The organism is Kitasatospora sp. NPDC097605, from assembly GCF_040302725.1.
GTDB lineage: Bacteria > Actinomycetota > Actinomycetes > Streptomycetales > Streptomycetaceae > Kitasatospora.
Genome location: NZ_JBEOSF010000001.1, coordinates 414,942 through 458,139, shown reverse-complemented (window position 1 = coordinate 458,139; position 43,198 = coordinate 414,942). Strand labels below are relative to the sequence as shown.

The 43,198-nt window shown below is 71.8% G+C and carries 37 protein-coding genes, 3 pseudogenes and 2 CRISPR repeat arrays (1 of these 42 running past the window's edge); of the genes and pseudogenes, 13 read left to right on the top strand and 27 right to left on the bottom strand.

Annotated features, from left to right (window positions below):
* Window positions 1-78 precede the first annotated feature (78 nt).
* Window positions 79-1,767: a serine hydrolase gene (locus ABTX81_RS02085; protein WP_350540975.1), complete on the bottom strand. Its 1,689-nt coding sequence runs from the start codon at window positions 1,765-1,767 to the stop codon at window positions 79-81.
* 210 nt (window positions 1,768-1,977) lie between these two features.
* Between ABTX81_RS02085 and ABTX81_RS02080 the strand changes: the two genes are divergently transcribed.
* The gene (locus ABTX81_RS02080) at window positions 1,978-2,286 is read left to right on the top strand and encodes a hypothetical protein (protein ID WP_350540974.1); all 309 of its coding nucleotides are present in this window, start codon (window positions 1,978-1,980) and stop codon (window positions 2,284-2,286) included.
* Window positions 2,287-2,392: 106 nt separating this feature from the next.
* Window positions 2,393-3,097, top strand: coding sequence for a hypothetical protein (locus ABTX81_RS02075; protein WP_350540973.1), 705 nt, complete (start codon window positions 2,393-2,395; stop codon window positions 3,095-3,097).
* A gap of 36 nt (window positions 3,098-3,133) precedes the next feature.
* On the opposite strand, the gene ABTX81_RS02070 is transcribed toward ABTX81_RS02075, so the two are convergent.
* The 12 genes and pseudogenes from ABTX81_RS02070 to ABTX81_RS02015 form a co-directional block, all read right to left on the bottom strand.
* The gene (locus tag ABTX81_RS02070) at window positions 3,134-4,708 is read right to left on the bottom strand and encodes a phytoene desaturase family protein (RefSeq protein WP_350540972.1); all 1,575 of its coding nucleotides are present in this window, start codon (window positions 4,706-4,708) and stop codon (window positions 3,134-3,136) included.
* A gap of 55 nt (window positions 4,709-4,763) precedes the next feature.
* On the bottom strand, window positions 4,764-5,495 hold the full coding sequence (locus tag ABTX81_RS02065) for a polysaccharide lyase family protein (protein ID WP_350540971.1): 732 nt from the start codon (window positions 5,493-5,495) through the stop codon (window positions 4,764-4,766).
* A 126-nt stretch (window positions 5,496-5,621) separates the two neighbouring features.
* A pseudogene (locus ABTX81_RS02060) lies at window positions 5,622-6,917 on the bottom strand (uracil-xanthine permease family protein); the annotation flags it as partial.
* A 72-nt stretch (window positions 6,918-6,989) separates the two neighbouring features.
* Window positions 6,990-7,689: a CRISPR direct-repeat array (repeat unit 29 nt; unit sequence GGAGCAACCCCCGCGAGCGCGGGGCCGAC).
* Window positions 7,690-7,707: 18 nt separating this feature from the next.
* Complete coding sequence (cas2e, locus tag ABTX81_RS02055; RefSeq protein ID WP_331744407.1) at window positions 7,708-7,986, bottom strand: type I-E CRISPR-associated endoribonuclease Cas2e; 279 nt, start codon at window positions 7,984-7,986, stop codon at window positions 7,708-7,710.
* Entirely contained in the window at window positions 7,983-9,008 is a 1,026-nt protein-coding gene (gene cas1e, locus ABTX81_RS02050; RefSeq protein ID WP_350540969.1) for a type I-E CRISPR-associated endonuclease Cas1e, read from the bottom strand. The genes cas2e and cas1e overlap by 4 nt, the downstream gene beginning before the upstream one ends.
* A gap of 3 nt (window positions 9,009-9,011) precedes the next feature.
* Window positions 9,012-9,785 (bottom strand): type I-E CRISPR-associated protein Cas6/Cse3/CasE, encoded by a 774-nt coding sequence (cas6e, locus tag ABTX81_RS02045; protein ID WP_350540968.1) that lies wholly within the window; start codon window positions 9,783-9,785, stop codon window positions 9,012-9,014.
* Between the two features lie 5 nt (window positions 9,786-9,790).
* Window positions 9,791-10,657 (bottom strand): type I-E CRISPR-associated protein Cas5/CasD, encoded by an 867-nt coding sequence (gene cas5e, locus ABTX81_RS02040; RefSeq protein ID WP_350540967.1) that lies wholly within the window; start codon window positions 10,655-10,657, stop codon window positions 9,791-9,793.
* Window positions 10,657-11,802: a type I-E CRISPR-associated protein Cas7/Cse4/CasC gene (cas7e, locus tag ABTX81_RS02035; protein WP_350540966.1), complete on the bottom strand. Its 1,146-nt coding sequence runs from the start codon at window positions 11,800-11,802 to the stop codon at window positions 10,657-10,659. The genes cas5e and cas7e overlap by 1 nt, the downstream gene beginning before the upstream one ends.
* A gap of 53 nt (window positions 11,803-11,855) precedes the next feature.
* Complete coding sequence (gene casB / locus ABTX81_RS02030; protein WP_350540965.1) at window positions 11,856-12,458, bottom strand: type I-E CRISPR-associated protein Cse2/CasB; 603 nt, start codon at window positions 12,456-12,458, stop codon at window positions 11,856-11,858.
* Window positions 12,448-14,172 (bottom strand): type I-E CRISPR-associated protein Cse1/CasA, encoded by a 1,725-nt coding sequence (casA, locus tag ABTX81_RS02025; RefSeq protein WP_350540964.1) that lies wholly within the window; start codon window positions 14,170-14,172, stop codon window positions 12,448-12,450. The genes casB and casA overlap by 11 nt, the downstream gene beginning before the upstream one ends.
* A gap of 226 nt (window positions 14,173-14,398) precedes the next feature.
* Window positions 14,399-17,203, bottom strand: coding sequence for a CRISPR-associated helicase Cas3' (gene cas3 / locus ABTX81_RS02020; protein ID WP_502892683.1), 2,805 nt, complete (start codon window positions 17,201-17,203; stop codon window positions 14,399-14,401).
* A gap of 264 nt (window positions 17,204-17,467) precedes the next feature.
* A CRISPR array of direct repeats spans window positions 17,468-18,410; the repeat unit is 28 nt; unit sequence ATCGGCCCCGCGCTCGCGGGGGTTGCCC.
* 836 nt (window positions 18,411-19,246) lie between these two features.
* Complete coding sequence (locus ABTX81_RS02015; RefSeq protein ID WP_350540962.1) at window positions 19,247-20,644, bottom strand: uracil-xanthine permease family protein; 1,398 nt, start codon at window positions 20,642-20,644, stop codon at window positions 19,247-19,249.
* A 281-nt stretch (window positions 20,645-20,925) separates the two neighbouring features.
* Between ABTX81_RS02015 and ABTX81_RS02010 the strand changes: the two genes are divergently transcribed.
* The gene (locus ABTX81_RS02010; RefSeq protein ID WP_350540961.1) at window positions 20,926-21,618 is read left to right on the top strand and encodes a hypothetical protein; all 693 of its coding nucleotides are present in this window, start codon (window positions 20,926-20,928) and stop codon (window positions 21,616-21,618) included.
* Window positions 21,619-21,965: 347 nt separating this feature from the next.
* Here the strand turns inward: ABTX81_RS02010 and ABTX81_RS02005 are convergent, their stop codons facing one another.
* The 14 genes and pseudogenes from ABTX81_RS02005 to ABTX81_RS01940 all read right to left on the bottom strand — a co-directional run bounded on the left by ABTX81_RS02005 (window position 21,966) and on the right by ABTX81_RS01940 (window position 33,156).
* On the bottom strand, window positions 21,966-22,502 hold the full coding sequence (locus tag ABTX81_RS02005; RefSeq protein ID WP_350540960.1) for a hypothetical protein: 537 nt from the start codon (window positions 22,500-22,502) through the stop codon (window positions 21,966-21,968).
* A 102-nt stretch (window positions 22,503-22,604) separates the two neighbouring features.
* A complete protein-coding gene (locus ABTX81_RS02000; protein WP_350540959.1) occupies window positions 22,605-24,059 on the bottom strand; it encodes a restriction endonuclease in 1,455 nt (484 codons plus the stop codon).
* 401 nt (window positions 24,060-24,460) lie between these two features.
* The gene (locus ABTX81_RS01995) at window positions 24,461-26,077 is read right to left on the bottom strand and encodes a recombinase family protein (protein ID WP_350540958.1); all 1,617 of its coding nucleotides are present in this window, start codon (window positions 26,075-26,077) and stop codon (window positions 24,461-24,463) included.
* 275 nt (window positions 26,078-26,352) lie between these two features.
* Window positions 26,353-26,637 carry a DUF317 domain-containing protein gene (locus ABTX81_RS01990; protein ID WP_350540957.1) on the bottom strand — a complete coding sequence of 95 codons (285 nt, stop codon included), beginning with the start codon at window positions 26,635-26,637 and terminating at the stop codon, window positions 26,353-26,355.
* Between the two features lie 793 nt (window positions 26,638-27,430).
* Window positions 27,431-28,129: pseudogene (locus ABTX81_RS01985) on the bottom strand (SPDY domain-containing protein); the annotation flags it as partial.
* Entirely contained in the window at window positions 28,048-28,425 is a 378-nt protein-coding gene (locus tag ABTX81_RS01980; RefSeq protein WP_350540956.1) for a hypothetical protein, read from the bottom strand. The gene ABTX81_RS01980 and the pseudogene ABTX81_RS01985, both read right to left, overlap by 82 nt.
* Window positions 28,425-29,267, bottom strand: coding sequence for a hypothetical protein (locus ABTX81_RS01975; protein ID WP_350541000.1), 843 nt, complete (start codon window positions 29,265-29,267; stop codon window positions 28,425-28,427). The genes ABTX81_RS01980 and ABTX81_RS01975 overlap by 1 nt, the downstream gene beginning before the upstream one ends.
* On the bottom strand, window positions 29,231-29,755 hold the full coding sequence (locus ABTX81_RS01970) for an SPDY domain-containing protein (protein ID WP_350540997.1): 525 nt from the start codon (window positions 29,753-29,755) through the stop codon (window positions 29,231-29,233). The genes ABTX81_RS01975 and ABTX81_RS01970 overlap by 37 nt, the downstream gene beginning before the upstream one ends.
* Window positions 29,756-29,764: 9 nt before the next feature.
* Window positions 29,765-29,908: pseudogene (locus ABTX81_RS01965) on the bottom strand (DUF317 domain-containing protein); the annotation flags it as partial.
* A 182-nt stretch (window positions 29,909-30,090) separates the two neighbouring features.
* Entirely contained in the window at window positions 30,091-30,477 is a 387-nt protein-coding gene (locus tag ABTX81_RS01960; protein ID WP_350540955.1) for an SPDY domain-containing protein, read from the bottom strand.
* 47 nt (window positions 30,478-30,524) lie between these two features.
* Entirely contained in the window at window positions 30,525-30,953 is a 429-nt protein-coding gene (locus ABTX81_RS01955; protein ID WP_350540954.1) for a DUF317 domain-containing protein, read from the bottom strand.
* Window positions 30,943-31,704 carry a DUF317 domain-containing protein gene (locus ABTX81_RS01950; RefSeq protein ID WP_350540953.1) on the bottom strand — a complete coding sequence of 254 codons (762 nt, stop codon included), beginning with the start codon at window positions 31,702-31,704 and terminating at the stop codon, window positions 30,943-30,945. Before ABTX81_RS01950 ends, ABTX81_RS01955 begins: the two co-directional genes overlap by 11 nt.
* Window positions 31,705-31,867: 163 nt before the next feature.
* Window positions 31,868-32,203 carry a hypothetical protein gene (locus ABTX81_RS01945; protein ID WP_350540952.1) on the bottom strand — a complete coding sequence of 112 codons (336 nt, stop codon included), beginning with the start codon at window positions 32,201-32,203 and terminating at the stop codon, window positions 31,868-31,870.
* Between the two features lie 200 nt (window positions 32,204-32,403).
* Window positions 32,404-33,156 (bottom strand): DNA-methyltransferase, encoded by a 753-nt coding sequence (locus ABTX81_RS01940; RefSeq protein WP_350540951.1) that lies wholly within the window; start codon window positions 33,154-33,156, stop codon window positions 32,404-32,406.
* 437 nt (window positions 33,157-33,593) lie between these two features.
* Here ABTX81_RS01940 and ABTX81_RS01935 point away from each other — a divergent pair, with 437 nt between their 5' ends.
* The 10 genes from ABTX81_RS01935 to ABTX81_RS01890 all read left to right on the top strand — a co-directional run.
* Window positions 33,594-34,730: a C40 family peptidase gene (locus tag ABTX81_RS01935; RefSeq protein ID WP_502892682.1), complete on the top strand. Its 1,137-nt coding sequence runs from the start codon at window positions 33,594-33,596 to the stop codon at window positions 34,728-34,730.
* 93 nt (window positions 34,731-34,823) lie between these two features.
* Window positions 34,824-35,132 (top strand): DUF6112 family protein, encoded by a 309-nt coding sequence (locus ABTX81_RS01930; RefSeq protein ID WP_350540995.1) that lies wholly within the window; start codon window positions 34,824-34,826, stop codon window positions 35,130-35,132.
* On the top strand, window positions 35,133-35,825 hold the full coding sequence (locus tag ABTX81_RS01925) for a hypothetical protein (protein WP_350540950.1): 693 nt from the start codon (window positions 35,133-35,135) through the stop codon (window positions 35,823-35,825).
* A 35-nt stretch (window positions 35,826-35,860) separates the two neighbouring features.
* Window positions 35,861-37,453 (top strand): SCO6881 family protein, encoded by a 1,593-nt coding sequence (locus ABTX81_RS01920; protein ID WP_502892690.1) that lies wholly within the window; start codon window positions 35,861-35,863, stop codon window positions 37,451-37,453.
* A gap of 162 nt (window positions 37,454-37,615) precedes the next feature.
* Window positions 37,616-39,076, top strand: a complete 1,461-nt coding sequence (locus ABTX81_RS01915; RefSeq protein ID WP_350540994.1) for an SCO6880 family protein — start codon at window positions 37,616-37,618, stop codon at window positions 39,074-39,076.
* A gap of 17 nt (window positions 39,077-39,093) precedes the next feature.
* Window positions 39,094-39,528 (top strand): DUF6238 family protein, encoded by a 435-nt coding sequence (locus tag ABTX81_RS01910; protein ID WP_350540948.1) that lies wholly within the window; start codon window positions 39,094-39,096, stop codon window positions 39,526-39,528.
* A gap of 29 nt (window positions 39,529-39,557) precedes the next feature.
* Complete coding sequence (locus ABTX81_RS01905; RefSeq protein WP_350540947.1) at window positions 39,558-41,087, top strand: putative type IV secretion/conjugal transfer ATPase; 1,530 nt, start codon at window positions 39,558-39,560, stop codon at window positions 41,085-41,087.
* Window positions 41,088-41,159: 72 nt separating this feature from the next.
* A complete protein-coding gene (locus ABTX81_RS01900; protein WP_350540945.1) occupies window positions 41,160-41,594 on the top strand; it encodes a hypothetical protein in 435 nt (144 codons plus the stop codon).
* Window positions 41,595-41,850: 256 nt separating this feature from the next.
* Window positions 41,851-42,327, top strand: coding sequence for a hypothetical protein (locus ABTX81_RS01895; RefSeq protein WP_350540944.1), 477 nt, complete (start codon window positions 41,851-41,853; stop codon window positions 42,325-42,327).
* A 474-nt stretch (window positions 42,328-42,801) separates the two neighbouring features.
* On the top strand, window positions 42,802-43,198 hold the beginning of the coding sequence (locus ABTX81_RS01890) for a hypothetical protein (protein WP_350540943.1). 524 nt of this gene lie beyond the right edge of the window; the window shows 397 of its 921 coding nt (coding positions 1-397); it begins with the start codon at window positions 42,802-42,804; its stop codon lies beyond the right edge, outside the window.

Sequence of the window (43,198 nt, the reverse complement as noted above, 5' to 3'; positions counted from 1 at the left end):
CGCCGGCCTCCTCGTACACCACGGGCGCGTTCCTGGACGTCTCCGGCGGCCGGTGAGCACCGGGGCCGGAAGCCGACTTCAGGTCAAGATCGGAATGAACGTCCCGAGGCCCTCGTGGTCGAACTGCTCGACGACGAGGGTGGAGGCCCGGCCATCGGCGCCCACCGAGAACGTCACACCGGAGAGGCCGACCGCGTTCTCGCCCCGGGTCCGGAAGCTGAAGACGTCGCCGTCGTAGTGCTGGAGCGGGAACTCCAGGTCGTCCGGCCCCAGGCTCATCACCAGTCCGCCCTCCCGGGCGTTGACGGTCAGCGGGCCGTAGTAGCCGTTGCCGTAGGTGCCGATGTACGCCGCGTCCGGCTGGGCCGGAGCCGCGTCGACCGGCGGACGGCCGTAATCGGTCGGCGAGACGCCGGCCTGCGCGGCGGCGGGCACGACCTTGCCCATGAAACCCAGCCAGTCGACGGTCTCCCGGCCCTCCTGGGCGAGGTCGAAGAACTCCTCCGCCACCGCCTCCGGGACGCCGATCGGCTGACCGTTGGTCAGCACCACGATCCCGAGCTGCTCGGACGGCAGCAGGGTCACCACGGTCGCCGCGCCCAGGTCGAAGGCGCCGGAGTGGTTGAGCCGCAGCCGGCCCCGGGCGTCCTGGTTGACGTTCCAGCCGAGGCCGTAGAAGGTCGCGCTGCCCGCGGGCGCCTTCGGCAGCCCGGCGACGATCCGCGGCACCCGGGTGTCGTTCAGGGCGGCCGCGTCGACGACCTGCCGCCCCTCGAAGACCCCGTCGGCGAGCTGCAGCCGCATCCACCGGGCGAGGTCCTGCACGGAGGAGCTCACCCCGCCGGCCGGCGACTGCGGGTCGGGGTTCTCGGTGGCGCTGACCTGCCAGCCGGCGTCGGTCCGCACGTGCGGCACCGCCTTGTTCGCCGCGCCGTCGTAGGCGGCGCGCAGCGAGCTCGTGGCGGCCATCCCCAGCGGCTTGTAGAGGACGTCCGCCGCGAGGTCCTCCCAGGCCGTCCCCGTGGCGGCCGCCACGGCCACCGCCGCCTCGGTGAGGCCGTAGTTGGTATAGGCGTAGCTCGCCCGGAAGGGGGCGAGCGGCTGGTCGCGCAGGTGCTGGAGGATGTAGTCGCGCTGGTAGCCGAGGTCCCCCAGCAGGTCGCCGGCGTGGTCCGGCAGGCCGCTGCGGTGGGAGAAGAGGTCCGCGATCGTCAGATGGCCGCTCACCCAGGGGTCGGCCAGCGCGAAGCCCGGGTCGTGGGCGGAGACCGGGTCGTCCCACTTCACCGCCTTCCGGCCGACCGCGCCGGCGACCACGGTGGAGGCGATCGGCTTGGAGAGCGAGGCGAGCTGGAAGACCGTGTCCGGGTCCACCGGGTCGGGCAGGCCGAGCTGCCGGACGCCGAAGCCCTTCGCGTGGACGACCCGGTCCCGGTACACCACGGCCAGGGCCACGCCCGGGACGCCCGTGGTGGCCATGGCGGTCTGCACGTAGTCGTCGATCCGGGCCACGGCGGAGTTCACCTGTTGCTCGGTCAGCTGGGGCGCCGGCTGCGCCGGTGGCTCGGCGGCCGGGACGGACGGGGCGCTCGGGCTCCCGGAGGGGCTGGGGGCGGCGACGGGGGCGGTGCCCGCGGCGGTGGTGCACCCGGCCAGCGGGAGGCCGGTCAGCAGCAGACCGGCCAGCAGGGGACCGGCCAGCAGGGGCGCGGTACCGCGCGGCGCCGTCCGATGACCGGGCCGCCGGGCCGCGCCGTGACGGTGCATCAAGGTCTCTCCCCTCGTCCGGGCGGCCCCCGGGCGGCCGCCACACGGCGGGAGTATTCGGCTCCTCCGGGCGGGCCGGGCGCCGCCGCGCGTCGCCGCCCGCGCAATCCACCCGTCCGGCGGCACCGGCGGCACCGGAGCCGGCACCGGGTTGGTCCGGATGCCGTCGTGCGGGTGGCGGCGGGCCGGTCCTGCGCCCACGTTGAGGAGATGGACATCGTCGTCGTACTGGAACCTGACACTCCGACCAACATCCGGCTCCTCGGCCCCGGCCACGCCCCCGCCGAGCCCTCGATCCCGGTGCGCCGTGCGCACAGCGCCCGCACGGAGGCCTCGGGCGCCTGCGGCCCCCGGACCCTGTGCGGCATGGACACCTCCGACATGACGCTCGCTCCGCAGCGGACCGACCACCCCGACCGGCCGGGGCTGCGGCCGCACTGGCACACCTGCAGTACCTGCCGCAGCGCCGGGGAGGACATCACCCACGACACCCGCCCGGGGGAAGGACCGGGCTGCTGAACCGCCGCGGGCGGCACCACGGCGGCCGCGGCCGGCGTGGTGCCGCGGCCGTCACCGAACACCCGGGCGAAGGTGGGGGCGTGCCGGGGGACCGTAGGCTGATCGGATGACAACTGACCGCAAGTCCGCGCTCGCCCCGGTGCTCCTGGCCGGGCTCCTGCTCGGGACGGCCGCCTGCTCGTCGTCGGACGGCGCGACCGCCGCGGCCGACGGCGGGAAGCCCTCCTTCGCCAGGCTGAAGTCGACGGTGCAGGGGCTCGGTCCGGATCCCTCCTGCCCGTTCGGCCTGGACCTGGCCGGCGCGCTGAAGGCCGCCGGGATGGAGCGCCCGGTCACCCCGGGCACCGGTACGGGACGGCCGGTGCGGGCCGAGGTCGTCCCGCCCGGGAAGGCCCTGCCGGGTCCGACCGGCAGCACGCCCGGCCCGGCCCGGGCGACGCTGCCCGCGCGTCCCGAGAGCGTCCAGGTGTGGTGCTCCTACAACGCCGGTGGGACCCCGGTGGAGATCGGCGTGGTCGCCGCCCCCGCCGAGGGGATCGCGGTCAACCTGGCCCTGCCCTACATCCAGCAGGCCGGCGACCTGACGACCGAACAGGTGGTCACCGTCTCCGCCGAGCAGCCCGCCCCCGGCCTGGCGAAGACGGCGCCCGGCCGCGGGTCGGTCGCCATCGCCCGGCTCGCGGTCGCGGGCACGGGCGACCTCGCGCTGCTGGTCAGCCAGGGCACCGAGGCGCCCTCCCCCGACGCGGCGCTCACCGGGGAGCCCCTGCGCACGCTGGCCGAGAAGCTCGCCGCCCAGCTGCACGTCTGACCGGGCCTGCGGGCCCCCGGTCAGTTCGGCCGGCGGCTAGCCGGCGAAGTCCTCCAGGACGGCGCGCGCCGCGTTGTGGCCGGGGATTCCGCTGACGCCGCCGCCGCGGATCGCTCCCGCGCCGCAGAGCAGGACGTTCGGGTGCGCCGTCGCCACGCCCCAGCGGGCGGCGGCGCCGTGCGGCTCCGCCGTGGCGTACGGGAACGCGAGGTCGCGGTGGAAGATGTGACCGCCCGGCAGGCCGATCTCCCGTTCCAGGTCGAGCGGGGTCTTCGCCTCCAGGCAGGGCCGACCGTCGGCGTCCACGGCCAGGCAGTCGGCGATCGGCTCGGCCAGCACGGCGTCGAGCTGGGCCAGGCTCGCCGCCAGGGCGCGCTCCTTGGCGGCCGGGTCGGCGAAGAGCCGGGCGGGCAGGTGCAGGCCGAACAGGGTGAGGGTCTGCCGGCCCTGCCGGACGGCCTCCGGTCCCAGGACCGACGGGTCGGTCAGCGAGTGGCAGTAGATCTCCGAGGGCGGCGCGGCGGGGATCCGCCCGGCCGCCGCCTCGGTGTACGCGGTCTCCAGCTGCCGGTAGCCCTCGGCGATGTGGAAGGTGCCGGCGAAGGCCTCGCGCGGGTCGACGGCGGGGTCCCGCAGCCGCGGCAGCCGGCGCAGCACCATGTTGACCTTCAGCTGGGCGCCCTCCGGCGCGGGCCCGGGCTCCTCCCCCAGCAGCCGGGCCAGGACCGCCGGGGCGGCGTTGACCAGGACCCGGTGGGCCGCCGCCGTGGTCTCGCCGTCCCGGTGGCGGTAGGTCACCTCGGCGTCCCCGGTGCCGTCGGTGGCGACGGCGGTGACCTCGCAGCCGGTGCGCAGCTCGGCGCCGGCCGCCCGGGCCGCCCGGGCGAGGGCGTCGGTCACCGCGCCCATGCCGCCGACCGGGACGTCCCAGTCGCCGGTGCCGTTGCCGATCACGTGGTAGAGGAAGCAGCGGTTCTGCCGCAGCGACGGGTCGTGGGCGTGGGTGAAGGTGCCGATCAGCGCGTCCGTCAGCACCACGCCGCGCACCAGGTCGTCGGCGAAGGTCCGCTCGACGGTCTCGCCCAGCGGCCGTTCGAACAGGGCCGACCAGGCCGCGTCGTCGCCGACCCGCCGGCGCAGCTCCGCCCGGGCGGGCAACGGTTCGGTGAGGGTCGGGAAGACCCGCTCGGCGACGTTCCCGGTCATCGCGTAGAAGCGCCGCCAGGCCTCCCATTCGTGGTCCGCGCCGGTCAGCGCCCGGAACGAGGCCCGGGTGCGGCCGGCGTCGGCCGCGTCCACCAGCAGCCCGGTGGGCCTGCCGTCCCGGACGGCGGGGGTGTAGGAGGCGATCCGGCGCCGCCGCAGCTCCAGGCGCAGCCCGAGCTCGCGCACCACCTTCCGCGGCAGCAGGCTCACCAGGTAGGAGTAGCGCGACAGCCGGGCGTCCACGCCGGCGAACGCCGGGGCCGACACCGCGGCGCCGCCGAGCCGGGTGAGCCGTTCGAGCAGCAGCACCCGGTACCCGGCGCGGGCCAGGTACGCCGCCGCCACCAGGCCGTTGTGGCCGCCGCCGACGATCACGACGTCGTGCCGGGAGGAGGGGTTCGCCATGTCCGGCACGGTACGGCACCCGGGCGGTTCGGGGAACGGCGCCGGCGCCGGGCACTCACGAGCCGGCGGTGGCCGTCTCCAGGGTGGTCGCCATCACCGGGCTGGTGAAGGTGTTCGAGGCGTCGCCGGTGGAGAGGTGGTAGGAGCCCCACTTGAGGTAGTTGCGGGTTCCGTCCCAGGTGGTGCCCGTGAAGGTGCCCGAGCCGGTGGTGAAGGTCTGCTTCACGCCGTCGAACCAGAAGTCGATGGTGCCGTCGGTGCGGCCCAGGCGGATCTTCAGCGCGTAGGAGTGCCACTGGTTGTTGGCGGTCGGCGCGGTCCAGAGCGTGTGCGCGACGTGGGCGGTGTCCCACTCCTGGAGGCGGATGCGCCCGGTGGTCGCGTCGATCTCGATCGGGTGGTTGGCCGTGCCGGTGCTCGGCGAACACTTCAGCTGGAAGACGTAGCGGCTGTTGGTGTCCTTGATGTCGACCTTGGACGACCAGCCGAGGTAGAAGGTGTCGCCCTCCTTGAGGTCGGGGCCGAGCGTCTCGCAGCGCTCCTCCCCGGCGGCCTGGAACGCCCGCCAGACGCTGCCCTTGACGGGGTCGTTGACGACACCGAAGTTCCCCGTGGCGCACTGGACCGCGGTGAAGGAGGACGGGCCCGTGCTGGTGCTCGGGGTCCACAGGACCTGGCCGGCCTCGGCGGCGGAGCTGCCGGCGGTGGCCCAGCCGCAGGAGAGCGCGAGCGCGGTGGCGGCGACGGCGCCGACGGCGCTCCTGCGGTGGCGGGACGGAAGGGACATGCTTCTCCCCGTGGGTGAGTGGCCTCGTGGGACGTAGGACGCGATTCGACCACCTGACGTCCGGTCAGGCCAAGCGAACCGGCCGGAGAGAGCCCTTTCGGGCACCTCTCCGGCCGGCGCTCTCCGCTAGCGGGCGGGCCGCTCGCCCGGCTCCCCCGGGCCCTCGGCGCCCATGTCGTAGGAGGAGGTGCCCTCGTCCAGCAGCGGCTCCTGGGCCTTCAGGTGCGCGGGGGCGAGCGCCCGCAGTACGTGGTAGCCGGTGATGACGACCAGGGTGCCCAGCGCGATGCCGCTGAGGCTGAAGGTGTCGGTGAACTTCAGGGTGACGTTGCCGATGCCGATGATGATGCCCGCGGCGGCCGGCACCAGGTTCAGCGGGTTGCGCAGGTCCACCCCGGACCTGGTCCAGATCTGCGCGCCGAGCAGGCCGATCATGCCGTACAGGATGACGGTGATGCCGCCGAGCACCCCGCCGGGGATCGCGGCGACGACGGCGCCGAACTTCGGGCAGATGCCGAACAGCAGCGCGAAGCCGGCCGCGGCCCAGTAGGCGGCGGTGGAGTAGACCCGGGTGGCGGCCATGACGCCGATGTTCTCGGAGTAGGTGGTGTTCGGCGGGCCGCCGAGCGCGGTGGAGAGCATCGAGCCGACGCCGTCCGCCGAGATCGCGGTGCCGAGCTTGTCGTCCAGGTTGTCACCGGTCATCTCGCCCACGGCCTTGACGTGCCCGGCGTTCTCCGCGACCAGCGCGATCACCACGGGCAGCGCGACCAGGATCGCGGACCACTGGAAGGAAGGGCCGTGGAAGTCGGGCAGGCCGACCCAGTCCGCCTGGCCGACGCCCGACAGGTCCAGGCGCCAGTGGTCGGTGAGCTGTCCGCTGCCGTCCACCGAGTGGATCCTGCCGAAGACCCGGTCGAACAGCCAGGAGATGCCGTAGCCGAAGAGCAGGCCGAGGAAGATCGCCACCCGCGACCAGAAGCCGCGCAGGCACACCACGGCCAGGCCGGTGAAGAGCATCACCAGCAGCGCCGTCCACTGGTCCTGCGGCCAGTAGGTGGAGGCGGTGACCGGCGCCAGGTTGAAGCCGATCAGCATGACGACGGCGCCGGTGACGATCGGCGGCATGGCGGCGTGGATGATCCTCGCCCCGAACCGCTGGACCGCCACGCCCACCAGGAACAGCGCCACGCCGACCACGAACACCGCGCCGGTGACCGTCGCGCTGGTGCCGCCCTGGGCCCGGATCACCGCGGCCACGCCGACGAAGGAGAGCGAGCAGCCGAGGTAGCTGGGCACCCGGCCGCGGGTGGCCAGCAGGAAGATGACGGTCGCGACGCCGGACATCATGATCGCCAGGTTGGGGTCGAGCCCCATCAGCACCGGCGCCACGAACGTAGCGCCAGCGCATGCATGACGAGCCTGAGCAGATGCTACGCCGCCGGTGACCGGCGTCAAGCCCGGTCGGCCAGGGCAGTCAGACGAGATCGAGGAGAAGCCATCCCCGCGAGGGCGGGGCCGGCCTCGCCACCGCGCTGGGGACCACCCCAGAGGAGGAGCAACCCCCGCAAGCGCGGGGCCGACACAGTCACCATCCGCACACCCCGGGAGGTCGAGGAGCAACCCCCGCGAGCGCGGGGCCGACTACAGGATGGTCCGCGACGTCATGGTCCCGTGGGAGCAACCCCCGCGAGCGCGGGGCCGACGCCGGCGCGAGGCTCGGCGCCGGGTCGACGTGGGAGCAACCCCCGCGAGCGCGGGGCCGACGGCGGGCGCCGGTGCCGGCGCGTACGGGGGCAGGAGCAACCCCCGCGAGCGCGGGGCCGACTGGAGGAGATGCGCGAGCGGAGCGGTTCGAGTTGAGCAACCCCCGCGAGCGCGGGGCCGACAGGTTGATCTTCTCGATCAGCACCTCGAAGGGCGAGCAACCCCCGCGAGCGCGGGGCCGACAAGCTCGCCGTGGTCACCTGCTTCGCCATCGCGGAGCAACCCCCGCGAGCGCGGGGCCGACGGCGCCAGGCCGCCTTCTCGGAGCGACGGCGGGGAGCAACCCCCGCGAGCGCGGGGCCGACCCGTCGAGTGCGGTGATCGTCGGGCACGGCCAGGAGCAACCCCCGCGAGCGCGGGGCCGACCAGCACGTCGCTCTCGTGGCGGGTGGTGTCCCGGAGCAACCCCCGCGAGCGCGGGGCCGACACTTCGTGACCTGCGGGTCTATCGGCGGGATCGGGCTGAGAGAATCAGTCCGTCGAAGTCGACGGGCTTCCAGCGGTCCTTGCCGGCGGTGCGGACGGTCCAGCCTTGTTCGTTGGTGGCGGGTTCGACGAGGACGGCCTGGCCGTCACCGATACGGGTGGCGAGGAGGTCCCAGAGGCGGTCGCGGATGCGACGGCTGGGGGTACCGACGAAGACGCCGGCGTTGACCTCGACCATCCAGCGGGTGAGGTGTCCGCGTAGGCCTTCGGGGGCAGCGATGAGGATGATGACGGTCATGGGCTGCTCGTGTCCTCGGTGAACTCCGGGCCGATGATGGCGAGGTGTTCGTCACCCATGCCCGGGTCGGAGACACCGGGCACCACCGGCACTCCCTCGCTGCCCGCCCAGTTCACGCCGCCCTGGACGGTTCCGACGCGTTCGTCCCAGAGTTCGTTGGCCTCGACGTCGGGCATGTCGGTGCCCTCCGGGCTGAGGAGGGTCTTGACGTCCTGGACGATGCGGCCGAGCAGCTTGTCCTGGGCGATGCGGTCGCGCAGGCCCAAGCGGGCATCGCGTTCCTCGGTGTGGCCCTGCTTGGCGAGGTCGAAGGCGAGGGGGATGGTGTACTCGGCCTTGTAGAGATCGGCGATGTCGAGGACGAACGAGGTGGCCAGCCCGGTGTGGACGAAGCCGAGGCCGGGACTGGCTCCCAGGCCGGTGATGACGGCGTGGCAGATGCCGTAGAGCGCGGCATTGGCCGCCGACAGGAGGCGGTTCAGGTCGTCGCCCGCGGCGTGGGCATCGCCGGCCTTGTAGACGCGGCCGTTCCAGGGGACGCCGGTGCGGCGCGCCTCGGCCTGGTAGAGCTTGCGGATGCGGGCTCCCTCGCGGCCGCGCAGCTGCTGCATGGTGGCCGCGCTCACGTCCTCGCCCGGGAACCGCATGCGGTACATGGTCCGGGCGACGGCGAGGCGTTCCTTGGTGCGGCTGACCAGCCACGCCTGCCGGTTGAGGAGCGCGGCTCCGCGGCTGGGGCCGAGCCCTGCCGCGTACATGCGTACGCCCTGTTCGCCGACCCAGCACACCGTGGTGCCGGAGTCGGCGAGGAGGTTGACGGCGCCGTGGGTGATTCGGGTGCCGGGGCCGAGAAGCATGACGGCGACCATGGCGGCGGGGACGCGCACGGTCTCGCGTTTGTTGATGACGACGACGGCGTTCTCGTCGCGGTCGATGTGGCTGCGCTCGACGTAGACGCTGGAGACGCGGTCAGCGAGGCGGTGCAGGTCGTGGGGGTGGGCTTTCCACCAGATGTCGGCCACCGGTCAGCGTGCCCCTGCCTGGAGCGGGGCGAGGGTGAGCAGGCCGCACCCGTAGGCCTTGGACGGGCCGATGCCGCCGAGGAGGGCGGCCTGCAGCAGGTCGGGGTCGGCGATCCGCAGGTGGCCCTCGAAGGTGGCGGTGGTGAGGGTGACGGGGGTGCGGGTGCCCGGCTTGGTGAAGCTGCTGCGGCTGCGGTCGGTGATCCTCACCTCCCGGGCGGGCCGCACGTCCGCCGGGGTGTCCGCGGCCGGCGGTTCGAGGCCCGGTGCCGGCCGATCGCTGCGCGCCTCGGGAACCGTGAAGCCCCAGCGGGTGGTGCGGTCGAGGAACCAGGTGAGCTGCTGGGCGGCCGTGCGGTGGGCCATGCGGTAGGAGCGGTGGCGCAGTTCGGCTTCGGTCTTGGTGCGGTGCGGGCTCGCCTTGTCCGGCTTGGCGGTGTTCTGGATGGGGCTGGCCTTGAGGCGGAAGGCGAACTCCCGGCCGACGGCGAGCTGGGCGAGCAGTGGGCTGTAGTCGCGGACGGCGTAGTGCTCGCCTTCGGCGTCGGGCCATCCGGCCTGTTCGACGAGGTGGGTCCAGTCCGGTTTGGAGGGGGTGAGGACGAGCAGCATGGGGCGACGCGGGTGGTCGGCGTCCAGGCGCCACAGGGTCCGGTCGCCGGGGGCGGTGTCGGGGATGCCGGCCAGGACGGCGCCGTGCAGGGCTCGGGGGTTGGCGAGCAGGTTGCGGCTGGCGGCGCGCAGGGGGTTGATGCGGACGCGGGAGAGGTAGGTCATGAAGGTCACCAGCCCAGCAGGGCGAACGGGTCGTGGCCGCCGGCGTCGGTGGCCGGGTGCGTGGTCGTGGTGGACGGGGCGAAGCCGGTGGGGACGCTGAGCCATTCGTGGCGGATCCGCCGGGTGGAGAAGCCGCGTTCGCGGGGTGCGAAGGTGCGCGGGACGTCTTGGAGGGTGTCCTCGCCCGCTGGGTCGTCGAAGGTCGCCGCCAGGTCGATCCGGTGCGGCGAGAACGGCTCCGGACCCCGTTCGGCCCGCCGCCGGTAGGCGTCCCTGGCAGGCGCGCCCGCCTGCCAGGGCTCCGCGGCCAGGACGTCCTCCAGGGCGGCGTCGCGCATCTCGCCGAGGACGATCGGCTGGGTCGGGACGCACGAGCGCCGGCCGAGCGCGAGCGGGAAGGCGGGGCGGCGGATCGCCTCGGCGAGCGCCGTGACAAGCGCCGCAGGGCCCTGGACGGCGGCGACGAACATCGCGTCCTGGAGGTAGTAGCGGTGGGTGACGTGGGTTTCCTTGGCCGGGGAGGTCGGCTTCTGCAGGCCTTTGGCGTTGACGCCGGCCTGCGGCAGCGGACGGCCGCGGTAGTCGCTGACGGTGTGGTAGTCGCGAAGCAGGGTGCCGGGCTGGTCGATGCGCACACCCAGGCGAAGGCCGACGAGGTCGGTGATGTCCGCTTCGCGCGGTCGGCCCGCGGCGGCGGCGAGCAGGCCGACGACGCCGGACTTGGTCGGCTGGGGCCGGCTGTCGCGGCGGTTGAAGGCGCTGCGGTCGCCCCAGGACTGGAGCGGGCCGGCCAGGCGCAGGACGAGGACCGCCTGCGCCTCGTCCTGCCGGTCCGCGGCGGGGGCGGGACCGGGTGTGGGGTCGGTGGGCATCAGTTGCCGTTCACCCGTTCGGTGAGGGCGGCGCGCAGGCCGTCACGCAGTTCGGTGAAGGTACGGTTCGCCCCGAACGCGTCCGCCAACTCCCGCCCCGTCCCGTCACTGTCGGTGCCGGGGCCGAGGGTGTGACAGATGCCGACGTACAGCGGCTCGTCGCCCCACTGATCGGTGGCGGTGGCGAACTCCCCTGCGAGGCGGCGCGCGGACTCGGCGACGATGCCCTGGCTCGCCGGGACGGGGTTCTCATAGGCGGAGACGAGGTTCACGGGCTGGTCGGCGCGGACGACGACGGCTACCAGGCTGGGGCGGGTGCGGTGGGCGAAGGAGTTGCCGTAGCCGGTGGGCATGGAGCGGGCGAAGGAGTCGACGAAGAGGTCGACAGCGTCGATGGCCGCCTTGTCGTCGCCGAGGTTGTCGCGCAGCTGGTGCAGGCCGATGGTGGCGTAGCGGTAGAGGGTGGCGGAGTTGAAGCCGATGGTGCCGATCATTCCGGCGCCGGTCTCGTCGGCGGTGTTCTCGTCGTCGACGGCCGTGTAGTAGTCAAATTCGAGTTCGGCCGCGTGGGTGGAGAGGGCGTGGGCGACCTGGGTGGCGGCGTCGACGTTCAGGCTGGGGATGTCGGCGACCATGCGGCCGAAGAGGGCGACGTCGGCGGGGTGGCCGCTCTGCAGCTGTTCCTTGACCGGCAGGGCCTTGACGGCCTCCTCCAGGGCTTTGGCGTCGAGGGCGGCGAGGTCGGTGGCGGTGTCGGCGACCAGGTCGACGATTCCGTCCAGCTGGCGGCGCCCGTAGAAGAGGAGGTAGGCGGTGTCGCCTTCCTTCTTGCCCGCGGAGATCCCGGTGGCCTTGATCAGGGCGTCGGCGATCCGCTGGGCGTCCTCCGCCGAGACGGGGGTGCGTTCGGCAATGCCTTTGGCGAGCTGGGAGGCGATCCGCTTGGTTCGGGTGGCGAGGTCCTGCCGGTCGCGGCTCTCGGCGAAGTGCAGGCGTGTGGCGCGCTTCCAGGCCTGGGAGGAGACGCGGGAGCGGCGCTTGCCGCCGAAGTAGGCCTCCTTGGGGTTGCCGTTGTCGTCCCGGTTGAGGTTGGCCGGGGGGACGGTCTGCAGGATGTGCACGTCGATGTAGAGGCGGTCGGTCATGCGCTTCTCCTCGGGGATGGCGGTACGGGCAGCTGGGAGGCGGGCGGGCGGGGTCAGTCGGTGGGTGCCTTGTCCTTCCACGCCTGGTAGCCGACGGCCCACTTGAGGCGGACCTGCGGGCGCCGGTCGGTGTGGTGCCAGGCCTGGATGTCGGCCATCAGGTGGTTGTAGTCCAGGGGCTGCCCGACGGTGCGCAGTTGGGTGATCAGGCCGCGCAGGTGGACCAGCAGTGCGGACACGCTGGTGGCGCCCGCGAGTTGGGCGACCCGGGTGTCGAGGGCTTCTTCGCTGAACTTGCCGCTGCGGCGCAGGGCCCGCAGGGCCTCGCCGAGTTTGACGCCGCTTCGGTGCATCGGTGTGGCCTGGCTCTGCTGGTGCAGGCCGTAGAGGGCCAGGGCTGCGTGTTCGGCCTTCTGTTCGTCGGAGACCTCGTCGCGCAGTGCGAGACGGTCGTCGACGTCACAGCTGTAGAGCGGCCACATCCTGGGGCTGTCCATGGCGGGCCGTCCGAGGCCGGATCGCATGGCGGCGAGGTCCTCGCCGGGGGGTCGGCGTGGCTGCTTGGTGCGGGGATCGGTGCGCCAGGTGTGGTCCGGGGCGGTGAAGTCGTCCCAGTACCGGCGCCTCTTGCGGGCGGTGGTGTGCTCAGTAGTCAAAGTCCGCTCCAGGGGCGGGTTCGGGGTTGAGGTCGGGTCCGGTCTCGGCTTCCCGGGCGGCAGCGGCCTGCCGGACGGCATCGGCGTGGCGGGGGAGGATCTCGTCGACCTGGCGCCGGAAGTTGGCGCCGGCCGTGCCGAGCCGGTAGGTCTGTGCCTTACCCGATTTACCGGGCGGGTCGAGCGTCCGGCCGCCGAACGTGGTGGCGGGTGCGGCCAGCAGGAGCGTGTTCGCCGCCTCCCACACATGACGGTGGGCGACTTGCTCCCAGGCGAGCCGGCCCCGCTCCAGAATCTCCTCGTCGTCGCCGGCGTCGCGCACGCCGGCGAGCAGGCGGCGCACCAGGGGATCGAGGGTGTGCAGGAGGAGGTCGCCGGGGCGCTGACCCTTGTCCCAGGGGATGGGGTCGGTGCCGGCGGCTCGGCGCAGGTCCGCGGAAAGGTTGTTGACGGCCCTCGCAAGGAGTTCCGCCTGCTCGGCCGCGTCCAGGAGGAGGAGGTGGGCTTCGCTGTCCTGGTGGAGGGCCAGCAGCGGCAGGGGGATCGCGTCGTGGATGACGTCCTCGACGACGGCGGACTGGGTGCCGTAGACCATGCCGAAGGTCTCGACCTGCAGCGGGTAGTCGACGCCGAGCTTGCCGCTCTCCTGCAGTCCACTGACCTCATCGAGCAGGACACTGGTCTCGAAGGCCCCGTCGGCACTCTGACGGGTGGGGGCGAGGAGGGCGTCCAGGCCACGCCAGGCGGCCTTGCCCTGGGTGTGGCGGCGCGGCCGACGCTCGGGCAGGGCCGAGGCGGACTTCTTGACGGGGGCGGTGAACGTCCAAGCGGTGTGCGGCTCCTGCTCGGGCAGCCGCGTGAGGCGGTCGCCGGCGCTGATGACCACCCGTGCGACTCTCGGCTGCCCGGCGTCGTTCTGGTGCGGGATGAGACGGATCCGCCGGGCCTGCCACGTCCACAGGTCGAGCAGGCCCTCGGCTGCGCGCGCCGTCCAGGACGGGCCGTGTGGGCCTCGCGTCCACTGTGGGGTGCCGAGGACGCTGGGCGGGGTGACCGGGAGGTTGAGCAGGAGGGTCTCGTACAGGGTGCGCCCGGTGGGGACGATCACGCCGAGCTGGCCGAGCGGGCCGGTGGGGTTCCCGGTGGTCTTGCCCGCCTTGACGTGCTCCTCGTCGCCGACGACTCCGGTCTTGATCGCCGCAGTGTCCCAGCAGTGGGCGTGCACGAGCCAGTGGGCGGCCTGGGCCGGTGTCAGGTCGAGCGGGTCCGCGTCCGTGCGGCTGGCGAACAGCGGGACGTTGTTGCCGCTCGCGGCCGTCGCCACGAGGGCGGCGGAACCCTTCGTCTCATCCTTCGCGGTACGCAGCCCCGCGACCTGGGCGAACGGGGCGGCCGGGTCGAAGAGGTCGAACTTCGCCCGGTGCTCGTCGAGATAGACCTGGAGGCGTTTGCGCTCGTCCTCGGCGAACCCGCCGTTCTGCGTGAGGCGCTCGCCCTTCTCGCGAAGGGTCTCGGGCGCTCCGGTGGCGTGGGCGACGACCGGCAGCAGGACCTGTCGCAGGAGAGCCGGGAGCTGGGTGGAGAACTCAACGACGATCCCCTCGAACTCGTGGGCCCGCGCCAGGGCCTCGGCGATTCCCAGCTCAACGGGAGGGCCTCCGCCGACAGGCCGCACCGTCAGCCACGGTTCGTCGACAAGGTTGTAGCCAGACACGCACTGTTCTCCCAACTGGCTATGTTTAGCCCGTTGTTGAATCATCGTGGCATCATCGGCGGCCGACCGTGGGGCGAATGCTTGAATTGCCCCCTCAGCCCCGTAGGTTCGCTCGCGCGGGGATGGCCCCTGGCCGTGTTTGGCCGCCCGTGACGGGCACAAGTCGGCCCCGCACTCGCGGGGTTGGGTGGTGGGCCCGGCAATCGCCCGGCCCACCACCTCGCCGTCATCCGTACCGGCGCCCCCCGCTCACCGCGAGGCCGAGGTCGTCGTCGTAGCGCAGCCGGAAGTCTCCGAGGGTCGCTTCGCCGTCCTCGTTGAGTTCGAGGGCCAGGCTATAGCGCAGCCAGGGGTGGTCGCGCCAGCCCGCCAGTGGGCCGAGCGCCTGCTCGGCCGCCGCTGTCAGTTTGGCGGGGAGGCGCACCGTTCCCGCGAGGACGTCGTCCAGCAGTTCGGCGGCGACCTCGCCGTTCGGGCCGAGCCTGCGGCCGGTCATCGCGTGAAAGCCGCTCTCGGTGCGGCGTACCAGGACGACTTCCGCGCTCCGTTCGCCGTCGCGGACGAGTGCCTCGAACTGTCCCTCGGTCAGCTTGCCGTGGGCGCCGCGGTGCAGTCCGGCCAGGGTCGGTTCGCCGTGTTCGCCGGCACGGGTGAGCAGGTACTGGGAGGCGTTCTCTCGGCGATCGGCCTGCCGTTTCTCCCAGTCCTGCCGGGCCTTCGTCTCGGCCTCGGCCCATGTGTCCGGGACGACGGGGCCGGTTCCGTACACGCGGGCCACCAGGTCCGGCACCTGACAGGGGATGCTCCACGTGTCCCCGCTGTCCTTGGTCACTCGCTTGATCTCGGCGGCCGTGCGCAGCAGGAGGTAGCGGCCGTAGATCTTCTCGGAGGCGCCCAGGATGTGCGGTGCCTGGTCGTCGTGGAGGTGGAGGCCGGTGACGACCACGGTGGGCTGGGACAGCCGGTGCGAGCGTTTCACGCCGTCGTGGCGGTGGAGGCGGCCGATGCGCTGGAGGAGCAGGTCGACCGGGGCAAGGTCGGTGATCAGCAGGTCTGCGTCGACGTCGAAGGACTGCTCAGCGAGTTGGGTAGCGACGACGATCAGCCTGCCAGGGCGCTCGTGTCCCCGGCTGGGTGGTCCGAGGAGGTCCAACACCTGCTGCGTACGGTCCGCCCGGTGGCCGGCGTGCAGGCGGCCGTGCAGAAGGCGGACGTCGGAGCCGAACTCCTGCCGGAGGGCTTCGAAGGTGGACTGGGCGCGGGCGACGGTGTTGCGGATGACCAGGGCACATCCGCCGTCGGCCAGGCGATCCTTGAGGCAGTCCACCAAGGCTGTATCAGCCGTGGCCGCGTCGTCCTGCCGCCCTTCCGGGCCGGTCGGCGCCGGCGGCTCGTCGAGCGCCTCGACCCGGACCTCGAGGTCGTCGCGCCACGACTCGGTGCTCTCGACCAGCAGCTCCGGCCGCCCGTCCCGGCCCGGCCAGACGGCCGTCACGCTCGGATAGCCCTGCGGCTCGGGAAGCTCCAGCGCCACCGGGCCCTGCGCCGACTGCGTACCGGCCACGTAAGCGGCGACCAGATGCCGCCGCTGCTCGGGCGGCAGGGTCGCCGACAGCAGCACCACCGGCACTCCGGCCTGCCCGAGCCACCACAGTCCCTCCAGCAGGAACTGCGACATGTAGACATCGGCGGCGTGGACCTCGTCCAGGATCACGACCTTGCCGGCCAGGCCGGCCGCCCGCAGCATCACGTGCTTGGTGCGGGTCGCGGCATACAGGAGCTGGTCGATCGTGCCGACCGCGAACGGGCTGAGCAGACCACGGCGGCGCCCGAGGAACCACTCCGCGGGCGCTCTGCGTGCGGCGCCCTCGCATCCGTCGAAGGAGTCGGCCGCCATGCCGTACTCGTCCTCCCCCACCGAGGTGAACGGGTCGTCCGCGCCCTGGCCCCACTCCCCCGCGCCCTCCAGCAGCGCGCGCCACTGCTTGTTGAACATCCGCTTGCCGTGCAGCAGTGCGACCTGGTCCTCCAGCCCGTCCCCGACCTCGCGCAGCCACGAGCGCACCTGGGTGAACATCGGGTCCGCGGTCGCCTGGGTCGGCATGCCCAGGAACACTCCATCCGCGCCGTGACGGGCCGCCATCAGCTCCGCCGCCGCGAGCGCTGCCTTCGTCTTCCCCTCCCCCATCGGCGCCTCGACGATCACCAGCCCCGGCCCGCCCATCCGGCGCACCACGTCGAGGACCATCTCCTGTGAAGGCCTTGTTCCGTGCCCGAAACGGTCCTGGAAGGTCTCCGGCCCGGGCGCCGCCAACGCCCCCCAGCCACCGCGCAGTTCGAGCCTCGACCACGCCGCCGAAGCCCGCCGGCGCGCCTGAGGCATCGCCACCTTCGACAGATCCGACACGCCGGTGAAGTGCCGCTCGTCGCTGGCGATCCAGTCCGCCATCACCACGAAGCCGGACAACTGAAGCTGCATCGCGCGACTCGGCACCAGAGCGGGCTCAACCGCGGCCAGCGGCGACCAACCTTCGTAGCCGACCTCCCGTGAGAACACCTCCGCCAGGGCCAGCTGCGCGAGCTTCCACGACCGATCGTGGCCCTGCAGTTTCTCGTTCTTCCTCGGCGGTTTCAGATCCCCTACCGTCGGGATCAGACCGTGGTGGCCGGCGACCAGCGGCCAGACCCAACCGACCTGCTCCTCAGACCACTTCGCCTCGGCGAGCAGCGCCATCAGCACCCGGGCACCGGCCTTGTCGTGCCGCCAGGACGCCCCCTTCACCGCGTACTTGTCCCAGGCGAGCCCCGCCTGCCGGACCGCGGCCTCCCCGGCAGCGTCCAGATGCTGGAACACCGGCGTGGCCTTGCCCAGGTCATGAATCCCGCACAACCACGCGAACAGACGCCGCCCCTTCCCCGCACCCCCTGCCAGAGCGTCCAGACGCCACCTCGTCGCCTGCGGCAGGTACCGGTCCCAGACCAGCTCGGCAACCGCGGCGGTGTCCAGCATGTGCGACAGCAGGAGATTCACCGTCCCCCCAGCCCGCCCCGCCGACTTTCCCCACAACGCACCCAGCCAGCCCCTGACCTCCGGTGGATACCACCGCCAGCGATCCTCGACCATCGTCCCGACCTCCACGTACGAGTACGCTGCGGAGCGTAGAGCCCAACACTGACAATCCACCGGGACAGAACAAGAGACGGCGGTGACGCATGAGCTCCTCAACGGCCCGTCCACCGAATCGAACTGAATCAATCGGAGCCCACTGAGGGGAATCGCCGCAGGTCAGCAAGTATCGGCCCCGCGCTCGCGGGGGTTGCCCGCGGTCACACCTCATGCATTACGCGGGGCCCAGATCGGCCCCGCGCTCGCGGGGGTTGCCCGGGTGGCGAGGCGCCGCCGGATCGGCCCGGAGTATCGGCCCCGCGCTCGCGGGGGTTGCCCTGCGCACACCCGTGCCACAGTCTTGGTGTGCACATCGGCCCCGCGCTCGCGGGGGTTGCCCCGAAATCAAGCGGGCCCTCAAGGAGAAAGGCCGGATCGGCCCCGCGCTCGCGGGGGTTGCCCCGACACCTCGGAGGCGTCGATCGCGGGGCCCAGATCGGCCCCGCGCTCGCGGGGGTTGCCCCTGACCGACGAGAAGGCCATCGCCAAGGCGAAGATCGGCCCCGCGCTCGCGGGGGTTGCCCCGGCAAGAGGCCCGGGCGCCTAGACAACTCCCGATCGGCCCCGCGCTCGCGGGGGTTGCCCTCAAGGTGGCCGCCCTATTCGTCTGGGACTACGATCGGCCCCGCGCTCGCGGGGGTTGCCCCGAGCACACCTCATGCATTACGCGGGGCCCAGGATCGGCCCCGCGCTCGCGGGGGTTGCCCCGACCAGCACACCGACCCGTGGACGCCGCAGCAATCGGCCCCGCGCTCGCGGGGGTTGCCCCCACCATGGCTGCCAAGATCGAGGAGCTCACCAATCGGCCCCGCGCTCGCGGGGGTTGCCCCGTCTTGGACAGCGCCAGGGCCTGTTTGGTGACATCGGCCCCGCGCTCGCGGGGGTTGCCCCCAGCAGCGGGGCCAGTGCAGGCAGGTCGAGCAATCAGCCCCGCGCTCGCGGGGGTTGCCCCCGCACCCGCAGCTCGTTCTGGCGCCGCTGACCATCGGCCCCGCGCTCGCGGGGGTTGCCCCGTGGGCTGGGAGACCGCAAGGAGATTGGCGAATCGGCCCCGCGCTCGCGGGGGTTGCCCCGACCTCCTCGCCAAGCTGCGGGCCGCCGGCCTATCGGCCCCGCGCTCGCGGGGGTTGCCCGGCGGCTGTCGAGCAGTGCGCCGCGCTCGCGGGGGTTGCCCCTCCGTGCGGACCTGAAGAAGTGGTCCCGCCTCATCGGCCCCGCGCTCGCGGGGGTTGCCCGGGGCACCCGTCGATCAAGGGTGTCCGCCAGGCATCGGCCCCGCGCTCGCGGGGGTTGCCCTCTTCGACTCTCACCGAAAGGTGAACCTCTGGCATCGGCCCCGCGCTCGCGGGGGTTGCCCGACATGCGCACCCATCTGCTCCAGCAGACCAGCATCGACCCCGCGCGCGCGGGGGTTGCCCGCTGCCCTCGGCGAGGCGCGTGGTCGCCTCCTGACCGGCCCCGCGCTCGCGGGGGTTGCCCCAGTGCGTGGAGCACGGACGCGGCCACGTCGAAATCGGCCCCGCGCTCGCGGGGGTTGCCCCTACTACCGCGGCAAGCACCCGTTGCGGTTCGCATCGGCCCCGCGCTCGCGGGGGTTGCCCTCGCGCCCTGGTCGTTGACCCGCCGGGCGAGCGATCGGCCCCGCGCTCGCGGGGGTTGCTCCCTGGGTGCCGCACAAGAGCTCGCTGGTGTACTGGCCGCCTCGTCGTACGCCTCACCGCCCACCGGGAGCAGCCCACGACCGCACCCAGGAGAGGCGGCGGCCGCGCCGGGTCAAGATCGACGCCCTGGCCACATCGAAGCCGTCAGGCCCGGCCCGCAGCCGGGCTGCGGGCCGGGAAGTCCGCCACGGGCCGGTGCTCCGGCACCACCCGCTCGGCGGCGTTCAGCGGGTGCGGCCGAGGTCCGTCACCCCTTCCCCCGGTGGTCGTCGTAGGCGCTGGTGCCTTCGTCCAGCAGTGGGCCGCTCCCGGACTGGGGGTGCTTCAGGTGGACGGGGGCCAGGGCCCGCAGGCCGTGATAGCCGAGCAGCACGATCAGGGTGCCCAGGGCGATGCCGCCGAGCTCGAAGTCGTCGCTGAACTTCAGCGTCACGTTGCCGATGCCGACAATCACACCCGCCGCGACCGGCACCAGGTTCAGCGGATTGGTCAGGTCCACCTTGTTGTGGATCCAGATCTGCGCGCCCAGCAGACCGATCATGCCGTACAGCACCACCGTGATCCCGCCCAGCACCCCGCCCGGGATCGCCGCGACCACCGCGCCGAACTTCGGGCACAAACCGAACAGGATCGCGAAGCCGGCCGCGCACCAGTACGCCGCCGTCGAGTACACCCGGGTCGCCGCCATCACACCGATGTTCTCCGCGTACGTCGTCGTCGCCGGACCACCCACCGCCGTCGACAGCACCGTCGCCGTGCCGTCCGCCATGATCGCGGCACCCATCCGGTCGTCCAGCGGATCACCCGTCATCTCCGAAACCGCCTTCACGTGCCCCGCGTTCTCCGCGATCAGCGCCACCACCACGGGCAGCGCCACCAGCACCGCGGACGCCTGGAAGCTCGGCGCGTGCAGCGACGGCAGACCGATCCAGTCCGCCTTCCCCACGCCCGACAGGTCCAGACGCCAGTGCTCCGTCACGGCCCCGCCGCCGACCGGAGAGTGGATCTTCCCGAAGACCCGGTCGAACAGCCACGACACCGCGTACCCGAACACCAGCCCCAGGAAGATCGCGATCCGCGACCAGAACCCCCGCAACACCACCAGCGCCAACCCCGTGAACGCCATCACCAGCAGCGCCGTCCACTGGTCCTGCGGCCAGTACGTCCCCGCCGCCACCGGTGCCAGATTGAACCCGATCAGCATCACCACCGCACCGGTCACCACCGGCGGCAGCACCGCGTGCACCACCTTCGCCCCGAGCCCCTGCACCACCGCACCGCACGCCGCGAGCACCGCACCCGCCACCAGCAGCGCACCCGTCACCGTCGCCGTGTCCCCGCCCTGCGACTTGATCACCGCGGCCACGCCCACGAACGACAGACTGGAGCCCAGGTACGACGGGATCCGGCCCTGCGTCACCAGCAGGAAGAACACCGTCGCCACACCCGACAGCATCACCGCGAGGTTCGGATCCAGCCCCATGAGAATGGGTGCCACAAAAGTGGCCCCAAACATAGCCACCACGTGCTGCGCCCCGAGCCCGACCGTCCGCCCCCAAGACAACCGCTCGTCCGGCCGCACCACAGCCCCGGGCCGCGGCGCACGCCCGTCCCCATGCAGCTTCCACCCGAACCCGACCTTCATCCCTTTTACCTGTTCCACTCGACCGTGTCCCGAAATGCACCCCGGGACCGCACGCTGAAACCAACATGATCTCCCGGCCGCAGCGTGGGTTGTTCGAGGAGGGCTCTGGTGTCGGTCTCGGCGACGACGGCGGCCGTGCCCGGCAAAGGACGCGAAGCTCGTCGCCGGCACAGCAAGGCGAACAATCATGGCCATGCGTGTGGTCATGCTGCACCAGCCGTGTCAAGGCCCTCGGTGATCGGTGAGAGACTCAACGCGACACAGTCACCGAGGAGTTACACATGTCAGCGCGCAGCCACATCGGGCCGGCCTCAGATAGGTCCAGCTTCGGCGCACTGGCTCTGGGCCTGCTGGACAGGGCGGTAGAGACCCAGGGCCAGCTGGTGCAGAGGAACATCACCCGGGCCCGACGCCGACGGCACGAGGCAACACCGGGGCAGGTGATCCGGACACTGGAGCGCTTGTACGTCACCGGCCAGGCCGCAGCAGGCGCCGCGACCGGAGGCCTCGCCGCCGCCCCGGGGGTCGGAACGGCACTGGCCGCGGCGATGTCCGGGGGCGAAGTCCTGACCGCCATGGAGCTCACCACTCTCTTCGCGCTCTCGGTCGCAGACGTCCACGGGGTCCCCCTCGACGAGGTCGAGCGCCGCCGGACACTTGTACTCGGGCTCATGCTCGGCGGGAGCGGCCGCCAGGTCATCGCGAAGGGCACCGATCGCACGGCCCGGCACTGGGCCCGCCGGATCGTCGCCGACGTACCCATGCAGAAGCTGCATCGGATCAACCGCGTTCTCGGGAAGCACTGGGTGACGAAGTACGGGACGAAGCAGGGGGTCCTCGTCCTCGGCAAGCTCGTGCCGTTCGGCATCGGCTTCGCCATCGGCGGCGGGGCCAACGCCCTCCTCGCCAGCGGGTGCGTAAGAGCTACCAGGCTCGCGTTCGGCCCAGCCCCGAAATCGTGGCCCGCCGGCTGACCCGCAGCAACGCAGCTGCCGGCGAGCCCCCGCCGGGCGGCGAGGCATCGCTCGTTCTCCCATTCGTTCCCGCTGCCGATCAGCGCGGGGCCAGGCGCATACTTGACCGTCGGCGTGAAAGGATCAACGCCTGCGGCGCGCGTGATTTTGGCCAGTCCGTCCGGGGTCACGGCGACCTCGTCAGGGTCTGGCACTATTGGCCGGTCTTGGGAGTCGAGAACCTGCGGGTCGGGCCCGCTTATCCTGTTCGCCCCGGCAGGAGGACCCGTTCGACGGTTGCGGTGATGCTCCCGCCTTCGGACATGGCAGCGCTGGGCTCAGAGGGTTGGGATGGCCACGATCCGAGCCTAGAAAGCGCGGCGGACACTCCTCCCTCGCCCGCCAGCTGCGGCGCTGCCAGCCGGCGCTTCAAGCCGCAGGCCGTCGCGTAGCACCGGGAAGAGCGTCGATGGGTGGGCCGGCACCCCGTCGCCGTCAGCACCTGGCCGCAGCAAGGGGTCAGCCAGCACGATGCCGAAGTAGACACGCCGTCCGCCGAACCTGACCCAGGTCGGATCGACGACGACACCTTCGTCAGTGACACACCATGCGTGCTGCGCAGGCACGGTCTCGGCGCCCGCGATCGCCCAGCCTTCCGCGTATGTCAGGCTCGGGCAGACGAGTTCGGTTCGCTGAGCGTTGACGAAGCACGCGCGTTCCGGCAACGGGTCGACATGGCCCGGTAGCGGAGCGGGCACATGCCACTGCCCGTGCCCGAGGAGCAAGGAGTACACGGTCCGATGGACCCACGAGCCGGTTCCCGCACGGTCGTAGGACAGTTCCAACTCGGCATGCTGCTGGAGATAGCCGAGCAGCACCTGCTCGGGCGACGTGACCATGTTCACGGCCCTAGCCTCGTCGGCGCGATCGTGCTGCCGCAACGCACCTGGTCAGCTTGGGCGCGTCCTGGGGCACCGCTAGCGTCAGCCCGTATGAGCGGGGGCTGACTACCACTCTGCGGTGATCTTGATAGCGGTCGAGTCTGCTGCAGCTGTGTACTCCCAAGACCACAGCTCGTACTCCTTCGGCTCGTCCACGCGGTGCTGCGAGCGCAACGCGCACACCAGGATCCCGGAGCTGGCGAGTTCCCACGGCCAGCCGTCGGGGGCCTGTTCCGATAGGGCCTCGAAGAACGGGTTCTTCGCGATCACTCCGGCTACCCAAGTCCCGTCGCCTCCTTCTTCGGTGATGAGACCGACGACCTGCAGCACCGGGCGCGGCAGGTCGAACGACCCTCGGACCACCGACTTGCGGGACAGCGGACGGTAGAACCCTCGAAGCGGCACACCGAACTGCTGGACGAGTTGATGCAGCGGCCCTTGGTCGACCGGCACCCCGGGCAACAGGAACTCCAGGTGAGCCCGCAAGATCCACCGGGACTCGTCACACGCCAGTCTCGCGGTGACGCAGAAACAACCATCCTCGATTTGGTCGAACAGGATGACGCTCTCGCCGTGCCCGTCCCTGGAGTCGTCTACGAGCCGGTCCCTCCACTCCCGGAGCGTGACTGCGAGACTCCTGGCACCGATACCGTGCCAGACCCGGTCGTCCTTCTGGATTGTCCAGTGAGCGTGTCGACTGAGCCAGCCCAGATCGTTTAGACGATGGAGAGCTCCCAGCAGCTCGTTCTCGGACCGCGAGCCGAGCGGGACATCGAGCGAGACCCCGAAACCAGAGGGGTAGAGCCAGTCCAGATCTGGCAGGTCCAGTGTGAACACTGCCGGTGTAACGCTGCCTGGCGCGTCGATGACAGGCAGCGGCTTGCCGTCCGCACTGACAATCTGCCGTGTCGAATCCGGCAGGACCTGGCCCTGCGACCGCTCGCCGCGTGACCGATGCGTGCCGCCTATGCCGAGGTGAACGTGCCCGAACATCTCCAGTTGCATACGCTTGTATGCGAGCATGCCCGCCAGCTCGTGCGGGTCTTCGAGCAGAACGCGGATGTCCGCCTCGTCGAGGACGAGAATCAAGGCCTCCTCGCGATACCGGACGATACGTTCGGCACACGGTCCGGTGATCCCGCCGACGGTTACCAGCACGCCGACCGCCTGCCGGCCGACTTCCTTGACGCGGACGCGCAGGTTGTCCGCCACCCCGATGTCCGCTGGTGTGGCTTCCCATTTCGCCTCGATGAGAAAGGTGCCGTCCCGTGAGGAGATCATCAGGTCGATCTGCCGGTCAGCGGTGGGCGGGTTGTGTTTCACGGTGAAGTGTGCGCGACGGAAGAGCTGATCGAGCAGCCGTTCCAAGTCGGTGCCACGGCCGTGGGTGTTGGTGGCGCTGTGCAGGCGTGTGAACTGGGCGCTCAGGTCGTCCCACGGTCCTGGCACCAGCAGCGAGTCGAGGTCATTGTCCGGGTCGTACTCGGCTGACTCGCTGTCCTGACCGGGTGCCGGTGCCATGCGCCGTTTCCCTCCCGCGGTGAGCTCTTGTCGGCAGGGTAGCGATCGTAGCCCTGCCCACCGACATGTTCCCGCACATGCCGTCTGAGGACGGGGCGGCCACCGGCATGCTTCGCACCAGGCCTTTCCCGGGGGCCTGCCCTCACCTCGGGAGGAGGTGGGGCCGAGCTTCTCCAGCCGGACGAGTTCACGCGCTGGTTCTGCCGGGCGAGTTCGCTGTCACCACCTGACCGTCACGGCCCGGGGTTGACCACGTACCTCCCCCCGGCGTGGTGGCAACCCCGAAGCCAAGCCGCCTCTGGCGACCGCCATCCACTGTTCTCCGGCCCCCGCCCGTCAAGCTGCTACCCGGACGGTCAAGCGTCCTTCGCCTGATCCTGAACCTCGGGTCGCTCGATCCCCTATGCCACCCACGCGGGAGCGATCTCGTACTTCTCCGACAACGGGGTTCCGCGTCCCCGCCGGACCAGCACCTGCTTCACTACCGTCCGCAGCAGTCGGTTCCGCTGACTGGGACTGGCAAGCTCCCATTCGGCGCGGACCCCGAGAAAGCTCGCCGCGGACATCTTCTGCCCCGCCTTGTGAACCGCGGCGGTCCTGTGCTCCTCCGCCAGCTTCTCCTGAGCCTCCAGGCGCCCAGCAGTTATCTTCTCCTGTTTACGCCGGGCCGCCTCGATGCTGATCGCACCAACCGACACGGCGTTCGCAAGGTTGTCCTCCTGGCGATCGAGTTCGGCGAGCACGCTCGCAGGGCTGGCTCGTACCGGCACCGCAACCGGGACCGACTGACGGGCTCGAGTGATGCGTTGCTCCAGGTCCGCCGGCGGAGTGGCCCGCTGTTCCAGCCAGCTCACGATGCGCTCCTCGACGTGCTCGAGGTTGCCGTAACCCGACTCCGGGCAGGTCCCGAACTCCGCGTGGGTGCGGCAGCGCCAGGTCACGTCACCTGGATGCGGCCGGCCGCCGACCGGAGGCCGGCGATTCTTCTTCGCCCGGAGCAACGGCTGCATCGACACCCCGCAGTGCGGACAGCCCATCAGCCCGCTCACCGAGTACCGCGCCTCGTGCCGGTCCTCGATCGCCGCCCGCTTAGGCGCCTTCCCCCGCCGGGCCGTGTACCGATCCCACACGTCCTCGCAGCGCGCCCGGTCCCCGATCACCGGCTCATGCTGCCCTGGAAGATACAGCCCGAATTCCTCCGGCCTCCGTGACCGGTTCCGCTTCTTCCGCGGCACCCCGGCACGGTCCGGCACCAACTTGTGCAACTGCTCGGGCAGCCGGTACCGCACGAACCCCAGCCCAAACCCCGAGTCCAGCACGTCGTACAACCGCCCCGCCGACACCGGCAGACCTGTCACCGGATCCACCACCCCCGCCGCATGCCACTCCCGAACCAGGTACCCCAGATTGCCCCCATTGGCTGCCCGTTCGTACGCATCTGCCAGCAGCGGACCGAACACCGGATCGACCTTCAGCACGCCCACCCGACAGTCCCGGCACGTTTCCAACGCCACCCCGCGCCTCTTCGGCGGACACGTGTCACACCGGTAGTACCCGAAACGCCCCTGGTTGGCGTGCGGCAATCCCCGCCGACGCCGGCTGGCGATCGTCTCCTTCCACGTCTCCGACAACTGGTCCGAGAACAGCTCCGCGATGTTCAGCATCTGGCGGATCGCGAACCGCCCGATCACCGTCCGCCCATCGAAGTCCTCCTTCGCCGCACGCACCTCGATGCCCAGCTCCGTCAACCGGTCCAGGTTCTTCAACGACTCCAGCGTGTTACGCCCGAACCTCGACCACACCCACAGCACCAGCACCTCGAACTCACCACGCTCCGCCATGGCGATGATCTCCGCGATCTGCCGGTCACTGAACCCCCGCCCCGACTTCCCCAGATCCATCAACGGAGCCCGCACCAGCATCAGCCCCTCCCGATCCACCAACCCCCGACACTGATGCTCCTGCAACTCCGGACTGATCATCTCCTCCCGAGCCACACTCACCCGGATGTAGATCACCGCACGACGACGCGCCCCGGAGGTCATGATGAACCCCCGGCTTCCGTAACTCCGACCGCCGCATTACTCCGGGCAGCGATGAGGGAAGCGACCATATCCCAGAAATCGCTCCAAAATTCCTCCATGTCGCTTTCCACAGCAGGCCCATTTCCCAATCAATATCACCCCTGCAAATTATCCACTGGCTAAACAGAAAAAGAGGACAGGCATCCGATCGCACGTTCACCACAATCGCCACCCATATGTACCTCGAGTGCGCGGTCCCCATTGTTGTCTCACGACCACCGCCACCCGCAGCAACCACACCTCGGCATCCCAATTCGCACCCCTTCGAAAGCAACGCCCTCACGACTTCTGCCACTCCCCTGCGGACGCCTCCACCCGAGGTCGTGCGGGCTAGCCAGAAGGGTTGTGGCGAGTGCCTCGTGGAGTGCGGCAATGATCTCCGGCGGAGTGCGGCCGTCTGCGGAGGACCACCGTTGCTCGCCGCCGGACAGGGGACGGCGGTGAATGGTTGTCCAGGCCGTGCCGGTGCTGTCGTTCCGGGCCCGGGAGATCACGCGGGCACACGGGCTGGTGTACACCGTTGCGCCGTCGGGTTTCTGGGCCGTGGTGGCCGGGTCCTGCGAGGTAGAGCGGGCTGACGAGGGTCAGGGGCTCGGGACTGCTCGGCCGGTCGAAGAGCAGCGTGGCGGCGCGTTCCGCAGCGTCGTTGATCAGCTTCTCGGTGCGGCGGATCGCCTCCTCCCGGTGCTCGTCGGGCAGCGTTCTCCCGGTCCGGGGTTCGGCGTGACCGGCAGTGCTGTGGATGGTCTCGTCCCGCATGGCGTCGCTGAGCGCCGACGGGCCCCAGTACATCCGGCGGTCGCTCACCCACGCTGCGGCTGCGTGGAGGTCTGCGTTGGTGAACCACAGGTCCTGGAGCGGGGTTTCGATCGGCGGCGTCGGGAGCCTGCTTACCCGACGAGGGGGCGGGCCGGTGTCGGGCTCGCGGCCGAACAGGACGGGTGCGCGGCGGGCGGCATCGACGACCAGGTCGGTGACCAGGGTGTGAGCGAGGTGCTTCTGCTCCTTGGGCAGGTCGTTCCATATCCGGCCGGCGGTTGTGCGGGTGCTGGGGATGACCTGGTCGTCGATCATGTCGGCGTAATGGAAGTCCACGATGGACTCCAGCGCCTCCGTTGCCAGGCTGATGGCGATGGTGAGCAGGTCCTCGTCGGTGTACGGGGGGCTCTGGCCTGCGGCGGGCTGGTCGGTCGCCTTGTGCTCGCGCTTGTCGTTCGCGGCCGTCTCGCCGAGGTGCTCCAGCAGTTCCTCGTCCATCCAGTCGCGGTCGCGTGCCAGCGGCGTGGGGTCGGTGAGCGCGCGGGCGAGCGCGTCGACGACGACGGTGGGGGTGCCGGTCGTCGCCATGGCCTGCCAGTAGGGCGGGTATCCGCCGTTGTCGCGGGGCCCGATCTCGACGTACAGGTGTGGCCGGGACATGAGGTCGAGCGCGTCGCCGGGCGGGTCGATGCGGATCTGGACGCGGGCGAGCCGGTCGGGAGCCTCCAGGTCCAGTTCGCCGTTGCGGTAGGTGCTACGCCAGCCGGCGTCCTGGAGGGTGTGGATCAGGGTCCGGCGGTCCGTGGGGGCCTGGAGCGCGGGGGCGGTTTCGCCGGTCCAGTCGATGCCGGAGCCGGTGCGGGCGAGTTCCTCGGCTACGGCAGCGACGAACTCGGGCGGGGTCTCCTTGGAGAAGCCGGCCTGCCACTGGGGTGGGCCGAGAGGGTCGCGGGCAGCGGCGATGTGCCACCAGGCGCCCGGGTCGAGCTGCCCGTCAGCGAGTCGGAAGCGGTGGTCCGGGCTCCAGGCGAAGCTCTGGCTCAGCTCCGTCGCGGTGCTGTGTCCCCATGCCCACTCACCGGTCAGCCGCTCGAAGACCTGGTTGGCGTAGGAGCGGCCGGCCAGGTAGGCGGGGGCGACGTCGATCAGCGTGTCCGGGTCTGCGGGGATGTCGGTTCTCCTGGGCTTCTGGGGGTGTCGGTCATGGGGCTGGTCGGTGGTGTGCACCGTGTGGTTTGGGCGCGTGCGGCGCTCTGCCTCGCCTGGCGTTCGAGCCACCAGGTCAGGTCGGGGTCGATGCCGAGGTTGGTGTGGCCTGCCGCTGCCAGGAGGTCCGCGGCGTATTCGATCCGCAGGAGGGCGTCCTCGGGGTGGGTGTCGGTGGGGAGTTCGTGCATGCCGAGGTCGGGGAGGTAGGTGAAGCCGGCTTGCTCCAGTCGGCGGGCTGCGTCGGGGCGCCGGTTCGGGCTTCCGCCGATGGCGACGACGGTGGTACCGAAGGTGCCGAAGGTGATGTCGGCCATCAGCGTGCCCGGCGCGGGCCCGGCTGCCCAGATTCGAGCGGCGCGGGTGGCTCCGCCGGGGTCGGCACGGCGGAGCGCGTTTGGGTGGTGGCGGTTGCCGCGTGGCGCCTCAGGTTCGGGGCACGGTCGTCCTCGTAAAGGGATCCGAGGGCCTTGATACGCACTTCGGTGTCGGCCAGCGCTCGGTGCATGTCGTCGAGGGCACGGGCGTGTTCGGCGAGGATGTCGGACAGGTCGTCGCCGGGTACGTGACCGAGCCTGGCGGCCCAGCCGCTGAGGACCTCGGTGAACGCGGCGAGGCGGGCCAGGGCGCCGTCACTGCCGAAGACGGCGCCGGTGTGCCGGGCCACGGCCTCATGGTCCCGGTCTGCTACGGCGAGGCGGTGGGTCAGCAGGGCGAGGTCGTGGCCAGGGTCGGGCGATCGGGTCTCGACGAAGGTGCGTGCCAGTGTGCCGAGCCTGGGGTCGAGTTCGACACCGAACCCGAACGTGCGAAGGTCGTTCGCCGCGTCGACTGCGGCGACGATCTGTCGCGCCTCATCGAAGTGAGCGGGCAGCCGCATTTCCATGCCCAGCCCGTTGCTTTCCAGCTCGGTGAACTCGCGGCCCCTCAGCAATGACGTCGCCAGTTCGTTGAGGCGCCCGTTCACGGCGGTACGCCCGTCCGGCAAACGCTTGATCGTGTAGGTAAGGGTCGTGTTGGTGATGGTGGTGTCCTTGCGAGCGCAGACGGCAGTCGGTGGATGCCTCCCTCGTGCGGCGAGCGGGTGCTGGCGGCCCGGGCGGAGTCCCCGTGCGTGGTGGTTCAGCGGCGCCGGGCAGCGGGCGTGGCGGAAGTCCACACGACGCTCGACGGCGGGGCCGACACTGCGCTCGGGGGCGTGGCGGTGACCGAGCGCAGCCGTGCGGCCCTGCGTTGGACATCCAGGGGGCTCGGTGCGGGCTGGGTGACCAGTGTGATCGTCGCCGTCTGCTTGGCGTAGTAGGCGAGTGCGTCCCAGTAGCGCGGGACGGGATTGGAGTCGAGCATCGCCGTGGATACGGCGTGGAGGATGCGGGCGGGTGTGCCGCCGCTGAACCGTCCGTACCAGCCGGTCGGCTCGGCCGTGCCGATGGTGAACCGGCCGTCCTGGCCGGCCTGCTCGCGGTCGTCTACGGGGAGAGCGCCGGCCCGGTAGGTGATGCGCGCGAGGGTGTCCGGCGAACGCAGTGTGAGCGTGCCTCGGTCGACGCCGGCCTCGGCCCACCCGGCGTCGGCGTAGGGGGCGATCCATTCCAGGGGGCCCAGCGTGGGCTCGTCGAGCCACGCGTTGTCGTCCGTGCGGTACATGCGGGCGAGTTCGGCGGTGACGGCGGTGACGATCTCCTCCGGGGTGTTGTCGGAGAAGCTGGTGACCCAGCGCGGCGGTGCGAAGGCGGCTGGTGCTGCGGCGATCTGCCAGAGGGTGTTCCACTCCTGCTCTGGGATGAACCCGATGCGGATCTTGCCGTCCGCGGTCGCGAGGTAGAAGTTGCCGAGCTCGTCGTGGTGGCGGACTGTGCCCGGCAGGTCGCCGATGGGTTGCAGCGCTGGGTCGCCGGTGTAGCCGCTGCCGGCAAGGTAGACCGGGTGGACGAGGATGTCGCCTTCGGGGTCGAGGCTCCGGGGAGCGAAGGCCGGGCTGGTCAGGTCTTCCTCCCCGCGGATCGACGTGCGGCGATCCCCTGGACCAGCGGGAGCCCGGCCAGGGTGGTGCGCCTGGTCGCGGCCAGGGGCCGCACCGGCCCCGTGTAGGGGCGGACCTTGGCCGTGCCCAGGTGGGCGGTGGGGACTTCCGCGAGCCGCCGGGCCTGCGGCTGCGGGTCGGTGAGGTGGTCCAGGGCCGCGGTGATCAGGCGGGTGGGGGTGTTCTTGGAGAAGTGGGCCTGCCACGCCGTTCCCTGCTGGTCGGCGGTACTGCGTGCCCAGAGGGTGACTGCGGCCGGGTGGTCCGCGCCCCAGGGCTCGTCATGGAAGCCTCCTCCGTCCCATCGCACCAGCCCCGCAGTGGCATCGGGCGACCGGAAGGCCATTTCCGAGGTGGTGCTGACGTCCGCCCATCCGGCTTCGCGCAACTGGGTCACCAAAGTCGCGCACGTGTTCTGCCTGCCCAGAGCGCTTCGTCCTTCGCGGCGAAGCTGCCAGAGGAAAGGGCGCTGGAGAGTGCGGCGGCGACGGCGAGGGCGATCTCGTGCGGGGTCTCCAAATCGAAGGCGGCGTGCCAGGCGCGCTCGCCCACGGCGGATTCGTACCCGGCGACCGTCCATCGGGATTTGCGGTCGCCGGGCTCGTGGTCGAGCCGGACCCGGCCGGTGAGGCAGTCGCTGACGGCCACGCTGGTGTCCCCACCATCGCAGGAGTACCGGGACCAGCCCCGGTGCTCGGCGAGGAAGGCCTCGAACGCCGCGCCGGCGGTATCCAGGTCGCCGGGCCCGGCGAGGTAGCCGGGGCTCACCACGACACGCTGCTCGCCCTCGGTCGCACTGCGGCCGGAGTGGTCAGCGGCCACGGGCGAAGTCCTGGCCGCGTCGTGCCACCGGGTGGGTGCGCAGGAAGGCGCGGTGGCGCATCGGGATCCGGGCGGCCCGGCGGGTGTAGCGACCGGGGTTGGTGACGGTGCGCAGGGCGGCCAGGACGATGCCGGTCGGCGTGTCTCGGCTGAACTCAGCGGTCCACCAGGTTCCTTCGTGCCCTCGGGCGCCGGCGGTGAGGGTGTAGGCGACGTCGGTGGCGTCGCCGTGGCCGTCGGCGGAGTGATGGATCCGGAGGGTGGCGGTGCCGTCGGGCGCGTCGAAGGTAAGGGCGCGGCAGTGGGGGCGGGTGGTCCAGCCGGCGTGGGCTGCCTCGGCCCGCAGGACGTTGTGGGTGCCGGTGTAGCAGCCGCGGCTCCATAGGTGCTGCTCACGTTCGGAGCGGGTGGGCAGGGCCATGCTGTGGGCGAGGCGGCGGGCTACGGACAGGACGACTTCGGCCGGTGTGGGGGCGTCGAAGGTGGCGCGCCAGGCGAACTCGGCCGTCGGGCTGGAGCGGGCACCGATGTTCCACTGAGGGTAGGGGCTGTCGGTGTCCTGGTTGAGCATGACGAGTCCGTTGGTGCTCTCATGACCGGCGACGAGGTGGTCGTCGACCACGGTGAGCAGCCAGTCGTCGCGCCCCCGGCCGAACTCGAAGATTGCGTCGAGGCCTTCGCCGGGGCCGGCGAGGTAGCCCGGGAAGACCACCATCGGCATGTTGTGGGCGAGCGGGTCGGGGTGCGTCATCGGCGGTGGCTCCGTTGAGTGGTGGGGCGGCCCCGGGGTCTTCCGGGGCCGCTGGGGGTGGGGCGGTGTCAGAGGAGACCGGCTTCTCGCTCGGCGCGGAGGATCGCGGCGATCTTCTGCGCGCGCGTGGTACGTACGCCCGCCGCGAGGGAACGGGACCCGATCAGGCCGCTCTGCTGGACGAAGTCGCGAGCGACGGCCAGGACGGTGTCGAGCGGGCTCCGGCCATGCTCGTGCTGTAGCGGGCCGCGGGCTGGAACGCGTCCGTCGGCGCGGCGCGGACGGCACACCCCTTGGTGCCGGGGGTAGCGGCGAGGGTGCTGGTGGCGGCCGGGGCCGGGTTTCCCGGTGCGGGCTGCTGGTCGTGGCGGTCGGTGTGGGCGAGCATCTGGGCGACACCGCACAGGAGCGCGCCGATGGCCTCCTCCGGCATGGAGGAATCGAACCGGTGCCGCCAGCGGAGCGCACCGGTCGGGGAGTCGTAGACGGCCATGGTCACCGGGGAGCTTTTCGACGCGGCGGGCGGGAAGTGAAGCCGCACGCGCTGGCAGGGGGAGACGAGCACCTCGCTCTCGTCGGCGAGACGGTGCAGGCTCCAGCCGTCGAAGTCGTCCTCGCGGTCGCACTCGGAGCCGAACAGGGTGGGGCAGATGCTGAGAAGCAGGGAGGTTTCCTGTGATCGTCGGAAGGGGGCTTCGGCTAGGCCGGATCCTGGGTGGCGACATCGGCGGTGCGCTTGGCCTCGGCGAGGCGTTCCTCGGCGATGTCGGCGTAGTGGCTGGTCAGCTCGATGCCGAGGAAGGAGCGGCCTTCGAGGAGCGCGGCGACGCCGGTCGAGCCGGAGCCTGCGGTGAAGTCCAGGACGGTGCCGCCGGGCGGGCAGATCTGCACCAGGTGGCGCATCATGCCGACGGGCTTCTGCGTGATGTGCTGGCGCTTGCTGCCCGAGGGCTGGCTGCCTTCCAGCAGGCCCTTGAGGTAGACGGGGTTGCGGTCGCCGTCCATCGCGCCCTTGGAACCCCAGACCACGAACTCCGTGTTCTGCGTGAAGCGGCCCTTCTGCGGGCGGGCGGCCGACTTGTACCAGGGCACGATGCCGCGCCAGGTCCAGCCACCGGCCTGCAGCGCGTCCGTGGTGGTCGGCAGCTGCCTCCAGTCGGTGAACACCGCCGCGGTGCCGCCGTCGACCGTCAGCCGGAAGGACTCGGCGAGCAGCTGCGAGAGCCAGAAGCCGTACGACCTCTGGTCTTTGTTCTCGCCGGGGAAGTCGGGGAGCTGGTTCTTCGAGCCGGCGGTGGTGTACTTCGCCTTCGCGCTTCGCCCGACGCGCTCCTGGGTCGTGCGCCCGCCGCTGTTGTACGGCGGATCACAAATGACGCAGTCGGCCGCTCCGGCCGGCAGGCCGCTCAGGAGGGTCAGGGCATCGCCCCGGAGAAGGGTGTAGTCGGTCAAATGTCCTCTTGGGTGTCAGGGGTGTGCGCGGATCTGCCGCTGGGGCGATTCCGGCTGCGGCTGGCGCATAGAAAGAGCCCGAAGCGCGGGTGGCTGCCGGGTCTTCATCGAAGGTAGAAGCCGGAATGGCTTTTTTGCAAGGAGTTCGGAAATTTCCACGAACTTTTCCGATCTCCTTGCACGATAGATATTCCGACTTCTACCTTCGAAGACGTCGCCATGCACCGCGACCAGGTCGGATTGGTACACGAACCCCTCTCCGGACTCCTCGGGCGAGCCGCGACTCCCTTCTTTCACCAGCGCACCGGAACGCCTTTCCGCACCCCGGTTGCGCACCCCCACGATCGGAGATTCCCCTTGCCGGGACTTCACCTCTTCATGTCTTCCGACGGCCCGCCGGGCCTGATCCGGAAGGGCTCGCCGCAGCGGCAGGCGATGTGAAGAAGGCCGTCGCCGGGCTCGGCGCCGCCGTTCTCCTGACGCCTTTCGCCTTGATCCTGCCGGTCGCCATGGCCTCCCAGAACGACGGCGCGTGGGACGGCGGCGGCCCCGGGGCGTGCACCGGCCCCGGTGGCCCACAGCCTGTGGACTCCACCGCGATCCAGGCCGCGGTCAATCTGATCCTGTCCGGCGCCGCCGGGCCGACGGCCCCTGTCGCCGGGCTGGAGCTGCCGACCGTGCAGATCCCGATGGCCCAGACAATCGTCGCCACCGGCATCGCCCTTCAGGTGCCGCCGCGCGGCCAAGTGGTCGCGCTCGCCACCGCGATGCAGGAGTCGCGGCTGCGGAACCTGTCCAGCGGCGACCGGGACTCGCTGGGCCTGTTCCAGCAGCGTCCGTCGATGGGCTGGGGCACCCCGGCCCAGCTGCACGATCCGGTCTACGCGTCCACCGCGTTCTACAAGGAGCTGCTCAAGGTCCCCGGGTGGCAGGACCTTCCGGTCACCGTCGCCGCGCAGAAAGTGCAGAAGAGCGGCTACCCCGACGCGTACGCGCAGTGGGAGCCGCTGGCGACCGCCCTGCAGCAGGCGATCGGCGCGGCCCTCAAGGCCCCGACGGTCGGAACGCCCCCAGCGCCCGGCGCCTCGCCGGATTCGTGCACGCCCCCGGGCGCCAACACCGACTGGGGCATCATCCCGCCGGGCGTGCTGCCCGAGGGCTACACCATCCCCAACGACGCCTCGCCGGCCGTACAGGCGGCGATCCGCTGGGCCCTCGGCCAGCTCAACACCCCCTACCAGTGGGGCGGCTCCTGCACGAACTCGCACGGACCCGACCCGATGGGCCGCTGCGACTGCAGCTCCCTGATGCAGCAGGCCTACAAGGCCGCCGGGATCACGCTGGACCGCACCACCTACGACCAGGTGAACCAGGGCAGCACCGTACCGGTCGACCAAGTGCGCGCCGGCGACCTGCTGTTCACCCAGCGGGGCTCCCAGGGGCCCGAGCACGTGGGCATGTACATCGGCAACGGCCTCGTCGTGCACGCCCCGCACACCGGGGACGTGGTCCGCGTCGCGAGCTTCAGCTCCTGGAAATCCGGCGTGATCGCGGTCCGCCGAGTCGCTCCCTGAGCACTTCCTCCCCTCTCTTCTCCGTGCCGGTGCGGCGCCGCCGCGCGCGCCCCGGCACCTCTCCCCCCTCTTCTGGAGAAACGTTTGTCCTTGATCCTCGCCGCCCAGGCGGTCACCGACCTCGCCTTCGATCCCGGCGTCACCCCCGCCGAGGGCGGCCTTCCCGGCCTGACCGTCCTCAAGCAGGTCGTGAGCAGCATCAACCTTTTCGCGGTCGTCGCGACCGTGGGCGCGCTCTGCGTCGCCGGCATGGTCTGGGCATGGGGCCATCACTCGGGCTCTCACGGTGCCGAGCAGAAGGGGAAGCAGGGCGCGCTGGTCGCCGCCGGCGTGGCCCTTCTCCTGGGCGCCGCCAACGGCCTGGTCGCGTTCTTCAGCGCGCTGGGGACGCAGGTCAAGTAAGTGCCCAAGCCCAAGTTCCCCTTCTACGAAGGTGATTCGGTCCTGCGTCGCAGGCTGCTGATCGGGCTGGGCGTGCTGCTGGTCGTCGGTCTGCTGGCCGGGCTCCTCGCCCGGCTGGCGGGCGGAGGCCGCACTGACCGCACGGACCCGCAGCCCACTTCCCTCCCACGCTCCATCTCCTCCACCGACCTCACGGCCGGCTCCCGGGCCAGCGCCCCGCCCACCGAGGCGGGCACCGCCGTCGCCCGGCCCCCGCACACAAGCAGCCCGACCGACTTCGCCGCCGCGTTCGCCCAGGCCCTGTGGACCTACGACTCCCGCGTGGTCACCCAGCCCGACTTCGTGTCCGGCCTGCGCGGATGGCTCACCCCCGAGAGCCAGTACGCCGACGGCGACTCCGTCACCGGCCAGGTCCCCGACCCGCTGCTGTGGTCACGGCTGCGCGACAACGGCCAGACCTCCACGGCCGGCCAGGTTTCCGCCCACGTGCCGGACTCCTACACCAAGGCGATCCAGCAGAACCCGGGCGCGTTCACCCAGGCGTACATCTACGCCGTCACGGTCACCGCGAAGGTGGCCGTCGCCTGGGACGGCGGCCAGGGAGCCGAGGACCGCGCCATCACGCTGGCCGTCCAGTGCCGACCGGGCAGCGACTGCGCCCTCGCGGCCATCGCCCCCACCGTCTACCCCTAACTCCCCTTTCTTGTCTCTTACTTGAGGAGAAGACCATGGGTTTTTGTGATCTTCCGGGTTCGGGGTTGATCTGCGACGTCGTCGTCGGTGGCGTGTCCGACAGCATCACGGCCTCGATCGGCAACTGGATCGCCAAGAGTGCCGGGGACCTCGCGAAGTCGGCCGTCGACCTGGCCAGCCGCGCCGTCGACAAGACGACGTCGATCGATCTCGGTGCCGACTGGTTCCGCAGCAACTACGCACTGATCTTGCCCATCGCCTTGACGATGCTCGTGATGACCTTCACGTTCCAGCTGATCCGGGCGGCGTGGCGCCGGGACGGACAAGCGCTGGGCCAGGCCGTCACCGCCACCATCAGCAGCACCCTCTTCGCGGTCACGGCGATCACCTTCACCGGCGTCGCCATCGCGGTGGTCGACGCGTTGTCCCGCGGCCTGTTCACCGTCGCCAACAGTTCGATGGACGACGCGGTGCGCCGCCTCGTCCGGGTCTCGATGATCTCGATCACCACCCCGCTGGGCTGGGCCGTTCCGTCCCTGGTCGCGCTCGCCTGCGCCGTCGGCGCCATCCTCTACTGGGGCATGATGATCTTCCGCAAGGTCAGCATCCTGATCCTGGTCATCCTGGCCCCGCTCGCCGCCGCCGGAGGCCCGTGGGAGCCGACCCGCGACTGGCGCAAGCGCTGGATCGAGGCCACCGCCACCGTCGTCTTCTCCAAGCTCGTGATGACGATCATCATGCTGGTGGGCGTCTCCGCGATCGGCAACTCCGACACCAAGGACGGTATCCAGGCCCTGAGCGACATCATCGCAGGCCTGACCGTGATGGCGCTCGTCCTGTTGTGCCCGTTCATGATCTACCGCTTCGTCCACTGGGCGGGCGACGGCCAGTCCGCGGGACTCCACCAGTCCGCGGCAGCAGGCCTTCAGACTGCCGGTGCGGCTGCCAAGAAGGGCGGCCGGATGGCGATGACCGCAGGCTCCGGCGGCGCCGCGGGCGGCGCCGGGATGGCCGGGGGCAGCCCCGCAGGTCCGTCGCAGGTCGCCGGCATGCAGTCCGCCGGCGCCGGCCAGGGCGGCGGAGGTGGCGGCGGACCCGAGGGCCCGAGCACCGACACGCTCGCCAAGGCCACGCCCACGTCGTTCCAGTACGGCCAGCAGCGTTCCGGGGGCGGCGACGGAGGTGTCCCGCTCGTCAAGCGGCCCGACACCGACCGCAGCGACGGCGACCAGGGCCTCGCGCTGGTCACCCGCTCCACGGGCTCCGACGCATCCCCTGGCTCGGGCCGATCCTCCGCCCCCGCCGCGTCCGGCGGGTCGAGCCCGGCCGCGGCAGCCCACGCCGCAGCAGGCTCGCCCGGCGTGTCAACGCCGGGATCCGCCCCGGCGCAGGCCGGAGTACCCGCGAACCCGGCTCCGGCCGGAACGCCCGCGAGCCCGGCGCAGGGAGTCGTGCCCACGTCGGCCGGGGCCCCCGCGGCAGGGCCGCCGGTGGTCTCGCCCGCGCCTGCGGGCAGCGGAGGCACGCCGGCCTTCGATCCGGTGATCGCCCCACCGTCCGGTCCGGCAAGGACCGGCACCGGCTCCGCCCAGCGCTTCACCTTCCCCCCGGGCCCACCGTCCGCCTGACGAGCCACCCAGCAGAAGCGGCCCTTCTCCCCTCGGGCTCCCCCTCCGGCGGGGAGCGGGGACCGCCCTCGCCTCGTCAGCAGCAACGATCCTGCCCCCGGCGGCCCTGCCGGGCGGGAGCGGGCTCGCCCTCCCTTCCCCCGCACCAGAGAGCACCTTTTCCTGAGCACGCCCAGCGAGACCCCCACCACCGTCAAGTTCCCTGCCCGCAGCCGCCGGGGCATCCTTCTCGGCCTGACCCTCCCGCAGCTGGTCCTGGCCGCGATCGGCGCAGTCGTCCTGCTCGCCGTCCTGATGACGCTCGGCATCGTCGGCGCGCTCGCCCTCACCCCTCTGTGGGTGCTGATGGCCGTCGCCGTCGTCCTCCGAATACGCGGGCGCTCGCTCGCCGAGTGGGCGCCGATCGCCACGCGCTACTGGCTGCGCCGCACCTGCGGCCAGCTGGTCTGGCTGGCCCGCCCTTCGACCCGCCCCCGCATCGAGGGCCTGCTCCACCTGCCCGGCACCGCCGCCTCGCTGCGCGCCGTCACCTCCCCCGACGGGCGCCTCGGCGCCGTCCACGACCAGCAGCAGGCCACCCTCACCGCCGTCACCCGCGTCTCCTCCCGGGCGTTCGCCCTGCTCGACCCGTCCACCCAGGCCGGCAACGTCGCCGGCTGGGGCCGGGCCCTGGCCGCGCTCTCGCGCTCGGGCCAGATCGCCCGCATCCAGGTGATGGAGCGCACCGTCCCGGACTCGGGCGACGCCCTCCAGCGGTACTGGCTGGAGCACGGCCGGCCCGCCACCCCGGTCGCCGGTCCGATCTACGAGGACTTGCTCGCCGCCGCCGGGCCGTCCGCCGCTCCCCACGAGGCGTACATCGCCATCGCGCTGGACCTGCGCGCCGCCCGCCGCCTGATCAACCAGGCCGGCGGAGGCCTCGGCGGCGCCTTCGCCGTCCTGACCCAGCTCACCTCCAGCCTGGACGCGTCCGTGCGTGGTGCCGGGCTGACGCCGGGCGGCTGGCTGACCGCCGGGGAGATCGCCGCCACCGTCCGCACCGCCTACGACCCCGCCGTCCTCGGTGCCCTGGAACGCTGGTCGGACTCCGGCCGCCCCGAGGCCGACATCGCCGCCGCCGGTCCGGTCGTCCTGGTCGAGGAACCGGACAAGGTCCGCACCGACTCCGCGCACCACGCGGTCTTCTGGATCGAGCAGTGGCCCCGCACCGAGACCAGCGCGGGCTTCCTCCACCAGCTCCTCTACTCCTCCGGCGTCCGCCGCACCCTCTCGCTCCTCTACACCCCCCAGGGTCTGGACGCCGCGCTCAAGGACGTGCAGCGCAAGAAGGCGACGATCATCTCGGACGCGGCCGAGCGCGTACGGCGGGGCCAGGTCGACTCCGAGGCCGACACCGTCGAGTACCAGGACGTCAAGCAGCGCGAACTGCAGCTGATCGCCGGGCACGCCGATGTCGCGATGACCGGCCTGCTCGTCGTCTCCGCGGACGACGCCGACCAGCTCAGCGCCGCGTGCGCCCAGGTCGAGACCGCCGCCGTCGCCGCCCTGATCGACCTGCGCCGCCTCACCCTTCAGCAGGCCGAGGCCTTCACGGCCGCCGCCCTCCCGCTGGCCCGACTCTGACCGCCGAAGGGCTCCCCATGCACCACGACGAGCCGAACCTGATCCAGTTCGCCACCGCCTCCCTCGCCTGCCACCGCGACACCGAGCCGCCCGGCGGCCAGCCGCTGACCCGCGAGGAACTCGACGCCCTCCACGAGCACGTCGTCGCGCTCCACCAGCTGGTCGACCAGGCCACGGTCCGCATCCGCGCCCAGGCCCCCGCCGAGGGGGACCACCTCCACAACGCCCGCATCCGGCTGTGGCAGGGCGTCGAGCACCTGCACGCCGCCTACCACGCGGCCCCGCGCGCCGACGGCCGGATGCCCACCCGCGAGGCCTGCGCGCTCCGCCTGCCGGAGGGCGCACCGGAGCTGACCGTCTGCCAGCGCCACCTCAGGGCATCGACGCGGGTCCGGCAGTTCACCACGCCCACCGATCTGCACACCTCCGCCACCGGCATGATCCGCCGCTGACCGGCCGGGCCAGAAGAAACGGTCCCCTCTTGCGACTACGCACCACCACCAGCGCCAGCGCGCTGTTCACCCCCGCCCGCCGCGACCGCGACGAGCGGCGCCGGGCCCGCCGCGACCTCCAAGCCGCCCAGCGCGAGGCCCGCCTCGCCGACCGGCCGCACCGCCGCGCCGACACCGCCGTCGACGAACTCGACGCCCGGCCCCTCTACCCCGCCGCCGGCCGCCCCGGCCCGGCCTCCGCCCGCGGCGGCAAGCTCAAGCTGCCGGCACACCGGATGACCACCGCCATCGCCAGCGGCGCCTTCCCCTTCCTCGCCGAAGGCGGCCTCGGCGCGGGCGGCGTCTACATCGGCCGCGACGTCCACGCCGAAGCCGGGTTCTCGTTCGACCCGTTCAGCCTGTACGGGAAAGTCGAAGGTTACACAAACCCGAATGTGCTGCTCGCCGGCGTGATCGGCATGGGCAAGAGCGCCCTGGCCAAGAGCCTTGCGCTGCGGAGCATCGCGCACGGCTACAAGGTCTACATCCCCTGTGATCCCAAGGGCGAGTGGAGCGCCGTCGCCGAGGCGCTCGGCGGGCGGACCATCGCCCTCGGCCCGGGGATGAGCGGGCGGCTGAACCCCCTGGACGCCCCCGCCGCCCCGCCGGGGGCGGACCCGGCCGACTGGGTGGCCGAGGTCCGCAAGCGCAGGCTTCTGCTGCTCGGCGCGCTCGCCCGCACGGTGCTGCACCGCGACCTGGTCCCGATGGAGCACACCGCCCTCGACATCGCGCTCGACGAGGTCGTCACCGACTCCGAGCGCGACGGTCGGGTGCCGCTGCTCGGCGACATCGCCGCCATGCTCGGCAACACCCGCCGCCTGGACGACGCCCTCGGCGATCCCGTCCGACGGCTCGGCGCCGCCGCCGTGGATCTCGCCCACGCGCTGCGACGCCTGGTCCAGGGCGACCTCGCCGGGATGTTCGACGCGCCGAGCACCGTGGAGTTCGACGTCCGGGCACCGATGCTGAGCATCGACCTCTCCCAGCTCGGGTCCTCCGGCGACGACACCGGCCTGATCCTGGCGATGACCTGCGCCTCCGCCTGGATGGAGGCGGCCCTGTCGGACCCCGGCGGCGGGCGGCGCTGGGTGGTGTACGACGAGGCGTGGCGGCTCATGCGCCACCTGCCGCTGCTCGAACGCATGCAGCAGCAGTGGAAGCTGTCGCGCGGCCTCGGCATCGCCAACCTCCTGGTGATCCACCGTCTGTCCGACCTCCTGTCGGCCGGCGACGCGGGCTCGCGCGGCCGGGTCCTGGCCGAGGGCCTGCTGACCGACTGCGCGACCCGGATCATCTACCGGCAGGAGCCGGACCAGCTCGCCGCGACCGCGAGCCTGCTGGGGCTGACCGGAGTCGAGACGCAGGCCATCGCCGCGCTCACCCGCGGACGGGGCCTCTACAAGATCGCCGGCCGGTCCTTCGTGGTGCAGCACCTCCTCCACCCCGCCGAGCGGGGTCTATACGACACCGACAGCCGCATGACAGCGGCTCCGGGCGAAACCCCGCAGACCGCGTAGCCCCGCACAACCGCAACCCACCCTGCACCCGGGCGTTCTCGCACCGTACGGAAGTAGACCATGGCCTCTGCCATGACCAGTCCCGCCCAGCCCCGTGACACCGGGTTCTGGCTGACCGACCGCGACCTTCGCGCCCGGCTGCACCAGGCCGTTGAGGGCCTCGTGACCACCACCGCCTATGCCGTCGAGGACGACGTCAACATCATCGACGCGCTCAAGTCCTTCGCCGTGTCCGAATGCCAGGAGGCAGGGGTCGACGCCGCCTTCGCCGTGCTCGTCCAGGCCCACGCGGCCCACGTCATCGCCAACTGGACGATTGACCGCAACTGCGTCGGCCCCCTCGACCTGGGACTGCTCTTCTCGCTCGACGACTTCCACGACCTCCCCGAAAAGATCCAGAGCGCGCTGCTGCACGAGTACACCGCCGACACCTCGCAGTGGGAGGACTTCCACCACGGCAACGACTCCAACCTCTACCTGTCCAGGTACGAGGCCCTCGACGGCTGATGCCCGCCGCGCGCCGCATCCCTGTTCCCGACGACACGGGGCGGCCTGCGCGCCGCCCGCACCCAGATCCTGTGCCCGCGCCCCCGTACGAACGGAGGACACCTCGCCCACCATCACCTTCGCGGTCGACCCCGCTCTCGACACGATCACCGCGCTGGCCGTAGACCGCCGCAGCGGCCAGCGGCTGGAACAAGCCGGACTCGTCCGCCACGACGCGACCGGTCTGCACCGGATTCCCCGCAGCACCGCCGGGTCGGTGGCCCCGCGACTCGTCAGCGACGCCACCCGCCTGCTCAACACGGCCGGCTACGACGTACTGCGCCTGTACTCCGAGACGGAGCAGCGGCAGTCCGTCACGGAGCCTGCGACGGAGGAGTCGGCCAAGACCCGTGCGCCCGGGACGATCCGGGCCCATCACCTGGTCTCGGACCTGATCGCGGGCCGCCTCGTGGTCCACGCCAGGCTCCGCAGGGCGGACGGCCCCACCCAGCTGCTGGGCAGCTTCCCGGCGGACGGTGCGGCGGCGGTCCTGGCCACCGACGGCACCGGCTTCTTCGGCATCACGGAGTATCCGGACCTGGACGCGGCAGTGGCCGCCTGGGGCCATCCGCTGACCGCCTCGCCCTCGCAGCCGGAACCGCGCCGGGCCGCGGTGTCCGCCTCGCGCTCCAGCCGGTACGTCGAGAACACCAACAGCGTTCCTCCCACATCGTGGGGCACTACGACTGGCTGACCTCCGAGGCCCCGTTCCCCAACGCCGGGGCCGTGGCGCAGGCAGCCAGGGCGGAGGCCGTCCGGCGGCTCAATCGGGTGCCGTCGCCCGATTCGCTGGCGATCACCGAGCAGATCGCATCCGGAGAGCTGCTGGTGGAGGCGCGGCGCACGTTCGACGCCACCGAGTGGATGATCGCCTCCGAACGCGGCCGACCGGGCCACTACCTGGAGCTGCTCCACCGGCTGCCGCAGGGTGCGGTGTTCGTCACCGGCGACGTGCCCGAGACGTTCGCCGGACAGACTCGTCGCACCTTCCGGCAGTTCCTCCTGCGCGAGACCCGCCCGCCGTCCACCGCCCGGGTCCGCGCCGCCACCACGGCCTCCCGGCACCCCGGCACGGCCGTCGGCACCCGACGCGGCTCGGCTCCCGTCGCCCGCTCCGGCACGACAGCGCTGACCCCCCTGCCGCTCCCCCACTTCGACAGCGAGGATCATGTCCGACATCTCCTTCGGGCCGGGTCCGGACGGTGCCATCACCGCCCGGCTCGGCCCCCACGCCCCCGACAGCGCACACAGGCTCCTGCGGCAGAACGGCGCGAGCCCCGACCCCAGCGCCGTCGCCCGCGCCGCGCAGGCCGCCTGGCTCCACCAAGCGGACTCCCCCGGTGCAGCGGCCCCGTCGCCGTCACGGACGATGCCACTGGCCGGGGTGGATGTGGTCTTCGCCCGCCACCCGGAGGACGGGATCGTCGCTGCGACCGCGACGGACTCCACCGAGGGCCTGGTGCCCGAGGTGCTGCGAACCTTCGGCTGGCGCTACGACGGCGCCGCCCCCGACCGCGACATCTACCTGCCGCCCGAGACCGCGAGCGAGCATCAGGCCCTGGCCG

Bases quoted from the DNA above. Each gene is read 5' to 3' on its own strand.
- ABTX81_RS02085 (WP_350540975.1), bottom strand. From the start codon at position 1,767: ATGCACCGTCACGGCGCGGCCCGGCGGCCCGGTCATCGGACGGCGCCG.
- ABTX81_RS02080 (WP_350540974.1), top strand. From the start codon at position 1,978: ATGGACATCGTCGTCGTACTGGAACCTGACACTCCGACCAACATCCGG.
- ABTX81_RS02075 (WP_350540973.1), top strand. From the start codon at position 2,393: ATGACAACTGACCGCAAGTCCGCGCTCGCCCCGGTGCTCCTGGCCGGG.
- ABTX81_RS02070 (WP_350540972.1), bottom strand. From the start codon at position 4,708: ATGGCGAACCCCTCCTCCCGGCACGACGTCGTGATCGTCGGCGGCGGC.
- ABTX81_RS02065 (WP_350540971.1), bottom strand. From the start codon at position 5,495: ATGTCCCTTCCGTCCCGCCACCGCAGGAGCGCCGTCGGCGCCGTCGCC.
- cas2e (WP_331744407.1), bottom strand. From the start codon at position 7,986: ATGACCGTCATCATCCTCATCGCTGCCCCCGAAGGCCTACGCGGACAC.
- cas6e (WP_350540968.1), bottom strand. From the start codon at position 9,785: ATGACCTACCTCTCCCGCGTCCGCATCAACCCCCTGCGCGCCGCCAGC.
- cas5e (WP_350540967.1), bottom strand. From the start codon at position 10,657: ATGCCCACCGACCCCACACCCGGTCCCGCCCCCGCCGCGGACCGGCAG.
- cas7e (WP_350540966.1), bottom strand. From the start codon at position 11,802: ATGACCGACCGCCTCTACATCGACGTGCACATCCTGCAGACCGTCCCC.
- ABTX81_RS02015 (WP_350540962.1), bottom strand. From the start codon at position 20,644: ATGAAGGTCGGGTTCGGGTGGAAGCTGCATGGGGACGGGCGTGCGCCG.
- ABTX81_RS02010 (WP_350540961.1), top strand. From the start codon at position 20,926: ATGTCAGCGCGCAGCCACATCGGGCCGGCCTCAGATAGGTCCAGCTTC.
- ABTX81_RS02000 (WP_350540959.1), bottom strand. From the start codon at position 24,059: ATGGCACCGGCACCCGGTCAGGACAGCGAGTCAGCCGAGTACGACCCG.
- ABTX81_RS01980 (WP_350540956.1), bottom strand. From the start codon at position 28,425: ATGGCCGACATCACCTTCGGCACCTTCGGTACCACCGTCGTCGCCATC.
- ABTX81_RS01970 (WP_350540997.1), bottom strand. From the start codon at position 29,755: ATGTACCGCACGGACGACAACGCGTGGCTCGACGAGCCCACGCTGGGC.
- ABTX81_RS01960 (WP_350540955.1), bottom strand. From the start codon at position 30,477: ATGGCCTTCCGGTCGCCCGATGCCACTGCGGGGCTGGTGCGATGGGAC.
- ABTX81_RS01950 (WP_350540953.1), bottom strand. From the start codon at position 31,704: ATGACGCACCCCGACCCGCTCGCCCACAACATGCCGATGGTGGTCTTC.
- ABTX81_RS01920 (WP_502892690.1), top strand. From the start codon at position 35,861: ATGGGTTTTTGTGATCTTCCGGGTTCGGGGTTGATCTGCGACGTCGTC.
- ABTX81_RS01910 (WP_350540948.1), top strand. From the start codon at position 39,094: ATGCACCACGACGAGCCGAACCTGATCCAGTTCGCCACCGCCTCCCTC.
- ABTX81_RS01900 (WP_350540945.1), top strand. From the start codon at position 41,160: ATGACCAGTCCCGCCCAGCCCCGTGACACCGGGTTCTGGCTGACCGAC.